The 53,345-nt window shown below is 58.9% G+C and carries 62 protein-coding genes (2 of these 62 running past the window's edge); 33 read left to right on the forward strand and 29 right to left on the reverse strand.

Going from position 1 to position 53,345, the window contains the following annotated elements:
• Nucleotides 1-192, forward strand: the 3' portion of a protein-coding gene (locus AC2FJE_RS14165; protein WP_496761076.1) for an NAD(P)H-quinone oxidoreductase. 795 nt of this gene lie to the left of the window's left edge; 192 of the gene's 987 nt are visible here — the last part of the coding sequence; its start codon lies off the left edge, out of view; it ends in the stop codon at nt 190-192.
• Nucleotides 193-227: 35 nt separating this feature from the next.
• On the opposite strand, the gene AC2FJE_RS14170 is transcribed toward AC2FJE_RS14165, so the two are convergent.
• The gene (locus AC2FJE_RS14170) at nt 228-1,085 is read right to left on the reverse strand and encodes a DUF2189 domain-containing protein (RefSeq protein WP_496761077.1); all 858 of its coding nucleotides are present in this window, start codon (nt 1,083-1,085) and stop codon (nt 228-230) included.
• Between the two features lie 191 nt (nt 1,086-1,276).
• Between AC2FJE_RS14170 and AC2FJE_RS14175 the strand changes: the two genes are divergently transcribed.
• On the forward strand, nt 1,277-2,260 hold the full coding sequence (locus AC2FJE_RS14175) for a quinone oxidoreductase family protein (RefSeq protein WP_496756555.1): 984 nt from the start codon (nt 1,277-1,279) through the stop codon (nt 2,258-2,260).
• Nucleotides 2,261-2,352: 92 nt separating this feature from the next.
• Here AC2FJE_RS14175 and AC2FJE_RS14180 read toward each other — a convergent pair whose 3' ends face one another.
• The 9 genes from AC2FJE_RS14180 to AC2FJE_RS14220 all read right to left on the reverse strand — a co-directional run bounded on the left by AC2FJE_RS14180 (nt 2,353) and on the right by AC2FJE_RS14220 (nt 8,165).
• Entirely contained in the window at nt 2,353-2,826 is a 474-nt protein-coding gene (locus AC2FJE_RS14180) for a YHS domain-containing (seleno)protein (protein ID WP_058273690.1), read from the reverse strand.
• Nucleotides 2,827-3,021: 195 nt separating this feature from the next.
• Complete coding sequence (locus AC2FJE_RS14185) at nt 3,022-3,288, reverse strand: hypothetical protein (RefSeq protein ID WP_282169849.1); 267 nt, start codon at nt 3,286-3,288, stop codon at nt 3,022-3,024.
• Nucleotides 3,285-3,890: a glycerol-3-phosphate 1-O-acyltransferase PlsY gene (gene plsY, locus AC2FJE_RS14190; RefSeq protein WP_282169848.1), complete on the reverse strand. Its 606-nt coding sequence runs from the start codon at nt 3,888-3,890 to the stop codon at nt 3,285-3,287. Before plsY ends, AC2FJE_RS14185 begins: the two co-directional genes overlap by 4 nt.
• The gene (pyrC, locus tag AC2FJE_RS14195; protein ID WP_496698684.1) at nt 3,890-5,170 is read right to left on the reverse strand and encodes a dihydroorotase; all 1,281 of its coding nucleotides are present in this window, start codon (nt 5,168-5,170) and stop codon (nt 3,890-3,892) included. The genes plsY and pyrC overlap by 1 nt, the downstream gene beginning before the upstream one ends.
• Nucleotides 5,167-5,634: a hypothetical protein gene (locus tag AC2FJE_RS14200; RefSeq protein WP_496756552.1), complete on the reverse strand. Its 468-nt coding sequence runs from the start codon at nt 5,632-5,634 to the stop codon at nt 5,167-5,169. The genes pyrC and AC2FJE_RS14200 overlap by 4 nt, the downstream gene beginning before the upstream one ends.
• Nucleotides 5,631-6,017, reverse strand: a complete 387-nt coding sequence (locus AC2FJE_RS14205) for a hypothetical protein (protein ID WP_282120066.1) — start codon at nt 6,015-6,017, stop codon at nt 5,631-5,633. Before AC2FJE_RS14205 ends, AC2FJE_RS14200 begins: the two co-directional genes overlap by 4 nt.
• A complete protein-coding gene (locus tag AC2FJE_RS14210; RefSeq protein ID WP_282120067.1) occupies nt 6,002-6,520 on the reverse strand; it encodes a hypothetical protein in 519 nt (172 codons plus the stop codon). The genes AC2FJE_RS14205 and AC2FJE_RS14210 overlap by 16 nt, the downstream gene beginning before the upstream one ends.
• A complete protein-coding gene (locus AC2FJE_RS14215) occupies nt 6,517-7,452 on the reverse strand; it encodes an aspartate carbamoyltransferase catalytic subunit (protein ID WP_496756549.1) in 936 nt (311 codons plus the stop codon). Before AC2FJE_RS14215 ends, AC2FJE_RS14210 begins: the two co-directional genes overlap by 4 nt.
• A gap of 59 nt (nt 7,453-7,511) precedes the next feature.
• Nucleotides 7,512-8,165: a scavenger receptor class F, member 2 gene (locus AC2FJE_RS14220; RefSeq protein ID WP_282120069.1), complete on the reverse strand. Its 654-nt coding sequence runs from the start codon at nt 8,163-8,165 to the stop codon at nt 7,512-7,514.
• A gap of 46 nt (nt 8,166-8,211) precedes the next feature.
• Between AC2FJE_RS14220 and AC2FJE_RS14225 the strand changes: the two genes are divergently transcribed.
• The 6 genes from AC2FJE_RS14225 to AC2FJE_RS14250 all read left to right on the forward strand — a co-directional run bounded on the left by AC2FJE_RS14225 (nt 8,212) and on the right by AC2FJE_RS14250 (nt 15,706).
• Nucleotides 8,212-8,979 (forward strand): uracil-DNA glycosylase, encoded by a 768-nt coding sequence (locus AC2FJE_RS14225; protein ID WP_496756545.1) that lies wholly within the window; start codon nt 8,212-8,214, stop codon nt 8,977-8,979.
• Nucleotides 8,976-9,575, forward strand: a complete 600-nt coding sequence (locus AC2FJE_RS14230; protein WP_109312951.1) for a metallophosphoesterase family protein — start codon at nt 8,976-8,978, stop codon at nt 9,573-9,575. The genes AC2FJE_RS14225 and AC2FJE_RS14230 overlap by 4 nt, the downstream gene beginning before the upstream one ends.
• The gene (locus AC2FJE_RS14235; protein ID WP_496756543.1) at nt 9,572-10,192 is read left to right on the forward strand and encodes a LysE family translocator; all 621 of its coding nucleotides are present in this window, start codon (nt 9,572-9,574) and stop codon (nt 10,190-10,192) included. The genes AC2FJE_RS14230 and AC2FJE_RS14235 overlap by 4 nt, the downstream gene beginning before the upstream one ends.
• A gap of 6 nt (nt 10,193-10,198) precedes the next feature.
• Nucleotides 10,199-10,741, forward strand: coding sequence for a molybdenum cofactor biosynthesis protein B (gene moaB, locus AC2FJE_RS14240; protein ID WP_496698696.1), 543 nt, complete (start codon nt 10,199-10,201; stop codon nt 10,739-10,741).
• Nucleotides 10,742-10,847: 106 nt separating this feature from the next.
• Entirely contained in the window at nt 10,848-12,302 is a 1,455-nt protein-coding gene (locus AC2FJE_RS14245) for an efflux RND transporter periplasmic adaptor subunit (protein ID WP_496756540.1), read from the forward strand.
• 5 nt (nt 12,303-12,307) lie between these two features.
• Nucleotides 12,308-15,706, forward strand: coding sequence for an efflux RND transporter permease subunit (locus tag AC2FJE_RS14250; RefSeq protein ID WP_496756538.1), 3,399 nt, complete (start codon nt 12,308-12,310; stop codon nt 15,704-15,706).
• Here AC2FJE_RS14250 and AC2FJE_RS14255 read toward each other — a convergent pair.
• Nucleotides 15,703-16,122 carry an NUDIX hydrolase gene (locus AC2FJE_RS14255; RefSeq protein ID WP_058273587.1) on the reverse strand — a complete coding sequence of 140 codons (420 nt, stop codon included), beginning with the start codon at nt 16,120-16,122 and terminating at the stop codon, nt 15,703-15,705. The two genes, AC2FJE_RS14250 and AC2FJE_RS14255, sit on opposite strands and share 4 nt — an antisense overlap.
• Before the next feature lie 13 nt (nt 16,123-16,135).
• On the reverse strand, nt 16,136-16,942 hold the full coding sequence (locus AC2FJE_RS14260) for a protein-disulfide reductase DsbD domain-containing protein (protein ID WP_496756536.1): 807 nt from the start codon (nt 16,940-16,942) through the stop codon (nt 16,136-16,138).
• 145 nt (nt 16,943-17,087) lie between these two features.
• Here AC2FJE_RS14260 and AC2FJE_RS14265 point away from each other — a divergent pair, with 145 nt between their 5' ends.
• Complete coding sequence (locus AC2FJE_RS14265; RefSeq protein ID WP_472722810.1) at nt 17,088-17,642, forward strand: YqgE/AlgH family protein; 555 nt, start codon at nt 17,088-17,090, stop codon at nt 17,640-17,642.
• Here the strand turns inward: AC2FJE_RS14265 and AC2FJE_RS14270 are convergent, their stop codons facing one another.
• Nucleotides 17,643-18,593, reverse strand: coding sequence for an L-threonylcarbamoyladenylate synthase (locus AC2FJE_RS14270; RefSeq protein WP_496756528.1), 951 nt, complete (start codon nt 18,591-18,593; stop codon nt 17,643-17,645).
• A 137-nt stretch (nt 18,594-18,730) separates the two neighbouring features.
• Here AC2FJE_RS14270 and AC2FJE_RS14275 point away from each other — a divergent pair, with 137 nt between their 5' ends.
• The 7 genes from AC2FJE_RS14275 to AC2FJE_RS14305 all read left to right on the forward strand — a co-directional run bounded on the left by AC2FJE_RS14275 (nt 18,731) and on the right by AC2FJE_RS14305 (nt 25,241).
• Nucleotides 18,731-20,434, forward strand: coding sequence for an acyl-CoA dehydrogenase family protein (locus AC2FJE_RS14275; protein ID WP_496756527.1), 1,704 nt, complete (start codon nt 18,731-18,733; stop codon nt 20,432-20,434).
• Nucleotides 20,434-21,480 carry an MBL fold metallo-hydrolase gene (locus tag AC2FJE_RS14280; protein WP_496756524.1) on the forward strand — a complete coding sequence of 349 codons (1,047 nt, stop codon included), beginning with the start codon at nt 20,434-20,436 and terminating at the stop codon, nt 21,478-21,480. The genes AC2FJE_RS14275 and AC2FJE_RS14280 overlap by 1 nt, the downstream gene beginning before the upstream one ends.
• A 4-nt stretch (nt 21,481-21,484) precedes the next feature.
• On the forward strand, nt 21,485-21,937 hold the full coding sequence (locus tag AC2FJE_RS14285; protein ID WP_058273581.1) for a DUF6173 family protein: 453 nt from the start codon (nt 21,485-21,487) through the stop codon (nt 21,935-21,937).
• Between the two features lie 64 nt (nt 21,938-22,001).
• A complete protein-coding gene (locus AC2FJE_RS14290; protein WP_496722887.1) occupies nt 22,002-23,840 on the forward strand; it encodes a glycerophosphodiester phosphodiesterase in 1,839 nt (612 codons plus the stop codon).
• Nucleotides 23,827-24,387, forward strand: a complete 561-nt coding sequence (locus AC2FJE_RS14295) for a hypothetical protein (RefSeq protein WP_496722888.1) — start codon at nt 23,827-23,829, stop codon at nt 24,385-24,387. The genes AC2FJE_RS14290 and AC2FJE_RS14295 overlap by 14 nt, the downstream gene beginning before the upstream one ends.
• Nucleotides 24,388-24,455: 68 nt before the next feature.
• Nucleotides 24,456-24,590, forward strand: a complete 135-nt coding sequence (locus tag AC2FJE_RS14300; RefSeq protein WP_058273578.1) for an aa3-type cytochrome c oxidase subunit IV — start codon at nt 24,456-24,458, stop codon at nt 24,588-24,590.
• 18 nt (nt 24,591-24,608) lie between these two features.
• Nucleotides 24,609-25,241, forward strand: coding sequence for a hypothetical protein (locus AC2FJE_RS14305; protein WP_282169832.1), 633 nt, complete (start codon nt 24,609-24,611; stop codon nt 25,239-25,241).
• Here the strand turns inward: AC2FJE_RS14305 and AC2FJE_RS14310 are convergent.
• Complete coding sequence (locus tag AC2FJE_RS14310) at nt 25,230-25,562, reverse strand: AzlD domain-containing protein (protein ID WP_058273577.1); 333 nt, start codon at nt 25,560-25,562, stop codon at nt 25,230-25,232. The genes AC2FJE_RS14305 and AC2FJE_RS14310 overlap by 12 nt on opposite strands.
• The gene (locus tag AC2FJE_RS14315; protein ID WP_496756512.1) at nt 25,559-26,275 is read right to left on the reverse strand and encodes an AzlC family ABC transporter permease; all 717 of its coding nucleotides are present in this window, start codon (nt 26,273-26,275) and stop codon (nt 25,559-25,561) included. The genes AC2FJE_RS14310 and AC2FJE_RS14315 overlap by 4 nt, the downstream gene beginning before the upstream one ends.
• On the opposite strand from AC2FJE_RS14315, the gene AC2FJE_RS14320 reads away from it, so the two are divergent.
• The 5 genes from AC2FJE_RS14320 to AC2FJE_RS14340 all read left to right on the forward strand — a co-directional run bounded on the left by AC2FJE_RS14320 (nt 26,274) and on the right by AC2FJE_RS14340 (nt 30,734).
• A complete protein-coding gene (locus AC2FJE_RS14320) occupies nt 26,274-27,215 on the forward strand; it encodes a formate dehydrogenase accessory sulfurtransferase FdhD (protein ID WP_432653524.1) in 942 nt (313 codons plus the stop codon). The two genes, AC2FJE_RS14315 and AC2FJE_RS14320, sit on opposite strands and share 2 nt — an antisense overlap.
• Nucleotides 27,216-27,326: 111 nt before the next feature.
• Complete coding sequence (locus tag AC2FJE_RS14325; RefSeq protein ID WP_496761078.1) at nt 27,327-28,280, forward strand: AEC family transporter; 954 nt, start codon at nt 27,327-27,329, stop codon at nt 28,278-28,280.
• 59 nt (nt 28,281-28,339) lie between these two features.
• A complete protein-coding gene (gene mobA, locus AC2FJE_RS14330) occupies nt 28,340-28,984 on the forward strand; it encodes a molybdenum cofactor guanylyltransferase MobA (RefSeq protein ID WP_496756509.1) in 645 nt (214 codons plus the stop codon).
• A complete protein-coding gene (gene mobB, locus AC2FJE_RS14335) occupies nt 28,981-29,472 on the forward strand; it encodes a molybdopterin-guanine dinucleotide biosynthesis protein B (protein ID WP_496756505.1) in 492 nt (163 codons plus the stop codon). The genes mobA and mobB overlap by 4 nt, the downstream gene beginning before the upstream one ends.
• Nucleotides 29,469-30,734: a molybdenum cofactor synthesis domain-containing protein gene (locus tag AC2FJE_RS14340; protein ID WP_496761079.1), complete on the forward strand. Its 1,266-nt coding sequence runs from the start codon at nt 29,469-29,471 to the stop codon at nt 30,732-30,734. Before mobB ends, AC2FJE_RS14340 begins: the two co-directional genes overlap by 4 nt.
• On the opposite strand, the gene AC2FJE_RS14345 is transcribed toward AC2FJE_RS14340, so the two are convergent.
• The 3 genes from AC2FJE_RS14345 to AC2FJE_RS14355 all read right to left on the reverse strand — a co-directional run bounded on the left by AC2FJE_RS14345 (nt 30,735) and on the right by AC2FJE_RS14355 (nt 32,834).
• The gene (locus AC2FJE_RS14345; protein ID WP_496756499.1) at nt 30,735-31,727 is read right to left on the reverse strand and encodes a hypothetical protein; all 993 of its coding nucleotides are present in this window, start codon (nt 31,725-31,727) and stop codon (nt 30,735-30,737) included. It abuts the gene before it with no gap.
• Nucleotides 31,728-31,741: 14 nt separating this feature from the next.
• Nucleotides 31,742-32,212 (reverse strand): transcription elongation factor GreA, encoded by a 471-nt coding sequence (greA, locus tag AC2FJE_RS14350; RefSeq protein ID WP_058278909.1) that lies wholly within the window; start codon nt 32,210-32,212, stop codon nt 31,742-31,744.
• Between the two features lie 241 nt (nt 32,213-32,453).
• Nucleotides 32,454-32,834, reverse strand: a complete 381-nt coding sequence (locus tag AC2FJE_RS14355) for a VOC family protein (protein ID WP_058273569.1) — start codon at nt 32,832-32,834, stop codon at nt 32,454-32,456.
• Nucleotides 32,835-32,921: 87 nt separating this feature from the next.
• Between AC2FJE_RS14355 and soxR the strand changes: the two genes are divergently transcribed.
• The 4 genes from soxR to AC2FJE_RS14375 all read left to right on the forward strand — a co-directional run bounded on the left by soxR (nt 32,922) and on the right by AC2FJE_RS14375 (nt 37,787).
• Nucleotides 32,922-33,377: a redox-sensitive transcriptional activator SoxR gene (gene soxR / locus AC2FJE_RS14360; protein ID WP_058278822.1), complete on the forward strand. Its 456-nt coding sequence runs from the start codon at nt 32,922-32,924 to the stop codon at nt 33,375-33,377.
• A gap of 135 nt (nt 33,378-33,512) precedes the next feature.
• Complete coding sequence (locus tag AC2FJE_RS14365; protein ID WP_058273567.1) at nt 33,513-35,159, forward strand: electron transfer flavoprotein-ubiquinone oxidoreductase; 1,647 nt, start codon at nt 33,513-33,515, stop codon at nt 35,157-35,159.
• Nucleotides 35,160-35,263: 104 nt separating this feature from the next.
• On the forward strand, nt 35,264-36,976 hold the full coding sequence (locus tag AC2FJE_RS14370) for a tetratricopeptide repeat protein (RefSeq protein ID WP_496761080.1): 1,713 nt from the start codon (nt 35,264-35,266) through the stop codon (nt 36,974-36,976).
• Nucleotides 36,966-37,787, forward strand: a complete 822-nt coding sequence (locus AC2FJE_RS14375) for a 4-(cytidine 5'-diphospho)-2-C-methyl-D-erythritol kinase (RefSeq protein WP_496756493.1) — start codon at nt 36,966-36,968, stop codon at nt 37,785-37,787. The genes AC2FJE_RS14370 and AC2FJE_RS14375 overlap by 11 nt, the downstream gene beginning before the upstream one ends.
• Here AC2FJE_RS14375 and AC2FJE_RS14380 read toward each other — a convergent pair.
• On the reverse strand, nt 37,780-38,778 hold the full coding sequence (locus AC2FJE_RS14380) for a polyprenyl synthetase family protein (RefSeq protein ID WP_496756491.1): 999 nt from the start codon (nt 38,776-38,778) through the stop codon (nt 37,780-37,782). The genes AC2FJE_RS14375 and AC2FJE_RS14380 overlap by 8 nt on opposite strands.
• 56 nt (nt 38,779-38,834) lie before the next feature.
• Here AC2FJE_RS14380 and AC2FJE_RS14385 point away from each other — a divergent pair, with 56 nt between their 5' ends.
• From AC2FJE_RS14385 to AC2FJE_RS14395, 3 genes are all read left to right on the forward strand, one after another.
• Nucleotides 38,835-39,050 carry a putative signal transducing protein gene (locus AC2FJE_RS14385; RefSeq protein WP_037316655.1) on the forward strand — a complete coding sequence of 72 codons (216 nt, stop codon included), beginning with the start codon at nt 38,835-38,837 and terminating at the stop codon, nt 39,048-39,050.
• Nucleotides 39,047-39,820 carry a tRNA1(Val) (adenine(37)-N6)-methyltransferase gene (locus AC2FJE_RS14390; protein ID WP_496756489.1) on the forward strand — a complete coding sequence of 258 codons (774 nt, stop codon included), beginning with the start codon at nt 39,047-39,049 and terminating at the stop codon, nt 39,818-39,820. Before AC2FJE_RS14385 ends, AC2FJE_RS14390 begins: the two co-directional genes overlap by 4 nt.
• A 121-nt stretch (nt 39,821-39,941) precedes the next feature.
• On the forward strand, nt 39,942-40,106 hold the full coding sequence (locus tag AC2FJE_RS14395) for a YdcH family protein (RefSeq protein ID WP_082649277.1): 165 nt from the start codon (nt 39,942-39,944) through the stop codon (nt 40,104-40,106).
• Here the strand turns inward: AC2FJE_RS14395 and yddG are convergent.
• The 10 genes from yddG to AC2FJE_RS14445 form a co-directional block, all read right to left on the reverse strand.
• Entirely contained in the window at nt 40,103-40,969 is an 867-nt protein-coding gene (gene yddG / locus AC2FJE_RS14400; RefSeq protein ID WP_496756483.1) for an aromatic amino acid exporter YddG, read from the reverse strand. The two genes, AC2FJE_RS14395 and yddG, sit on opposite strands and share 4 nt — an antisense overlap.
• Entirely contained in the window at nt 40,966-41,913 is a 948-nt protein-coding gene (locus tag AC2FJE_RS14405) for a transcriptional regulator GcvA (protein WP_282169821.1), read from the reverse strand. Before AC2FJE_RS14405 ends, yddG begins: the two co-directional genes overlap by 4 nt.
• Nucleotides 41,914-42,216: 303 nt before the next feature.
• Nucleotides 42,217-42,939 carry an acetoacetyl-CoA reductase gene (gene phbB / locus AC2FJE_RS14410; RefSeq protein ID WP_109312925.1) on the reverse strand — a complete coding sequence of 241 codons (723 nt, stop codon included), beginning with the start codon at nt 42,937-42,939 and terminating at the stop codon, nt 42,217-42,219.
• Between the two features lie 187 nt (nt 42,940-43,126).
• A complete protein-coding gene (locus AC2FJE_RS14415; protein ID WP_109312924.1) occupies nt 43,127-44,302 on the reverse strand; it encodes an acetyl-CoA C-acetyltransferase in 1,176 nt (391 codons plus the stop codon).
• A gap of 183 nt (nt 44,303-44,485) precedes the next feature.
• Nucleotides 44,486-45,319, reverse strand: a complete 834-nt coding sequence (locus AC2FJE_RS14420) for an EAL domain-containing protein (RefSeq protein WP_496761081.1) — start codon at nt 45,317-45,319, stop codon at nt 44,486-44,488.
• Between the two features lie 103 nt (nt 45,320-45,422).
• Nucleotides 45,423-45,611 (reverse strand): hypothetical protein, encoded by a 189-nt coding sequence (locus tag AC2FJE_RS14425; RefSeq protein ID WP_282120095.1) that lies wholly within the window; start codon nt 45,609-45,611, stop codon nt 45,423-45,425.
• Between the two features lie 90 nt (nt 45,612-45,701).
• Nucleotides 45,702-46,673, reverse strand: a complete 972-nt coding sequence (locus AC2FJE_RS14430; protein ID WP_496761082.1) for a sterol desaturase family protein — start codon at nt 46,671-46,673, stop codon at nt 45,702-45,704.
• The gene (locus AC2FJE_RS14435) at nt 46,670-47,056 is read right to left on the reverse strand and encodes a hypothetical protein (protein WP_496756477.1); all 387 of its coding nucleotides are present in this window, start codon (nt 47,054-47,056) and stop codon (nt 46,670-46,672) included. Before AC2FJE_RS14435 ends, AC2FJE_RS14430 begins: the two co-directional genes overlap by 4 nt.
• Nucleotides 47,057-47,116: 60 nt before the next feature.
• Nucleotides 47,117-47,446: a hypothetical protein gene (locus AC2FJE_RS14440; protein ID WP_496756475.1), complete on the reverse strand. Its 330-nt coding sequence runs from the start codon at nt 47,444-47,446 to the stop codon at nt 47,117-47,119.
• Between the two features lie 92 nt (nt 47,447-47,538).
• A complete protein-coding gene (locus AC2FJE_RS14445; RefSeq protein WP_058273552.1) occupies nt 47,539-48,105 on the reverse strand; it encodes a TlpA disulfide reductase family protein in 567 nt (188 codons plus the stop codon).
• Nucleotides 48,106-48,126: 21 nt separating this feature from the next.
• Between AC2FJE_RS14445 and argH the strand changes: the two genes are divergently transcribed.
• The 5 genes from argH to AC2FJE_RS14470 all read left to right on the forward strand — a co-directional run.
• A complete protein-coding gene (argH, locus tag AC2FJE_RS14450; RefSeq protein ID WP_472722834.1) occupies nt 48,127-49,515 on the forward strand; it encodes an argininosuccinate lyase in 1,389 nt (462 codons plus the stop codon).
• A complete protein-coding gene (locus AC2FJE_RS14455; protein ID WP_496756472.1) occupies nt 49,515-49,697 on the forward strand; it encodes an argininosuccinate lyase in 183 nt (60 codons plus the stop codon). The genes argH and AC2FJE_RS14455 overlap by 1 nt, the downstream gene beginning before the upstream one ends.
• An 82-nt stretch (nt 49,698-49,779) precedes the next feature.
• Nucleotides 49,780-49,929 carry a hypothetical protein gene (locus tag AC2FJE_RS14460; RefSeq protein WP_186437433.1) on the forward strand — a complete coding sequence of 50 codons (150 nt, stop codon included), beginning with the start codon at nt 49,780-49,782 and terminating at the stop codon, nt 49,927-49,929.
• Nucleotides 49,930-49,982: 53 nt separating this feature from the next.
• Entirely contained in the window at nt 49,983-51,248 is a 1,266-nt protein-coding gene (lysA, locus tag AC2FJE_RS14465) for a diaminopimelate decarboxylase (RefSeq protein WP_109312916.1), read from the forward strand.
• Between the two features lie 36 nt (nt 51,249-51,284).
• A protein-coding gene (locus AC2FJE_RS14470) for a TIGR02302 family protein (RefSeq protein ID WP_496761083.1) crosses the window boundary here: on the forward strand, nt 51,285-53,345 show its 5' portion. 486 nt of this gene lie beyond the right edge of the window; 2,061 of the gene's 2,547 nt are visible here — the first part of the coding sequence; its start codon is at nt 51,285-51,287; the stop codon falls past the right edge of the window.

Raw genomic sequence — 53,345 nt, forward strand, 5'->3', positions numbered from 1 at the left:
CGCCCTCAAAGTGATCTGGCAAAGGCGAAGATTGCGCAGGATTTGCGCGAGGCTGTCTGGCCATTGCTGGAGGCTGGGAAGGTGGCCCCCGTCATGGACAGTGAGTTTGATCTGGCCGAGGCGGCAGCCGCCCATGCGCGGATGGAAAGCTCGGGCCACATCGGCAAGATTGTCCTCAAGGTCGCTGGTTAAAACTTTGGCGCGGGCAGATCCCGCGCTTTTTCCGATCAGACCACTGCGCGGCGGTAAAGATGCCAGGTTGCATGGCCCAGGACTGGCATGACAACGATCAGCCCCAGCAGCATCGGGATGGCTCCGATGATCAACAGGGCCGCTACGATGAACCCCCATGCCAAAATCACACCGGGGTTATGCCGCAACACTCGGACCGACGTCACGACCGCCACAGGCAGACCGACCGGACGGTCCAACAGCAATGGAAAGCTGACGACGCTCATGGCCAATGCGACCAGCGCGAATAGAAACCCGATCGCGTTGCCGAAAATGATCATGGACCAGCCTGCGCCGGTGGTGAATACCTGGGTCACGAAAGCCCCGAGTGAGGTGGGCAGATCAGGCCCAAGCGTATGCGCATAGATGCTCTGCGCGACCATCAGCCAAATCAGCAGCAGCATGACCAGATAGAACCCCAAGGCCAGAATTGCACCGAAGGACGGGGACCGGAAGACGCCCAAGGCGTCCAGCCAATGGACCTCGCCGCCTTGCTCGCGTTTGCGGCTGATTTCGTAAAGGCCCACGGCTGCTATCGGACCGACTAGTGCGAAACCCATGATCAGCGGTGCCAGAAGGGGAACCATGTTGCGATTAAGGCCGAACCCGAACATCAGCAGACCTGCGATCGGGTAAACCAGTATGATGAAAATCGCATCCGCCCGTGTTTCCAGAAAATCATTGTACCCGGCCTGCAAACAGGCCTTCAGGTCCTGCATCGTCAGTGTTTGCACCTGCGGCAGATGCCGGGTGTCCGCGCTGCCGATGTGGTGCACGCTTTCGGTAATATGATCGCCGGTCGCGCCGATGTTTCGGGCGGCCCAACTGATCGGATTTCCTATTGTTTTGGCCATCTTGATCCCCTCCCTTTGCCAGTGCGCAACGGGTTGAATCCGGCGGTGGTTGCCTTTGGCCGGACCAGCCGGCAACGCTCAGGCCCCAGTATAGCACAGTTTTTCCCGTTGTGGTTGCGCGGCAGGAAAAACCTACCAATTGCCCTGTTTCACAGGCGTGTTAGCTTGGCGTCAGGCAACAGGAGGTCAGCATGCAGCAAACGGCAAGAACCGTCGTCATTCATGAACACGGCGGTCCCGAAGTTCTAAAGATCGAAGACCGGCCCTTGGGCGACCCCGGACCCGGCGAGGTTCGCATCCGCCACCGGGCCTGTGGGCTGAACTTCATTGATGTTTATCAGCGCACCGGGTTGTACCCGATGGATTTACCGCACGCGCTGGGCATGGAAGCGGCAGGTGTGATTGAGGCCGTTGGCGAAGGTGTTACCCATCTGAAACCGGGCCAGCGCGCAGCTTATGCCTCAGCTCCCGCCGGGGCCTATTGTGAGGCGCGCGTGATGCCAGCGGCGCAGGTGTGTCCGTTGTCCGAAGGGATTTCTTTTGACGCGGCTGCGGCGATGATGCTCAAGGGGATGACGGTCGAGTATCTGTTTCACCGGACAACGCCTTTGAAACGGGGTGACACGGTTCTGTTTCACGCGGCCGCCGGTGGCGTTGGTCTGATTGCCTGCCAATGGGCCAAGTCCGAGGGCATAACCCTGATCGGAACAGCCGGAACAGACGAAAAATGCAGCCTCGCGCAGTTCAACGGGGCTGCGCATTGCATCAACTACCGGACCGAGAACTTTGCCGAACGTGTGGCCGAAATCACCGGCGGCAAAGGTGTGGATGTGGTCATGGATTCCATCGGCGCGGACACGTTCAATGGCTCGCTGGACTGCCTGAAGCCTTTGGGAATGATGATCTCATTCGGCAATGCCTCAGGTCCGGTCCCGTTGATGGATATCGGTATTTTGGGCAAGAAAGGTTCCTTGAAAATCACTCGACCGACCCTGTTTACCCATATCGCCGACCCTTCTGTCTGTCAGGCAATGGCACGGCGGCTGTTCGGCAAGGTTGAAGGCGGCGAGGTCAAAATCCACATCGACCAGCGGTTCCTGTTGGATCAGGTGGCCGAGGCGCATCGGGTGCTTGAAGCGCGTCAGACCACAGGCAGCACGGTTCTGGAGCCGTAAAACCGACTGAGCCCGGCTCGTTGGTGTTTGATCTTGAAACGAAAAGCGGCGGCAGAATACTCTGCCGCCGCCTATTTGGGGAATGTCAGAAATTATTGCTGCAGTTCCGCCGGTGTTTTATCCGCGATGGTTTCCCAATTGGCGCTGGCTTGTTCGACAAAACCAGGGATGTCACCTTCCCAGCGCTGCTGGATGTCTTGCGACAGGTTCAGGTACAGCTTGTTGTCGACGATCTTCCAATAGGTCGGGTCACCGTCAAACTTGAAGCCCATCGCAGCGCCGAATGCGCAGTAGCCACCATATGCAGGCAGGTAGGCCTCGGGGTTTTCTTCGAACGCGGCTTTGTTTTCTTCATTGGCAAAGCGATACATCGCGTCGTTGTGCAGTGTGGTGATGCGGTAGTCACCTTTGGTCGGCTCGCCAGCGGTGAAGTAGGCAACCGGATCATAGCCCTGCATGGCCAGACCGGTCGAGCTTGCGTTCAGTTCAACACCAGCGGCCAGAGCCGAGCTTGCAATGGCAACAGACAGCGCGACGCCGCCGATAAGAGATTTGAACTTGTTCATTGTTTTCACCTTTCGTGAAGGGGCTGCCACGTGACGCAGAAAATTGCGCCCAGACAACCCAAGAGTTTTTTTGTCCGTGAGACCCGCAATTGGTCGTCACGGAACCCAAGTGGGCAGGCGGCCCATCACGTTCAAAGCAATCAATTGTGAATGTGCAGGGGCGAAGAGGCACTGTTCACAAATGCAGGGTAGGCCTTAGGTATCGGGCGTCAGATCCAAAACGAATTCGGTGACTTTTTCCGCGGGCATTTCGCAGGGGCGAAGAAGAGATCCGCGTTTGGTCAGATAAAGGTTCAGGCTGATGTAGTCGCTGCCGTCCAGTGCGCGTGCGACAAGTTTCTGCGACTTGCCGTCTGAAAATTCCGTTCGACTGACGATATACCGCCTGCCGTGGGCACGCCCGGTCGACGACCCCTTGGGGATGGCAAAAAAAGCGGTCAGGAAGGCGTTCGGGGCGCTCAAGACTGCCCGATTTTTGGTTCAGTGCCGGATTTGATGCGGGCAATATTCGCGCTGTGGCGCCAATAGACCAACAGGGTCAGGACGCCAGCCAGTAGCAGCGTTTGCGAACCTGTCAGCAGAAGGGCCCAGATAGTGGACGTTGCCGCCGCTGCAAGTGCCGCAAGGGATGAGATGCGCCAGATTGCAGCAGCAACCAACCAAGTCAAACAACAGGCCACACCGACGCGCCAGTCCAACGCCAGCCAGATCCCCAGAAACGTGGCGACCCCTTTTCCGCCCTTAAATCCCAGCCAAACCGGAAAGCAATGGCCCAAAAGTGCTGCCAGCGCCGCAATCTGCGCAGCATCCTCGCCCGCCAGTGCACGCGCCGACAGTACGGCAACTCCGCCTTTTGCGGCGTCGAAGATCAGGGTCAGGGCAGCGGCGGTCTTGTTGCCTGTCCGCAAAACATTGGTTGCGCCGATATTGCCCGATCCGATGTTGCGCAAGTTGCCCAACCCCATCACCTTGGCCAGGACCATGCCAAACGGGATCGACCCCATCAGGTATCCAAGTGCCGCCCACAGGATCAGCTGGGTCATTGTGCTGTCGATGATCGGCATCAGGATCTCCGGTAAACTTCTTGTCCTGCAACGAAAGTTGCGGTGACCTTACCCTGCATCCGCTGGCCGTCAAACGGTGTGTTCTGAGATTTGGATTTGAGCGAGAACCGGTCCAGCACAAAGGGCACATCCGGGTCAAACAGCACCAGATCCGCAGGCGCGCCTTCGGACAGGCGGCCACTTTCCAGCCCTAATCTTTTCGCCGGGTTTAGGGCCATTGCGCGGAACAGTGTCGGCAGGTCCAACTGCCCGGCATGATACAGACGCAAGGCGGCGGGCAGCAGGGTTTCCAGCGCTACCGCGCCGGAGGCTGCCTCTTCAAACGGCAGGCGTTTGCTTTCCTCATCCTGAGGCGTGTGCATGGAACTGATCGTATCAATCAGGCCGGTCCGCACCGCTTCGATCACTGCTTGCCGGTCATCCTCGGATCGCAGCGGCGGCTTGACCTTGAAGAAGGTGCGATAGTCGGCGACGTCCAACTCATTTAAGGTCAGGTGGTGGATTGACGTACCTGCCGTGATGTCCAGCCCATTCCGCTTGGCCCGCTCCAGCGCAGGCAGGGCGCGGGCGGTGGTGATCTGGTCGGCGTGATAGGTGGCCCCGGTCATCTCTAGCAAAGCGATGTCACGGTCCAGTCCCATCCGCTCGGCCATTGGTGAGACGGCGGGCAAGCCACGCAGCACGGCGAATTTACCACTGGTGGCTGCGGCACCATTGCTGAGGATGGGTTCTTGCGGGTGGGCGATGACCAGCGCGCCACAGGCCCGGGCATAGGTCAGGGCGCGGGAAAACACCTTGGTGTTGGCGATCACGTGATCGCAGTCAGTAAAGGCGACGGCACCGGCATCCTGCAGGAATCCGATCTCAGTCATTTCGCGGCCTTCGCGACCTTTGGTCAACGCGGCCATTGGCAGGACGTTGACCGGAGTGTCGGCCTGCGCTCGGCGTGTGACGAACTCCAGACTTTCGGGCGTGTCGATCGCGGGGCTGGTATCGGGGCGGGTCACGATGGTGGTCACGCCTCCGGCCGCAGCGGCCAGACCGGCAGATTTATAGCTTTCCTTGTGTCGCTCACCCGGTTCACAGACCTTGACGCCGATATCGACGATGCCGGGGGCAAGGCACTGCCCGCCACAATCGACGACCTGCGCCTCCGGCGTCGGAGCGGCCCCTTCGCCGCGCGCAGCAATCCGGCCATCGGATACATGCAGCCAGCCTAGGCTGTCGGTGCCGGTTTCCGGGTCGATCAGGCGGGCGTTGGTGAAAAGTACAGCAGTCATTTCGAGGCCTCTTGGGCTTGGTGCAATGCCGCCAAAGCGGCTTCTTTGTCTTCTAGGCTATCAAAGAAAAAGAACGGCTTTAGTTCGATCCCAAATGGCGCGGGCCTGATATTAAGAGATGGAGTGATTTCAACGCTCTTTGAATGCCATTGCCTTGAAACCAAAAGCTTCCTGACGATCCATGCAGATTTTCTTGTAATCGCGTAGATGCAATGCGTGCGGTTGTAATAATCGATGAACAAAAAAGCGGTTGTGCTTATCGGGATGATGTAGAGCGGCAGATATTCCCACGACACCTTCAGTGAGAAAAGCACTGGAATCCAAACCACTAAAGAAATAGCAGCTAGCCAACTTCCAAAAAAGGACGCGTGCCTTGGGATCACGCGTTGATCGGGGCGAACGACCCACAAAACCTCTTCTTTGAGAGGTATCTTTGAACGCACCCAATCTTCTACGGCTGTCATCTAATCGCCCTCTCGATGGCGGCTTTGGTGGCGGCGGGATCAGCCTGATATTTGATCAGGTGTTTGTCGCCACCCTTTGTGACGATCTGGACAAAGCTGCCCATGAGGTTGACCGCCTGTATCTGGTTCAGCGCCACATTGCGCGGGCCAGGGCCGGTTAGGGTGGTGTCCGTCATCTGCCATGTGGTGGTCAGTTCTTCTGAGGCCAGGTACCATGCGCGAAAGGCAACCGCGGCAAGACCGGCGGGCGCCCCGGTCCAGACGTAGGGGTTGCCGACCAGCCACAGCACGATCATCGCGACGGCCATGGCCCCGGCGGCCAGCCATGTATTCGTGCGGATATACGCACCTTTGTCGGGGGTGAAGGTCACAGGATCAGCCACAGGATGCCTCCGATGACCACCAGCGCCACCACTGCCAGCATGGCCGACCCAATACGGCCGGGTTTATCGTCCTGTGGCGGGGTTTGCGGTGCCGAGAACGGTTCCGCGCTTTCGGTTTTAATTGCTCCACCGGTCCAGCTTGTCGCCTCTTCTGTATAAAGGCCGATCAGTTGCACTTTGGGGTCCGGTTGCAAAGTGGCGGCACGTCCCTGAAACGCGGCACTGCGCACGACCATGACCCAGCCTTCAACGCTGCCAAGTGCAGCCCGATCCAGTTGATCTTTGGGAACGCCGCACCCTTCGTTGAGATAGCCGAAAAGACCCAGTTCCTCGAGATCTGATACGGGAAAGACGTCGATCTGAACGGGATCCAGACCCTCGACACCCAGAATCTGGTCGGCGGCGCCCGGTTCGCGCAGGAACTTTGCTGCTTCGGGCCGCATGTCCAAGTGAAACAGGCGGAGGACGCCATGTTCGTGGGGGGCGACGTTCAGATCACTCATGCTGCCTCGCGCAGGTTGCGGGCCAACAGTTCCATTGCGGCCATGCGAACGGCGACGCCCATTTCGACCTGTTCCTGAATAACGGACCGGTTGATGTCGTCTGCCAAAGTGCCATCGATCTCGACGCCGCGATTCATCGGGCCAGGATGCATGACGATGGCGTCAGGCTTAGCCTGCGACAGCTTAGCGGCGTCCAGACCATAGCGGTGATAGTATTCCCGTTCCGAGGGGATGAACCCGCCATCCATCCGCTCTTTCTGAAGGCGCAGCATCATCACGACGTCGACGTCCTTCAGGCCCTCGTTCATGTCGTCGTAAATTTCGGCGCCAAACTCGGCAAACTGGCTTGGGAGCAGCGTCGGTGGTCCAATCAGATGAATACGGTTTTCCATTTTTCCCAGCAGGATCAGGTTTGACCTCGCCACGCGGGAATGTGCGACGTCGCCGCAGATCGCGATGTTCAGGCGGTGCAGGCGACCTTTGGCGCGGCGAATGGTCAGCGCGTCCAGCAGAGCCTGCGTCGGGTGTTCATGTTTGCCGTCACCGGCATTTAGCACCGCGCAGTTCACCTTCTGCGCCAGCAGGTCGACCGCGCCGGAATGCGGATGGCGCACCACCAACAAATCGGGGTGCATCGCATTCAGCGTCATCGCTGTGTCGATCAACGTCTCGCCCTTTTTGATCGAGCTGGCCTGCATCGCCATGTTCATCACATCCGCGCCCAGCCGCTTGCCTGCGATTTCGAAACTGGCCTGCGTGCGGGTTGAGTTCTCGAAGAACATGTTGATTTGGGTCAGGCCCGACAGCACGTCGGAATGCTTGGTCGACTGGCGGTTCATGTCGACGTATTTCTCGGCCAGATCGAGAATGGCAGTAATATCGGATTGCGACAGATGCTCGATGCCAAGAAGGTGACGATGGGCGAAACGCATTGGCGGGCTCCTGTCTGACAATCGCGCCGCTTATAGGAAGCCGCGCTGCGCAAGGCAACCTAAGGATCAGATCCTTCGGGCAGTTTCTCGCATCCGCCTTCGGGCAGGCACTGTTCGCCGGGCTTGCACCACTTGCCGTATCCGCAATCGATGGCCTTGACGGGAACACAGCCCTGATTTTTGGAACACTTGAACCCCTGACGGCACTGCGACCCGGTTTTTTCGCAAAGATACCAGCCGGGGCGTGAACATCCGCCACCCGGCAGGCAAGACGATCCGGATCCGCAAATGCGACCGTCGTCGCATGTCAGTGAAGGCAGTTCCAGAATGTCAGGTGTATTGCGCTCGCATTCGCCACGGGCATTGCAGATGCTGCCGCCGGGGCAGTCCAGACGCGACCTGCACTTATTTTGCCCCGCTGGTGCGCATCGGGTGCCGCCTGCCACGCAGCGTTCGAATGGGCCGCAGGTACGGCCGCCGCCGCAATAGGTGCCGCCCAATGGAATGCAGTGCCCGTCAAAGCTGCATCTTTGCCCGCCCGAGCAGCATGTGCTGCCACATTTGAATTGGCCCGCGCGGCACTGGCCATATCTGTCTTTGAACTGCGCAGAAGTAGGACTGCTGAGAATGATCAGCAGCAAACCAAGAAACAAGAATCGCAATACAGACAACATGAATATGGCAATCGTCGGCGCGATGGACTGACCAATCAAGGTCTATCTGCTTTCCCTCGTTCAAAAGGTGGTTAGATTGAGGGCTATGGAATCGGCTTTGGACTATCATACTGCCCGTGCTCTGCTGGAATGGCAGATCGAGCTGGGCGCAACGGATGCTATCGGTGATGCACCGGTGGATCGCTATGCGTTGCCGGATACTGCGCCCAAAGCCAAGAAACCCGCAAAGGCCCAGACCGCACCAGAAAAACCCAAGCAAGTTGATCCGGTTGCGGTTGCGAAATCTGCGGCACAGGCTGCAGGGTCGCTGGATCAGTTGCAGGCGGCCATGGACGCGTTTGACCATTGCGAGTTGAAACGCGGTGCGCGGCAGTTGGTCTTTGCCGACGGCACCCCGGGTGCGCGGGTGATGATTATCGGAGAGGCTCCGGGCCGGGATGAAGACCGCGAGGGCAAGCCTTTTGTCGGACGCGCCGGTCAGTTGTTGGACCGGATGCTGGCCGCGATTGATCTGAATCGGACCGAAAACGTCTATATCACCAACGTCCTGCCGTGGCGCCCACCGCAGAACCGGGATCCCAAGCCCGAAGAGATTGGCATGTTGAAGCCGTTTCTCGAACGGCACGTGGCCTTGGCCAAACCCGAGGTTCTGGTGGTGATGGGCAATATCAGCTGTCAGGCTGTTCTGGGTAAACGGGGGATCACACGGCTTCGCGGTCAGTGGGATCAGGCGATGGACTTGCCGGTTATCCCGATGTTCCACCCGGCTTATTTGCTACGTCAACCGCAGATGAAGCGGCAGGCATGGGCTGATTTGCTGGAACTCAAAGCAAGGCTGGAGGACAAGGCATGAAGATCCTCGCATTCTCGGACCTGCATATGGCGCGAAACCGTGCCGCAGACGTTGTTGCAGCCAGCGATGAGGCCGATCTGGTTATCGGAGCCGGGGATTATTGCAACATGCGGCAAGGGCTGGATGACGCGATGGCGATGCTGTGCGGCGTCAATGCGCCGCTGGTTCTGGTGCCGGGCAATGCCGAAAGTGCAGGTGAACTGACCGACGCTGCGCCGGAAGGCGTGCATGTTTTGCACGGGACAGGTATGACCGTGGATGGACTGCGTCTGTTTGGCCTTGGTTACGGCGTGCCAGTGACGCCATTCGGTGAGTGGTCCTGTGATCTGACGGACCCTGAAGCGGCTGAATTGCTGGATCGTTGCGAAGGGGCTGACATCCTGATTGCCCATTCTCCGCCCAAGGGTCACGGCGATCTTACGTCGACGGGTGATGCGGTAGGATCGGTGGCGGTCCGTGACGCAATCGAGCGATTGCAGCCGCAATTTGCCCTTTGTGGCCATATCCATGACAGCTGGGGTTACCGAGGCGCAATCGGCGTGACGCAGATCGCCAATCTTGGCCCCACAGTAAATTGGTTCGAGGTCACCACGTGATTGAAACAGTTACGTTGCTGGCGTTTATCCCGGCGGCAATTGCCCTGAATCTGACCCCCGGGGCGGACATGATGTTCTGCTTTGGGCAGGGGCTGCGGTCCGGGGCGCGGCCTGCAATCGCCGCCAGCGCAGGTATCTCCGTCGGATCGATGGTTCACGTTCTGGTGGCGGGTCTCGGTCTAGGAGCGGCTGTGGCGACGATGCCCTGGCTGTTCGATGTGATCCGCTGGATGGGCGTTGCTTATCTGCTGTATCTCGCCTGGGGGGCGTTTCGGAATGGGGCGGTCTCTGCGGATGCTCCCTCCGGTCCCACCCAATTGGCATTCCGGGACGGGCTGGTGGTGAACCTGACCAACCCTAAGGTAATTCTGTTTGTTCTGGCTTTTATCCCGCAGTTCGTGAACCCGGCGGCGGGATCGATCCTGCTGCAGTTCCTGATTTTCGGATCCATCATTGCGCTGGGCGGATTTGTGGTGAATGGGCTAGTGGGAATTTTTGCCGGTGGTGCGGGGCGGATGCTAATCGCGAACCCGCGCGCTTCGCGCATCATGGGCTGGGTGACAGGAGGGATTTTCGCAGCCCTCGCGATCCGGCTTGCCATCTTGGAAAGGGCCTGAGGAAACATGTCGCGCATTGATGAGACCAAAGACTTCATTCCGGTCCGTATCGCCGTGCTGACCGTCTCGGACACGCGGTCGCTGGACGAGGACAAATCCGGCCAGACACTTGTGGACCGCATCGAACGCGCCGGGCATCACGTTGCTGATCGCAGCATAATACAGGACGAACGCAACAAGATCGCTGATCAGTTGCGGACTTGGATCGCTAACCCGGAAATAGATGTGGTAATTTCAACCGGGGGTACCGGTTTGACGGGGCGCGACGTAACTGTCGAAGCGCATCGCGATGTCTATGAGAAGGAAATCGAGGCTTTCGGCACGGTGTTCACAATCGTTTCAATGGAGAAGATTGGTACGTCGGCCGTGCAATCACGTGCGACCGGTGGCGTGGCGGGTGGTACCTACCTGTTTGCATTGCCCGGCAGTCCCGGAGCCTGCAAGGACGCCTGGGACGGGATATTGGAGAAACAGTTCGATTATCGCCACCGTCCCTGCAATTTCGTCGAAATAATGCCCAGATTGGACGAACATTTGCGACGGAAGTAGACTGGTCGCACGTTAAACCGTTCATAACCGCTTTGTGGCTTGGCATTTTTTGCTGCCCAGCTACCTTTTGCTAATGGCAGCCTGATGCAACCGGGGTGAATTTTATATGCGATTTCTGAGGCAAAGCCTTGTTGGAGTCTTTTTGACGTCGTTGACAGTGGCCCTGTTGTTTGTGGCGGCGCAGATGATTTCGGGCGCCGTGCAAGACGTTCTGACGCGGGAGGAGTCGGCTCCGCAGGCGCGAGAGCGTGTCTTTGCCGTTTCTGTTCGGTCTGCGGAATTGGAAACCATCACTCCATATCTTGAAGCCTTTGGCGAGGTTCAAAGCCGTCGCAGGTTAGAACTGCGGGCCGCGCTAGGCGGGCGCGTTGTCGCGTTGGCCGAAGATTTTGAAGATGGCGGTGTGGTAACAACAGGTGAAGTTCTGGTTGAACTTGATCCCGCAGACGCCCAGTCCGCGCTGGACCGGGCAAAATCCGATTTGCTGGACGCGCAGTTTGAAGAGCGTGACGCGGAGCGGTCGCTGCTGCTAGCACAGGACGAGTTGAACTCGGCTGAGGCGCAGGCGGAGCTGCGCGGGCGCGCCTTGCAGCGCCAACAGGATTTGCAGACCCGCGGTGTCGGGGCCGCAGCATCTGTGGAAGAGGCCGAGCTGGCCAAGGCTGCTGCGCAGCAGGCGGTGCTGGCGCGGCGGATTGCACTGGCCCAGGCCGAATCCCGCGTCGATCAGGCGACCACCCTGTTGTCACGAGCCCGCATTGCGCTTGAGGCTGCTGAACGCGATCTGGATGATATGACAATCCGCGCCCGGTTCGGGGGCACATTGACGGATGTAACGCTGGTCGAAGGACGGCTGGTGTCCGCGAACGAAAAGCTGGCGGAACTTGTCGACCCCAATGCATTGGAGGTGGCATTCCGCGTCTCAACCGCGCAATACGTCCGATTGCTGGACGCAGCCGGTGATCTGATCGACGCACCGGTGACAATCTCGCTTGAGGTCACGGGCACTGACCTGACCGCACAAGGCCGCATTAGCCGCGACAGCGGATCGGCGGGCGAAGGGCAGACCGGGCGTTTGATCTATGCCCGACTGGATGAGGCGTCGGGGTTCAAGCCGGGCGATTTTGTTACCGTCACAGTGCAGGAACAACCGCTGGACAACGTAGTACTGCTGCCGTCTTCGGTTCTTGATGCTGTTGGCACAGTGTTGGTGCTGGATGAGAACGACAGGCTCGAAGCGCTTCCAGTCCAGCTGATCCGGCGTCAGGGCGATGAGGTCTTGCTGCGCGGCGAAGGTTTGGTTGGGCGTGAGGTCGTGATAGGCCGCACGCCGCTGCTGGGATCGGGCGTGCGTGTCCGGCCCCTGCGGATAGATGATAGCGCCGGGGCCGCACCGGATATGGTTGAGCTGTCTGTGGAACAGCGCGCTAAGTTGGTCGCTCAGGTTGAGGCCAGCACCCGCATGCCAAAGGACGTCAAAGAACGGGTTCTGGGTCAGTTGAGCGAGGCCAAGGTGCCCGCCTCGCTTGTCCAGCGGCTTGAAAACAGGGCGGGGGGCTAAGCGTCATGATGCGCGAGATCCCCGGCGCGGCAGGCGGCATCCTTAGTTACTTCACGCGTCACAAAACAGTGGCAAACCTGCTGCTGCTGGTGATGCTGGTCCTGGGCGCGGCGGCAATCCCGAACATGCGGGCACAGTTCTTTCCGGATGTGATCCTGGAACGCGTCGACGTGAGTGTGGACTGGGATGGGGCCGGTCCCGAAGATGTGGACAACGGTATCGTTCAGGTGCTTGAGCCCGCCTTGCTGGCGGTCGAGGGTGTCGCCAGCACCGAGTCCACGTCACGCGAGGGGCGCGCCAGCATTCGGCTCGAGTTCGAGCCAAACTGGGACATGTCCCGCGTCGTCGAAGAAGTACGGACCGCCGTCGACAGTGTCACCAGCCTACCCGACGATGCCGAAGAACCAACAATCCGGCGGGGTGCCTGGCGGGACCGGGTTACAGATGTAGTTGTCACCGGGCCTGTCGATCCTGATCAACTGGCCAAATTCACGGACGAATTAATCAACCGTCTTTTCGCGGTCGGGGTTACCCGTACCACGATTCGGGGGCTTGCTGCGCCGCGCATCGTGGTCGAGATACCAACCGCCCAACTGATTGCCAACGACATCACCCTGTCCGAGGTCGCATCAGCTGTGGCGGCCGAGGTCAACGCAAACCCAGCAGGCGATGTGACTGGCGCGAATGCCCGTATTCGCACGGGTACGGAAAAGCGCACACCCGAAGAAATCGAAGGTATCGCCCTGCGCAATTTTGCGGACGGATCCAAGTTGCTGGTGGGCGATGTGGCGCAGATCCGGGTCGAAGGGGTCAACCGCAATCGCAGCTACTTTGTGGGCGAAAATCCGGCAATGTCGGTGCGGGTAGATCGCTCAAACCTGGGTGACGCGATCGAAATCCAGCACGCGGTCGAAGACGTTGTGACGGAAATGCAGGCCAGCGTTCCCGAAGGGGTGACGATCGAGCTGATCAGAACCCGCGCTCAGGCGATCACCGACCGTCTGGATATTCTGGTCGACAACGGCCTTGTTGGCTTGGGCCTTGTGGTCTGCCTGCTGTTTTTGTTCCTGAATGCGCGGATCGCCTTTTGGGTCGCAGCAGGTATTCCGGTTGCCATGTCCGCTGCGATTGCCTTCATGTATATCGGCGGGCTGTCGATCAACATGGTGTCCCTGTTCGGCTTGATCATCACGCTGGGCATTGTTGTGGATGACGCCATCGTCGTGGGTGAGCATGCCGATTTCCGCGCGCGCCGATTAGGTGAGGCCCCAATGGTGGCCGCTGAACGAGCGGCGCGACGCATGGCGATGCCGGTCTTTGCGGCGACCCTGACGACGGTGATTGCCTTTTTTGGTCTGACCCTGGTTGGCGGCCGGTTCGGAGAGTTGATCCGTGACATCCCCTTTACCGTTATCGCGGTCCTGATAGCGTCGCTGATCGAATGCTTCCTGATCTTGCCGAACCACATGGCGCATGCCATTGCGCATTCCACGAAAGAGCACTGGTATGACCTGCCCAACCGCGTGGTCAATCGCGGGTTCCGCTGGGTGCGGGATCATCTGTTCCGACCGTTGATCGCCTGGGTTGTCTGGGCGCGATATGTGGTGGTGGCAATGATGGTGGTGATCCTGGCCAGCCAGGTTGCCCTGTTCATTCGAGGTGACGTGAACTGGCGGTTCTTCAATGCGCCTGAACGTGGCTCGGTCACGGGCAACTTCATAATGGTTGAAGGCGCCACCCGCGCCGAGACTGTGGCCATGATGCATGAGCTGCAGCGCGCGACCGAAGAGCTGGGCCAGATTTATGAAGACCGCCACGGTCGTAACCCGATCGACTATGTGCTGGCCGAGGTGGGCGGGTCCGCAGGATGGGGATTGGCCGCCGCTGATGGCAAAGACGCTGACTTGCTGGGTGGTATTTCCATCGAGCTGATCGATGCGGATCTGCGCCCCTATTCCAGCTTTGAGTTTGTGGGTGAGTTGCAGGATTTTGTTCCGCGCCACCCGAAGGTCGAACTGCTCAGCTTCCGGGGATGGCGCTCTGGGCCCGGTGGCGATGCCATTGACGTTCAGTTCTATGGTTCGGATGTGAATACGCTCAAGTCCGCTTCCGAGGATTTGCAGACCGAGCTTTCGAAATACCCTGAAGTTTCCGCGCTGGAAGACAATCTTGCCTATGACAAGGAAGAGTACATTTTGGACCTGACGGCCCAGGGACAATCGCTGGGGTTCAGGATCGAAACGCTGGGTCGCGTCTTGCGCGACCGGTTGAACGGGATCGAGGCGGCGACCTTCCCGGACGGCCCTCGTAGTGCCGAGATCAGGGTTGAACTGCCCGAAGGAGAGCTGACCGCCGACTTCCTGGAACGCACTCTGATGCGTACACCGGACGGCGTTTATGTGCCGCTGGCCGATATCGTGTCGGTCGAGCGAAAATCCGGCTTCTCGACCGTCCGGCGCGAAAATGGCCTGCGGGTGATATCGGTGAATGGCGACATCTCGGAAGATGACCCGACGCGCGCGGCTGAGATTGCACGTGCCATGGGCGAGGAAATCCTGCCGAAAATCGCCTCGGAACGACAAGTTGAATGGCGGATGGCCGGTCTGAGCGAACAGGAAGACGAGTTCCTGTCTGAGGCGCGCACTGGCCTGATCCTGTGCCTGACGGGTATCTATCTTGTGCTGGCCTGGGTGTTTGCCAGCTGGACGCGGCCACTGGTGGTGATGGCGATTATCCCATTTGGGTTGGTCGGCGCGATCTGGGGGCACTACCTGTGGGAGGTTCCGCTAAGCATGTTCACGGTCGTCGGTCTGCTGGGGATGACGGGGATCATCATCAACGACTCGATTGTTTTGGTGACGACCATCGACGATTACCAAAAAGAGCGCGGGCTTGTGCCTTCGATAGTTGAAGGCACCGCAGACCGGTTGCGGCCTGTGATGCTGACGACGCTGACCACGGTTCTGGGGCTGACCCCGTTACTGTACGAAGGGTCGCAGCAGGCGCAGTTTCTCAAACCCACAGTCATTACTTTGGTCTATGGACTGGGCTTTGGTATGTTGCTGGTTCTTCTGCTGGTCCCGGCGTTGCTTGCCATTCTGAACGATCTGTCACGCCCAATGACCGCGATGCGTCGGGCGGCACGTGCCCCGGACCGTGTGGTGCAGGGGGCGTTGGCGTGTTCGGGCCTCGCCTTGCTTTCATGGTTTACGGTCACGATGGTGTGGCCCGCAGTTTACGGCGCGCCCATCGGGTTCTTGTCCGGGCTTTATGCGGGCGAGGATGGCATGGCTATTCTTCGGATGGGCTTGGGCGCATTCGTTACAGGTGCCGCGCTGATACTGTTCCTCAGCGTGGCAGTCTCTGGCTTGCTTTACGCCCGGCTCAAAAGGCCCGCGACCTAAGTCCGGCGCAGGGCGGTTTCCAGCAGATCGATGACGCGGTTGCTCATCTCTAGTTCGCCGCGGCGGATCTGATCCACAGGGAACCAACGCGCATCGAGCGCGTCGTCACCTGCAATGGGGTCGCCGGTTTGATACTGACAGGCCACGCCTACCAGCAGGTAGTGTGTCTGGACGTCGCCGTTTTCGTTCCAGCGCAGCAAATCAAGATTGTCTAAGTAGTGCTGTGGGTCTGCAATGACCGAGGTTTCTTCGCGCAGCTCTCTTTGCGCGGCTTGCAAAACAGTCTCGCCCCATTCCACGTGACCCCCAGGAAACCCCCATAGCCCAGCATCAGGTTGCTTGCTGCGTTGAACCAGCAGCACTTGGTCCTGATGCAGGACTACTGCCAAAGCGCCGATTTTTGGAGTTTGTGTCATGAAATCACCGGGCTCAGCTTGCGCTGCATCCCCGAATGTCGACTGCGTGATTTGCCCCCAACACGGTGATCCGAATTTCCGACCGATCCAGCGCAAACGGTCCACCGGATGCATTAATCACCTCAGAGGTTGCGATCAGAGTGTTGCCGGTTCGCGTCGTCTCGGTCTGCGAAGCCCAGAGCGCCGGGTTCCCCGGCTCGATCACGGCCACCTCGCGACCGCCTGCCGAGGGCATGGTCACCCGGGCCTCGATCTTCATCCCGTCTGATGTGGGTGAGAGGTGACAGGTGGTATGGGCCACTCTGGCCTCGTGTTCGGAAAAGGGCCTTTGTGCCAGTGCAGCGGCGATGGTGGGGTTGCGCCCGGCGTCTGCGTTCAGCGTGTGGTCGAAATCCAGCTGTTCCGGGATGCAAACATCCTTGCAGACGCCCAGATCCATCGTTCCCTGCAGGCGTACGGGCTTGGCCGGGTTTTTCGGCGTGATCTCGACTGGCAAAACCAGTTGGTTTTCGTAGCCGATCGATTGCAATCCGTTCTGGTCAAAAACATTGGGTGCGGGCCATGTAATCGACACATCCCCGACGTTGTTCGAACGGTTCCAGTCGAATTGCGGCGGAATGCCAGCATCCCCCGGCGCACGCCAATAGGTTTTCCAACCGTCCTGCAGCGTCACACGCACGGCGCTGAGGTACGTTCCTTTAGCGGTGCGTCCGCCATCCAGAATATCCAACTCGGCAACGGGGCCGTTGACCTGCGCTGTTACAGGTAAGGCCAGACCAAAGGTTATGGCGATTGCCGCTAATACATTTTTTACGCTCATGGTTCATAAATGCGCGGTTGCGGCACAGAATCCAAGTCACGTTCCGGTAACCGGGATGAAATCTGCGGAAATGTGCGCTGATCCCTTGCCATTCTGGGTGACCAAGGGTCATTGTTGAAGCATACCTGATAAGAGATGTCGGCCCATGGATCTTACCGGAAAACTGTTGATTGCGATGCCTGGCATGGGCGATCCGCGTTTTGATCATTCGGTGGTGTACTTGTGCAGCCATGGCGAAGATGGTGCTATGGGGTTGATTATCAACAAACCTTCGGATTTGCGGCTGAAAACTCTGTTGAGTCAGCTCAACATCCCCTGCCGGATTCCGGTTGTGGGTGAACGTTTGGTCCATTTCGGCGGTCCGGTCGAGATGTCGCGTGGTTTTGTCCTGCACAGCTCGGATTACGAGGCGAACTTGCATTCCATGCACATCACGGATGAGTTCAGCATGACGGCAACGCTGGATATCCTCGAGGATCTTGCCTCGGGGCGCGGGCCTTTGAACTCTACTTTGGTGCTGGGCTATTCGGGCTGGGGACCTGGCCAGCTTGAGGACGAGATCGCCATGAACGGCTGGCTCACAACTGAGGCGTCGTCACAGCTGGTCTTTGATGTGCCGGATGATGAGAAATGGAGCGGTGCGCTTGCGACTTTGGGCGTTGACCCCTTGATCCTGTCTGCCGAGTCCGGGCGCGCCTGATCAGCCGTTACGCGGGGCCGCAGCGCGGCGCAGGCGGTCGTTAATGGCCGCACCCAAACCATGTTCGGGAATTTGGGTCACCGCAATTGGTCTGCCGGTGTCATTCAGGCTGTGCAGTGCGGCGAACAGGTTGGCAGCGGCCTCGGCAAGATCACCTTTCGCTGACAGGTTCAGATCGCAGTCCACTGGGCCAAACCCCAGCAGAACTTCATCGCCTTGCGCGGTGCTGGCGTTCAGACGAACGGGCGCATCCGGAGCATAATGCGATTGCAGCTGGCCGGGCGCGTTCAGCGCATCACCCGGCTGGTGGTGGTGCAGCTGAGTATCCAGAACCGCCTCGATCTGTTCCAGCGAAACGCCGCCGGGGCGCAAAAGGGCAGGCTCGCGCGCAACGCCCACGATGGTGCTTTCCAACCCGACCCCGCAAGGTCCATCGTCCAGAACCGCGGCGATGCGCCCATTCAGGCCGGACAGGACGTGTGCGGCTGTGGTCGGGCTGATTTGCCCGGACGGATTGGCAGATGGCGCGGCGACCGGGCCGTCGAATTCGGACAGTAGCGCACGGGCCGCAGGGTGGGCTGGCACTCGCACGGCGAGCGTGTCCAGCCCAGCTGTCACCAGCGATGAAATCCCGTGATCCGGTCGCAGTGGCAGAACCAGAGTCAGCGGTCCGGGCCAGAACGCGGCCGCTAAGGCCTCGGCCTGATCGGACCATGTCACGAACCGCTGGGCGGCTTCGATCGAGGCCACATGCGCAATCAACGGGTTGAAGCTGGGTCGTCCCTTGGCGGTATAGATGCTTGCCACCGCTTCTCCGTTACGGGCATCCCCGCCCAGGCCGTAGACAGTCTCGGTCGGGAAAGCCACCAGAAGACCCTGGCGCAGCAAGTCTGCCGCCTGCGCGATTCCGGCTGGGTCGGCGTTTAATGTCAGAGTGCCGTTGGGGATCATTGGTGGTGACGCCGCGTTTTGATTGCGTATAGCATTTGGACCGATACCTAATCGGTGGAACCCAGATGCATAAAGGTGGGCGGTGGAAATTCCAAGCCCGTCGGCGTAAACGCAATCAGACAGCCTAGAGGGAAGACATGCCATATCGCGCCCCAATCTCTGATTATGAATTCTTGTTCCGCCACGCGGTCAATTTTGACAAGATCGCTGCTACCGAGAAATTCTCGGAAGCCAGCGACGATGTGGTCAGTGCCATTCTGACCGAAGCCGGAAAACTTTGCGAAGAGGTGATGGCCCCTCTGCAACGCCCCGGTGATCTTGAGCCCGCGCACTTGGAAAACGGCGTGCTGCGTACCTCGACCGGGTATGCTGATGGCTGGAAAGCCATAGCAGAAGGCGGCTGGGTCGGGATGAGCGGTGATCCGGAATATGGCGGCATGGGTCTGCCGATGACGCTGACCACCGCCGTGAACGAGATGATGTCGGCCGCCTGCCTGTCGCTGCAACTTGCGCCGCTGATGACACAGGGCCAGATCGAAGCGCTGGAACATCACGCCAGCGATGAGCTCAAGGCGCTGTATTTGCCTAAGATGATGGCAGGTGAATGGTCTGGTACCATGAACCTGACCGAACCACAGGCCGGGTCGGATGTGGGTGCGTTGACTTCGAAAGCCGAAGCCAATGGGGATGGCACCTTTTCTGTGACAGGGCAGAAAATCTTTATCTCATGGGGTGACAACGATTTTGCTGAGAATGTCTGCCATTTGGTACTGGCGCGCCTGCCCGATGGCGTTCCCGGAACCAAGGGCATTTCGCTGTTCCTGGTGCCCAAGCTGCTGCCGGATGAGAACGGCAATCCCGGTGTGGCCAATGATCTGAAGGTCGTATCGGTCGAGCACAAGATGGGCCTGCACGGCTCACCAACCTGCGTGATGCAGTTTGATGGTGCCAAAGGCTGGCTTGTAGGCAAGGAACATGGCGGCATGGCCGCGATGTTCACCATGATGAACAACGCGCGCCTAGGTGTTGGCGGTCAGGGTGTGGGTGCAGCCGAAGGTGCCTATCAGCACGCGCTGGCCTATGCGTTGGAGCGGAAACAGGGCAAAACCCCCTCGGGCACCATTATCGACCACGCGGATGTGCGTCGGATGTTAATGAGCATGCGTGCTGACACTTTCGCTGCGCGTGCGATTATGCTGGCCAACGCCGCGGCCATCGATATGGCCAATGCAACGGGCGACGCCGATTGGATGTCTCGTGCCGCTCTTTTGACGCCGATTGGCAAGGTTTTTGGCACCGAGACGGGAATGCGCGTATCTGAGACCGGTGTTCAGGTACATGGCGGTATGGGCTTCATCGAGGAATCCGGTGCTGCTCAGTATTATCGCGACGTCCGCGTGACCGCGATCTACGAAGGCACCAACGGTATTCAGGCGATGGATTTGGTGGCGCGCAAGATGATGGATGGCGGCGAAGCAGCCTCGCGCCTACTGGACGAGATCGAAGATCATGCTGAACAGGCGCGGGCGACCATGCCCGAACTGGCTGGCCCGGTTTGGGAAGCGACCGAAAGCTTGCGCGAGACGACCGAGTGGATGGTGGCGCAGTCTGATATGAACAATCGGTTTGCCGGGGCGTTGCCGTATCTGCACGCCTTTGCCCGGGTGCTGGGTGCACATTACCACTTGAAGTCGGCTTTGGCTGAACCGGGTGGCCCGCGCTTTAAGCTGGCCCGGTATTACATTAACGCGCTGTTGCCTGAATATGCTGGGCTGCTTGTTCAAGCACAGAACGGGGCAGATGATGTTTTCGGGCTCAGTGCCGAGGAGTTTGTATCCTGATGGACGGAGAAACCCCTTTGGCGATCAGATATCCTTGGTCAGAGCCTCCGGCCGAGGGCGAGGCGACCGAGATTGCCGAAGGTGTTCTGTGGATGCGTTTGCCGCTGCCCATGGCGCTGGATCACGTTAACGTTTATGCGCTGGACGATGGGGACGGCTGGACAGTGATCGACACAGGAATGTCGTCGAACAAAACACGGCGCATCTGGGAAAAGCTGATGGCAGGCCCGTTGGCGGGCAAGCCGATCACGCGGGTGGTTGTGACCCACCATCACCCGGATCACGTGGGCAATGCGGGTTGGTTTCAATCCGAGCATGGTGTGGAACTGGTGGCGTCGCGCACCGCCTGGCTGTTTTCGCGGATGCTGCAACTGGATGTTCAGGAAAGTTGGCCCCAGGAGACGCTGGACTATTACCGCAGTGCAGGAATGGCACCCAACGTGCTGGCCAAGCGGATGGCCGAGCGCCCCTTCAATTATTGCGACACAGTTTATCCGATGCCGCTGGGTTTCACCCGGATCAAGCAAGGCAGTGTGATCCGCATGGGTGGGCGCGACTGGGATGTTCATATGGGCAATGGCCATGCCCCCGAACACGCGACATTCTGGAGCCGCGACGACAATCTGGTGATCACCGGCGATCAGATCCTCAGTTCGATCAGTCCCAACCTGGGTGTCTATGTCACCGAACCTTTGGCGGATCCGGTTGCTGAATGGCTTGAGGCCTGCGAACGGCTCCAGAGGCTGGCGCGACCCGATCATCTGGCGCTGGGCGGGCACAAGCTGCCATTCACCGGGCTGCCCATCCGGATGAGGCAACTGATCGACAACCACCACCGTGCATTGGATCGTTTGGAAAAGTATTTGGACCAGCCCAAGACCGCTGCCGAATGTTTCATGCCCTTGTTCAAACGGCAGATCAGCGGTGGCGAGTATGGGCTTGCGCTGGTCGAAGCGGTTGCACATCTGAACCATCTTTACCACATTGGAGCTGTCACCCGGACGCGCCGCGCGGACGGGGCGTGGGAGTTTCAGCGCAAAGGGTAAAGCTATGCAGGATCAGATCGAAACCTCGGCCGAGGCCGCCGAAGCCGCAGCTTTGCCGCGCTGCTACGAAGTGCATTCCGACCCTGAAGCAAAGTCAGGCGCAAAAGACCTGCCCGGTCCGTTGCAAAAACCGGTTGAAACAAAAAGCCCCGCGCAATGGGCGTATGAACGTCTGATCCTCTATATCCAGAATTTCGAGAAGACCCTGACAGGCGACCAAGAGGTTGCGATGGGATTCACCGGCGGCGACGCAGGCGTCATGCGGATCGAGGGGATGGGGTATTTTGATCCCGATATCATCACCTTTTATGGGTCCGATGCGACCGGCGCGCGCACTCAGCTTGTACAACATGTCAGCCAGTTGAACGTGATGCTGCGGGCCCTGCCCAAATCGGTCGAGGACAAACCCGCTAACCGGATCGGGTTCCGTTTGGCGGCGGATCTGGAAGAAAGCTGATCACCTGACTTGCAATTCACGTCTGCGCAGCCTTGAATGAGTTTACCATTCAAGGGGGCCTCGCGTGACCACTTTCTCTGCCGTTACAAGTGCCTACAAAGGTGCGTGGGCCCGTCGCCGTGTCTTTGTGCCGATCTATCTTGTTGTGCGCCTGCTTTTGGTTGCGCTGATTGCGCCCGGCGTGGCGATCACGGTGAATCTTGCCGTATCGCTATCCAACCAGACGGCGCTGACTGATCAGGCGATCGCTGCATTCATTCTCTCACCTGCCGGGTTTATTGCGGCCGTTGTGGTGCTCAGCCTGTTTCTACTGGCCGAAGTGTTTGTCTTCTCGGTCATGGCCGGGTCGCTGCGGATGGCAGAGCCGGACCCATGGCGCGCCGGCAGTTCTTCGATCAGGCTGATCCTGTCGCGGCTTCCATCCCTGTTCGGATTTGCGGTGCGCTTTGTTGTGCGCGTTTTGCTGTTGGTTCTGCCCTTTGCGATCGTTTCTGCCGTGATCGCGTGGTGGACGCTGACTGAATATGACATCAACTATTATCTGACATTCCACCCGCCCTCATTCTGGGTGGCTGTGGTGCTGATCGGGGCGGTTGCGCTGGCTATGGCCTGGGTGTTGATCCGACGCCTGTCAGCCTGGGCTTTGTCGCTGCATTTGGTTTTGTTCGAGGGCGTTCACCCCGGACATGCGTTTGGCATCAGTGCCAGTCGGATGGAAGGTAAGCGCGGACGCCTCAAGGTAGAACTGGCCATGTGGCTGGCTGTGCGCTTTGTCATCGCTGCCGTGATCGCCTGGTTGGCCGGGCTTTTGTTCGCACTGGTGCCGCTGCAAGGCGCAGCCAACCTGAGATTGGCCCTGATTTACAGCCTCGCCGTCGCCGGTATCTGGTCACTGGCCGGACTGGTATTGGCAGCCACGGCTCTGGGCGCATTGGCAGTTCTGCTCGATGGGTTCTTTGATATCCAGACATCGGAACCAACCCCTCCAAAGCCGCGCAACCTGCGCAGAACAATGGTCACGGCTGTTGGGGCCGCCATCGTTGCTGTTCTTGTTGGGATATGGTTCGGGCAGCACCTTCTGGAAAGGGTGCAGGCATCGGACCGTGCAGAGGTTATCGGTCATCGCGGCGCTGCCGCGCTGAAGCCCGAAAACACGATGGCCTCGGTTCTCAAGGCGATCGAGGACGGGGCCGACTGGGTTGAGATCGACGTGCAGGAAACAGCGGATGATGTAGTCATCGTCGCCCATGACAGTGATTTCATGAAACTGGCCGGTGTTAACCTAAAGGTGTGGGATGCCACGATGGAGGATATCGATCAGATCGACATCGGCAGCTGGTTTGGCCCTGAATACGCAGATGAGCGGACGCCGACGCTGCGTGACGTGCTGGAGGCCGCGAAGGGCAAGGCCAAGGTCATTATCGAACTGAAATACTACGGCCACGACGTAGACCTTGAGAATCGGGTTGTCGCCCTCGTCGAAGAACTGGGCATGCAGGACGACATTGCAACGATGTCCCTGAAATACCCGGCAGTGCAAAAGATGAAGACGATTCGCCCCGACTGGCGCGCCGGTGTTCTGGCCGCGACTGCTGTGGGTAATCTCTCAGGTCTCGAAGGTGATTTTGTTGCGGTGAACGCCGCGATGGCGACGCCGGGTTTGGTCAATTCGGTCCATGCGGCGGGTAAGGACATCTATGTCTGGACAGTGAATGATCCGCTGCAAATGTCGGCGATGGCGTCGATGGGGGTGGATGGGCTGATCACGGACCGACCAGCGATGGCAAATGAAGTTCTGCGTGTGCGCGCCGAATTGGGGCCGGCAGAGCGGTTGTTGTTATGGTTGGCGACGACCTTTGGCATGTCCTTTGATACTGAGGCGATGCGCGATGAAAGCCCTTAATCTGGCGGCAATCCTTTTGGTGAGTGCCGCGCCAGCCTTCGCGCAAGACGTCATGCGCAGCTTTGAGCTACCAGCACATCGCGCCCTGATGGCGGAGCGCAGCAGCGCAGAGTTGACCCCGTTTGAAACGGATGGCTGTTCGGGTGGTCTTTCGGCCAGTTGGCGCTTTGTGGCGGATACGTTCCCCAGCTTTCGGGGACTGTATGAGGCGCACCCACCGTGGGAATACTGCTGTGTGACCCATGATCGCGCCTATCACCATGCTGGCGGGGCTTTGCGGGCCGAAGACAGCTATGACGCACGCCTGTCTGCAGACGAGACCCTGCGTGCTTGCGTCAAAAAGCATGGGACAGACCATGCCGAGGAATATGCCGAGCGCTATGACATGACGGCCGAACAGATTCGCACCGCTCATTCTGTCACGGCCGAGGCGATGTATGCGGCGGTCCGATTCGGCGGCGGCCCCTGTTCGGGCCTGCCCTGGCGTTGGGGTTTTGGGTATCCGGGGTGCTCGGTGTTCCCACCTTTGGCCCCTGCGCGCGAATGACGTGGTGACAGGCCCCGGATTTTCCATTATCCAACATTTCAAACACGCGAATTAGGATTCTGAGACTCATGGCTGAACACAAGCACGGCGAAATGGATATCACTGTTCAAACCAAAACCTTTGATGGTTTCGTCAAAGCCACCACATGGTGTGTGGTTGCCATCGCCCTCCTTTGCCTGTTCCTGGCGGTCTTCGCCGCATAATCCAAAACGGGGTTGACCTTGATCCGGATTTTGATTGCCTGCCTGCTGGCAGCAACTGTTGCTGGCTGCACGGGATCGCAGCGTCCGCAAGCCGACCGGGCCGAGGTCGTTGCCCGATCCTATCGTGATCCGGGGCCTTCGACCCTGACGCTGTATACGATGATCAGCACGCGCACCGGGTCTGGTGCCCATACTTCGTTGATGATCAGCGGCAGCGAGCGGGTGATCTTTGATCCTGCGGGGTCTTTCCGCGCAGATGTGGTTCCGATCAAGGACGACGTGCTGTACGGTATCACCCCGAATGTCGAGCGCGCCTATCGCAGCTCACACGCGCGCGAGACACATTATGCGCGTATCCAGACGATTCAGGTAAGCCCGCAACAGGCCGAGATTGCCTTGCAGCTGGCCAAACAATCCGGTCCGGTCGCTGGCGCCTATTGTGCGAATTCCACCGCGTCGCTGCTGAAGCAGGTTCCGGGGTTCGAACAGATCGACGTGACCTTTTTTCCGGTCAAGCTGTCAGATCAGTTCGGTCAGATTCCGGGTGTTGTGACAACGGAGTATCGTGAGAACGACGATGCCGACCTGCAAAAAGGTCTGGCCGCCAACAATGCGGCACTGAACCAACTGGAAACGGTCTCAACCCAATAAGTACAGCAACCCGTACAGAGTTGCGGCACCGCTGAAGATCGCTGCCAGCACATTCTTTGTGATCACTCCGACGCTCAGCGCAACCGCGGCGGCCGCCATCCGTGGAATGTCGGGCTGCCCTTCGGTTGCGGTTGGCCAAACAACCAGCGGTGCAATCAGGGCGGGCAGGATGGCGACAGCGGTATAGCGCAAGTGGCGCAACAGCCAGGGAGGCATCGGGCGATCCCCGACGAGGCCGATAAAGACAAACCGCAAACTATAACTGCCAATGGCAAGTCCAATGATGATGGACCAGATCGTGACCGGATCAACAGGGGTCATGATGCGGCCTTTCTGCGTTCGGCGAACAATTCGGCCTGAGCACCGGCCATCATGCCGGCACATCCGGCAATCAGCAGGCCCAGATTGTATGGGATGCCAGCGGTCATCAAAGAAACGACAATGGCGACCAGCGCAGCCACCACATGGGGCAGGGTGCGCATCATTGGCCCGATCATTGCCAGAAATGTAATCGGCAAGGCAAAGTCCAGCGCCCAGCTTTCGGGAATGCGCGTGCCAAGAACCGCGCCCAGATAAGTCGCAAATATCCATAGCGGCGTGATGGGGGTGACCGAGCCCACGAAATAAGCCATGCGCTGGGGCACTGTCATCCTGGGTTCTTTTTCAAACTGCACAATCGAACAGGCATAAGACTGATCGACAGTCAGGTAGGCGGCACAGGCCCGCTGCCACATCGGCGCAGCCCCCAGATAGGGCGTCAGTGACGCTGAATACATCGCCATCCGCAGGTTCACCGCCAGGGCAGAGACAAGAATAATGGCCGTCGGCGTCTGTTCCTGCAGCAATTGCAGCGCGGCAAACTGCGCAGCACCCGCAAAGACAGTGGACGTGAAGGCCATGGTTTGCACGATATTCAACCCGGCCTCGGTCGCGAAGACGCCGAACAGGGTGCCAAACGGGATCGCCACAAAAATGAACGGGGTCCCGTCGCGAAAACCCTTCCAGAAGTATGACTTGGATGTGGTGTCTGCCATGGCTAAATCCTATGGTGATCCCCGCAGCAGTAGCGGTCTTGGGAAAGGGTTGCAATTGGCCACGGAACAGAACCAGTCAGACTACATCATCGCCCCAGATCCCGGTGCGCCCCGCCTGACCCGCGCCGTTGAAGGCGTGGACCAGAATGGTGAGGTCAGTCGGATCTCGGTGGTCGAGGAGCGCCCGCTGACGATTTTCCTCAATTCACAGGAAATCGTGACCGCAATGACCATTGGCGATTACCCGGAATACCTGGCGCTGGGTTTCCTGCGCAATCAGGGGATGCTGTTGGCAGATGATGAGATCACGCGCGTTGAATACGATGATGATCTGGAAACCGTGATCGTGCGCACTGCGCGCGAGACCTCGTATGAGGACAAACTGAAGAAAAAGACCCGCACCAGTGGCTGTGCGGTCGGCACGGTGTTCGGTGACATGATGGAAGGATTGGAGAACGTGCGCCTGCCGCAGGTCTCGGTCCGCACGTCGTGGCTCTATGATCTGGCGGCCAAGATCAACCGTACCCCGTCGCTGTATCTTGAGGCTGGGGCGATCCACGGTACAGTGCTGTGTCACGAGAACCGCCCGTTGGTTTATATGGAAGACGTGGGCCGCCACAACGCTGTCGACAAGATCGCCGGCTGGATGCTGTCCGAAGGTGAGGGGGCTGAAGACAAAATCCTCTACACCACCGGACGTCTGACCTCGGAAATGGTGATCAAGACCGCGATGATGGGCATCCCGGTTCTGGCGTCGCGATCGGGCTTCACCGCATGGGGCGTAGAGATTGCCCGCGAAGTCGGACTGACACTGATCGGTCGGATGCGCGGGCAGCGCTTTGTATGTCTTTCAGGTCAGGACCGACTGATGCGTGATGTGGATCCGGCGACTGTGGCGGTCGAGGATAAGAAACACAAAAGGAAAAGCTCCCAGTCCTGAAATCCGTTGGGTAACCAGTCGTTCTGAGAAAACTCTGCAAGTTCCAGAAGATATACACTAAGGTGGAGCAACTCAGAGTGGAATTTTGGATGGTTGCCACGTAGGGAAGCTATGGAATTAATCAGTTTAATTGCACCGGTCTTCGCGGTGATCTTGACGGGGTACGTGTTTTCTTGGACGAATCTTCTGGGTGAAGACACGTCAGAAGCTCTGGTGCAGTTTGCGGTTTACGTCCTGATCCCTGCCATCATGTTTTACCTGATTGGTCAGGAGGAGTTTGAGAACCTTCTAAACTACGGTTTCTACGTGTCGTATGGCGGTACGATACTGGCTCTTTTTGCCGTCCTGTTCATCGGTTTGAAGGCGCTGACGAGTTTTCAGGTCGGATCAGCAACCGTTTTGGCCTTTGCTGGCGTTGCCTCGAACACAGCGTTGGTTGCGCTGCCCATCCTCCATGCGATTTTTGGATCAAAGGGGGCGCTGCCGGCCGTATTGGCAAATCTGGTGGTCGCCATTCTGCTGTTGATCATGACCACCATTCTAGAGACCTCGGCCGGGCACAAGGCAAGCGCCAAGACACCCATTTACAAGATCCTTCTGAATGTTTTGAAAAACCCGATAATCGCTGCAACGTTGTTGGGCGTTCTTTACTCTTTCACAGGTATTGGGTTTTCTGACGCCGTTTCGGATTATTTAGAGCTTATGAGTCAGGCGCTTGCAGCTGTTGCGCTGTTTGCGATCGGGTTCACCACAAGTGTTCGCACGATTGTTCAGACTGGAGCGATGATCCTGTTCTTGACAGTAATAAAACTTCTCGTTGTTCCGGGGGTGGTGCTGCTTGCGGGGCATTTGATCGGCCTGGATCCGCTTTGGATCATTGCGGCGACGGTCTCTGCAGCAGCGCCCACGGCAAAGAGCATCTTTTTGCTGGCCAAACATTATGATCAGGAGCCGCAACTCGCCGCTCACATCGTGTCGGCGACCTCGTTCCTGGCGGTCGGGACTTTGATCCTGTGGCTGTTTGTCCTGCATCATCTGCATCCTACCGCGTTCCAATTGAATTGAGTTCGCTCTACAAAGTTGCGATCTATTGATCACTTGGACGCAAGCAACAAGGTGCAGCAATGAACACCCCTTTGGGCGTAATCCTCGCAGGCGGCCTCGCCACCCGTATGGGCGGCGGCGACAAGGGTCTGTTGCAGATCGGGGGGCAAAGCCTGCTGTCTCATGTCATTGACCGGTTCGGCCCGCAGGTAGACGGTCTGGCGCTGAACGCCAATGGCGACCCCGAACGGTTCGCCGATCTGAACCTGCCGGTTCTGCCCGATACCATCGAAGGTTTCGCCGGGCCTTTGGCGGGTGTGCTGGCGGGGCTCGACTGGGCTGCTAAGCAAGGCGCCGACAGCATAGTCACAGCCGCCGCCGACACGCCGTTTTTTCCACGCGATCTTGTGGCGCGGCTGACCGACGCTGCCCAAGGGCAAACACATCCTCTGGTGCTGGCCACCACGCCGCGCACCGGGGATGAAGCGCTGAAGTCCGGCGGGAAAAAGCGGGTCAACAGGCACCCAACCTTTGGCCTCTGGCCTGTGGCGTTGCGCGATGATCTGCGGGACGCCTTGAATGACGGGCTGCGCAAGGTTGTGCTGTGGACCGACAAACATGACGGGCGTGAGGCCCTGTTCCCGGCGGACCCATTCGATCCTTTCTTCAACGTCAACACGCCCGACGATTTGGCGCGGGCGCAAAAACTGCTGGAGCAGGCATGAGGGTCTTCGGCGTCACCGGCTGGAAAAACGCGGGCAAAACCGGCCTAATGGAGCGGTTAGTGGCCGAGATTACCGGGCGCGGCTTCACGGTTTCGACAGTCAAACACGCGCATCACGCCGTCGATGTCGACCAGCCCGGAACCGATAGCTTCCGCCACCGAGAAGCCGGTGCGTCCGAGGTGCTGTTGGCATCCGGCAAGCGCATTGCGGTGATGCAGGAACTGCGCGGCGCACCTGAGCCGCCACTGGCTGATCTTCTGGCCCGGCTTCTTCCGGTCGATCTTATCATGATCGAAGGGTTCAAACGGGAAAACCACCCCAAGATCGAAGCGTTTCGGGCAGAGGCTGGCAATGCGCTGATGGCCGGGGAGAACAATACGATCCGCGCCGTCGCCAGCGATACGCCCCTGCAGGTACAGGTTCCGGTGCTTGATCTGAACAACACCGCCGCAATCGCGGACTTCATCTTGAAAGAGGTCGGATTATGACGCCGCCAAACATCACTCCTCCGCCCCTGCGAAATGATTGTTTTGCCTTGCCTGCCGGGGTCAACTGGACACCTGTGAACGACGCGCTGGCTTTGTTGCGATCTCGGTTGACGGTGGTGACTTCGGTCGAAACCGCTCTGATCGGGCAGGCTGTGGGGCGGATACTGGCAGAAGACGTTTTCGCGAAACGTTCAAACCCGCCGCAACCGAACACGGCCGTGGATGGTTATGGGTTTTCCGGGGCTGCCCCCGAGGGTCCCCAAGTGATGCCGCTGCAGGATGGGCGCGCTGCGGCCGGTATTCCTTTTGATGGCGCGGTGACACATGGCAAGGCGCTGCGCGTGTTGACCGGCGCAGCGCTGCCTGCTGGTGTGGATACGGTCATACTGGAAGAAGACGTGACCGTTCAGGATGGTCACATCGCCTTTCACGGCCCGCTGAAACAGGGCGCAAATACCCGTAAAGCTGGAGAAGACGTGGCCGAAGGCGATTTGGCGCTGCCTGCCGGGCGCAGGTTGACCCCCGCGGACATGGCCCTTCTTTCGGCCACAGGAATTGCCGAGGTCTCTGTGCGCAAAACGCTTCGGGTTGCGGTGCTTTCAACCGGGGATGAACTGGTCGAGCCTGGAAACTCTGCCGGGCCCGGCCAAATATTTGACGCCAACCGTCCGATGCTGTTGTCGATGATCGCGCGGCTGGGCTATGAGCCGGTGGATATGGGGCGCGTGTCCGACGACCGGGAAGATCTGCGTGACAGGCTGGACAAGGCGTCGGAACAGGCCGACGTCATTCTGACCAGTGGAGGCGCGTCCGCCGGGGATGAGGATCACGTCTCGGCCCTGTTGCGAGAGGCCAGTGCGATGCAGGAGTGGCGCATTGCGCTAAAGCCCGGACGCCCTTTGGCGCTGGGTATGTGGAACGAAACGCCCGTATTTGGCCTGCCGGGTAATCCCGTCGCTGCCAAAGTTTGTACGTTGATCTTTGCCCGTCCTGCGCTGGGTTTGATGGCGGGCGAGGGCTGGTCTGAGCCGCAGGGGTTCGACCTGCCAGCCAATTTCGAGAAGCGCAAAAAACCGGGGCGACGCGAATATCTGCGCGCTCGTGTCCGCAATGGGCGGGTCGAGGTTTTTGCATCGGAAGGATCGGGTCGTATCAGCGGCCTTAGCTGGGCCGAGGGATTGGTCGAGATTCAGGATGGCGCATGTCACATTAGACCGGGCGATCTGGTGCGGTTTATTCCCTATGGCAGCTTTGGGCTGTGATCAATCGAAGGTACCTGCGACACGCCCCAGCAGCATGAACGCACGGGCGGTTCTCGTGTCGCCCAAAGCGGTCAGGTCCGCGTCGCTGGCAATCGGTTCAAATTCAACAATCATGTGATCAAAGCGGCGTAGGAAATGGTGCACGGCGTCCCGGAATATCGGGTCCTGCTTCATCCGCGCTGCCGTCAGTGCCAACGAAGACCGGTCCCTGATCCCGCCCAACGCGGCAACCGCGCGGCCACGCGCGCCCTGTGCGAACTGCCGCCAGATTTCGGGACGCGCCATATCCGGGCGCAGATCGTCCATATAGATGCCTTCCTGGCTTAGCAGTGTAAGCACATCCTGCGAAGCCTGCACCAGTTGGGCGGTCTTGCGATCCCGTAGCGCCAACCTAAGGGCGTCGAACCCTTCAGCATCATCCTGCGTTTCCGGGAAATTCAGCGCTCGAATGAAGGTATCGATCGTCAATGGCGGCGCGATATCTTCGGCCGGGGTGCCCAGTTCCAAAGATGTCTGATCGCCTGTGGCAACGGATGCTTCGCCGCGAACCGGCTCGGTCCGTTTCGACGAAAACGTCGCCAGCGCGGTTTCTGCTTTTTTGGCGGTCTCGGCGATTTCGTCCAGCTTTTTGCTGACACCGGGTTCTTGCAAGCTGGCGGCGCGCTGTTGCTGAATCACGTAAGCCTGACGGATCGCATCTATCGCTGTCTGCAGCCGAGCGCTTTCCTCGCGCATGACGCGGCTGGCACGCATCGCCATAGCGGCGACCCAAATCATCGCCACCGGCATGAAAACAGCCAGCAGAGTCACGACGAATCCGCCGCCATCGACCTTGTCGGGAAGCACCAGAAACACAATCGACACGATCAGCCAAACCACGCTAAGCGCGACGGCAACAATCTCGATCTCGGTCACCGAAGGATGCGAAGGCTTGTCATATATACCCAAAGGGGTTGGCCGTTCGGGATCTTGTTCGGGATTGGGCTCTGACATGGTCAAGGCTCCGGTCAGGCATACTCGATACTTAGAACTTCATAGGACCGCACACCGCCGGGGGTGCGTACTTCGACACTGTCGCCTTCTTCCTTGCCGATCAATGCCCGCGCGATGGGGGATTTGATATTCAGCAGGCCGTTTTCGATGTTGGCTTCGTATTCGCCAACAATCTGCCAGGTCTTTTCCTCGTCAGTGTCTTCATCCACCAGGGTGACCTTTGCGCCAAATTTGATCGCGCCGTTCAGTTTGGCGGGGTCGATCACATCGGCAAGCGACAGAATGCCTTCCAGCTCTTTGATGCGACCTTCGATGAAGCCCTGCTTTTCGCGGGCCGAATGATACTCGGCATTCTCTTTCAGGTCGCCCAGCTCGCGCGCTGTTGCGATGGCTTCGATGATCGCCGGGCGCTCGACGGACTTGAGGTTTTTGAGCTCCGCCCCAAGCGCGGCATTACCCGCAGGCGTCATTGGAATTTTTTCCATGTTCTTGTCGTCCACGCATAAATTGGTTCGCCCCGCCGCATGAGACACGCGTCGGGGCGATTTGATGGGTCGTCAATTAACTGACCCAAATGAGGCGTGAATTGCAAGGGGGCTTGGTCGCACAACGCGCGGATTACGGCCTATGGTGTTCGGGAAAAGTCTGAATCGCCAATACCCTGCCACGCTCGTGGCTCTCGGGGCATTGGCGATGAAGAATCTATCGGGTGTTGCCCAGAACGCCTTAATCGTAGCTAATCACTTCGAATTCGATGTCATTGTCGTCATTGAAATAGAACCGCCGACCCGGTTCATAATCAGCATGGGACTTGGGCGTAAAACCGGCGTCGATCACCTTCTGCTCGGTCGTGTCGATGTCTTCGACCAGAACGCCCACGTGGTTCAGCCCTCCGACGATGTCATAGCTGCTTTCCCCGGACGGTTGTGGATCGCTGGGCGCGTAAAGCGCCAGATAGGTGTGCTTGGAGCCCACGTGAACCGTGTAACCGCCTGCAATTGCCGGGCCTTCCCAGCGTGTTTTCCAACCGAACACCTTGTGCATCCACGCAGCCGAGGCCTGCGGGTCGCGAACGGTGAAGTTGGTGTGTTCAAGTGTCGCCATCATGGGATCTCCTTCGTGTTTTGAGGCTTGTCCCGACTCACCATAATTCCTAAACCTAACTTTAGATCAAGGGATTTTCAGGAGGATGTGATGGCGGCTTCGGAAGGGTTGGCAATTGGCGCATTGGCCCGACGCACAGGCTTGGCCGTTTCGGCGATCCGGTACTATGAGGCGCAAGGTCTGATATCGCCCTGGCGCAATGCGGGCGGGCAGCGGCGATATCAGCGCGCAGATATCAGGCGCCTGAGTTTTGTGATGATTGCGCAGCAGTTCGGCCTGACCTTGCCCGAGATCCGCGAGGTCCTGTCTGGCCTGCCTGGAAACCGCACGCCAACACCGCAGGATTGGCAGGACATCAGCAAGGGGCTAAGGGCCCATCTGGACCAGCGAATCGATACCCTGACGCGCTTGCGCGACAATTTGGATGGCTGCATTGGTTGCGGATGTCTAAGCCTGCCGAAATGCGCCCTCTACAACCCGGATGACCGCGCAAAATCCAATGGTAGCGGTCCCAGGTACCTGATGGGGGACTCACCAGAGGCATAACTGCCGCATTGCAGCAAAGTTACGCCGTGTTTTGATTGACCAAGGTGTTTGCGACCATGTAATCAGCCGTGAAACAAAATTGCGCAGAGCATGCTGTGAAAGCGCCAATTCGGAAAGTTAGCTAGGGAGCCCGCGATGGCCGAGATTGAACGCGAAGCGATGGAATACGACGTGGTGATCGTGGGCGCAGGCCCCGCGGGCCTGTCGGCGGCCATCCGTCTGAAACAGCTGGATGCCGACCTGAACGTCGTGGTTCTGGAAAAGGGCTCGGAAGTGGGCGCGCATATCCTGTCGGGCGCGGTTCTGGACCCTTGCGGGCTGGACGCACTGATCCCGGACTGGAAAGAAAAAGGCGCGCCGCTGAACGTGCCGGTGCATGAAGATAACTTCTACATGCTGGGCGAGGCGGGCAAGATTCGCATTCCCAACTTCCCAATGCCGCCGCTGATGAACAACCACGGCAACTACATTGTTTCGATGGGTAATGTTTGCCGCTGGATGGCTGAACAGGCGGAAGAGCTGGGCGTGGAAATCTTCCCCGGCATGGCGTGTTCGGAACTGGTGTATGGCGACAATGGCGAAGTCAAAGGCGTCGTCGCCGGTGTCTTCGGCCTAGAGCCTGATGGATCATACGGGCCGCAGACCGAGCCAGGTATGGAACTGCATGGCAAGTACGTCTTCCTGTCGGAAGGTGTGCGCGGTTCGCTGTCCAAGGAAGTCATCGCCAAGTATGACCTCTCTGCTGGCAAAGAGGTGCAGAAATACGGCGTGGGCATGAAAGAGATCTGGGAGATCGACCCGGCCAAGCACAAGGAAGGCTCGGTCACGCACACCATGGGTTGGCCGCTGGGCAGCAACGCGGGCGGCGGGTCATTCATCTACCACCTTGAAAACAATCAGGTCTATGTCGGTTTCGTGGTTCACCTGAACTACAAGAACCCGCATCTGTATCCGTACATGGAATTTCAGCGCTTCAAGCACCACCCGATGGTGGCCGAGCTGCTGAAAGGCGGCAAGCGCGTCGCTTACGGCGCCCGTGCAATCACCGAGGGTGGTTATCAGTCGATGCCGAAACTAGTCGCGCCGGGCGTGGCGCTGTTGGGTTGTTCCGCAGGCATGGTCAACGTGCCGCGCATCAAAGGCAACCACAACGCGATGCTGTCCGGCAAAGCGGCGGCTGAAGCGGCGTTTGACGCCATCAAGGCCGAGCGTTCGGGTGATGAACTGACCGCCTATGAAACCGACGTGCGCGAAGGTGCAATCGGCGCAGACCTGAAGAAGGTGCGCAACGTCAAGCCGCTGTGGTCGAAATACGGCCTGACCGCCAGCCTGATGCTGGGCGGCATGGATATGTGGACTAACACGCTGGGCTTTTCGCTGCTGGGCACTCTGGGTCACGGCAAGAACGATGCTGAATCGACCGAAGAGGCCAGCAAGCACAAGCCCATCGATTATCCAAAGCCCGATGGCAAGCTGTCCTTTGATCGTTTGACCAACGTGTCCTTTGCGATGACCAACCATGAGGAAAGTCAGCCTTGCCACCTGAAGCTGGCCGATCCGGAAATCCCGGTCAAAGTAAACTTGCCCAAGTTCGACGAACCGGCGCAGCGCTATTGCCCGGCTGGTGTGTACGAGATGGTCGAGGATGAAGATGGCGCACGATTCGTCATCAACTTCCAGAACTGCGTCCACTGCAAAACCTGCGACATCAAGGACCCCAGTCAGAACATCACCTGGACCACGCCGCAGGGCGGGGATGGACCGAACTATCCCAACATGTAAGCGAAAACATGGGCAATGGCGGGGTCGTGAAGGCTCTGCCATTGCCTCTTTCCGGTCAAAGCCCTAGCTTGTTGTCCAGTCAACGATAGCAAGGCAGGATTTTGGTGGCTTCCCTCGTTCGTCGCGCGGCATTTGCCGCGCTTTTAACCTCGTCATTTGCATTCCCGGCGCTGTCGGACTCTGGCTCTGGGTCGTATTTGGCCGGGCGTCAGGCGATTTATCAAAGCGATTATATTTCTGCCGAGAAATATTATGCGCAGGCCCTGCGCGCCGACCCTGAAAATGGCAAACTTCTGGAAAACGTCGTTGTAGCGCGTCTTGCATTGGGTGAGATCGAGCGCGCGCTGCCGGTTGCGCAGTCAATTGAGGCGCTTGAACTGCCAAGTCAGGCGGCAAAGATGGTCATCATGGCCAACCTGATTGACGACGGAAAGCTGGATGAGCTGCTTGCTCGTGATCCTGAAACCCAAGGTGTTGGGCCATTAGTAGATGGCTTGGTTCTGAGTTGGGTCTATGTGGCGCAAGGTGCCATGACCAAAGCGATGGAAAAGTTCGACGAAGTCGGCACCCAAGAGGGGCTTCTGGAATTCGCGCTTTACCACAAGGCGTTGGCGCTGGCGTCCATTGGTGACTTCGAAGGGGCCGAAGAGATTTTTGCGGCAAACAACGGAGCGGTGTCGCGGTTCTCGCGCCGGGCGGCCTTGGCCCGGACCGAAGTATTGTCGCAGCTGGACCGCAACGAAGACGCCCTGCAATATCTGAAAGACGTTTTCGCGGCGGGCAGCGACCCATCCATCGAAGGTTACGTGGCGCGTTTGAAGGCGGGTGAAACGTTGCCATTTACACACATACAGTCGGCGCAGGACGGTATGGCTGAAGTGTTCTTTTCTGTCGGTGCCGCGCTCAGCAGCGAGGCGTCACAGGACTATGTACTTCTCTATGCCCGGATTGCCGCGTTTCTGAGCCCGGACCACGTGGACGCAATCCTACTAAGCGCCGAGTTGCTGGATGCACTGGAACAATATGACCTGGCCGTCGAAGCCTATCGTATGGTGCCGTCCACCAGCAGCGATTACCACGCGGCCGAGTTGGGCCGGGCCGAGGTTCTGAGCCGATCGGGAAAAACGGATGCAGCCGCCGAAGTTCTGCAGAACCTCGCGGCGCAAAGCCCCAGCCTGCCCAGTGTGCATGTAGCCCTGGCTGATCTGCAACGGCGGCAAGAAAACTATGTCGATGCCGTTGGGACCTATGACACTGCTATCGAACTGACCGAGCAGGGTGTCAGCGGCAACTGGTTTTTGTATTACGCCCGCGGTATCTCGCACGAGCGTCTCAAGCACTGGAAAGCGGCTGAGGCCGATTTCCGTCGCGCGCTGGAACTGAACCCTGATCAACCACAAGTTCTGAACTATTTGGGCTACTCGCTGGTCGAACGGCAGGAAAAGCTGGACGAAGCACTGAACATGATCGAACGCGCTGTCGCGGCGCGCCCTGACAGCGGCTATATTGTCGACAGTCTTGGCTGGGTTCTGTTCCGACTGGGCCGCTATGACGAAGCCGTCGCGCATATGGAGCGCGCGGTCGAACTGATGCCGGTTGATCCTGTGGTAAATGACCACCTTGGCGATGTCTATTGGGCCGTGGGCCGCGCGCGCGAAGCTGAATTTCAGTGGAAGCGTGCTCTGTCCTTTGTTGATCCCGACGACACGGATGGTGAGGCCGACCCCGAGCGCATTCGTCGTAAGATTGAGGTGGGTCTGGACGCGGTCTTGGCCGAAGAAGGCGCCGATCCATTGAAAGTCGCCAATGGCAATTGAGGGTTTCGCGCCCGCCAAGATCAACCTGACCCTGCATGTGACCGGCCGACGCGATGATGGATATCATCTGCTGGACTCTCTCGTAGTGTTTGCAGATGTCGGGGATAAGCTGGAATTCACGCTGGGGTCAGAGCTGTCGATGTCAGTGGCCGGTGAACACGCCAAGGGCGTTCCGGCGGACGACCGAAATCTAGTCTGGAAAGCTGCCGCCGCCGCTGGATGGACCGGGCATATCAACCTGAACAAAGCGCTGCCCCACGGTGGTGGCATTGGCGGCGGATCATCCGACGCCGCGGCGACATTGCGCATGATTGCAGATCAGGGTGTGGCTATCCCCAGCGAAACTGCCCTGACCCTTGGTGCGGATGTGCCGGTTTGCATGATGGCAAGGGCCACCCGGATGCGCGGCATCGGCGAGCGGTTGCAGCCGGTCTCAATGCCGCAATTGCCAGCGCTTTTGGTCAATCCAGGTCTCGAAGTCCCAACTGGCGCCGTATTCTCTGCCTTGCAGTGCCGCGACAACCCGCCAATGCCTGATGAAATCCCGGTCTTTGAAACGCCCAAGGCATGCGCGGATTGGGTGCAGGAACAACGCAATGACTTGGAGCCACCGACAAATGGCATCGCACCCGAGGTTGCCCGGGTGCTGGATGATCTGTCGGATACGAAAGATGTTCTGCTGGCTCGGATGTCAGGTTCGGGTTCGACCTGTTTTGCGCTCTACCCGACGATGAAAGCCGCCCATTTTGCAGCCTACGAGATTGGCGCGGCGCACCCCGATTGGTGGTGCCGCGCCACGCAGCTTAATTGAGGCGCGAAACCACGTAGTCAGCCAGATCGCGCAGCAACGACCGGATCTCGTGATCCGGCAGCGCATCCAGCGCGGTCTTGGCTTTGGTGGCCCACCCAAACGCATCCGACCGTGTGGCGTCCAGCGTGCCGTATTTGTTCATCAGGCTCAGCGCATGGTCCAGATCGCCGTCTTCCTGACGGCCTCGACCAATTGTACGCTCCCAAAAGGCGTGCTCCTCCGGGGTGGCCTGTGCGATGGCTTTGATGACGGGCAAGGTCAGTTTGCGCTCGCGGAAGTCGTCGCCGACATTCTTGCCGGTTGCCTTGCTGTCACCATGATAATCCAACAGGTCATCGGCAATTTGGAACGCAATTCCCAGCGCATCGCCGTATTCGTATAGCGCCTTAACCTGATCCTCAGCCGCGCCAGCAATCACGCCGCCCACTTCGGTCGCGGCGGAAAACAGCGCGGCGGTCTTGCCGCGCACGACCTGCAAATAGATTGCCTCGGTAGTGCCCAGATCGGTGGCAGCTGTCATCTGCAACACTTCGCCCTCGGCAATGGTGGCCGAGGCATTGGCCAGAATGTCCAGCACCCGCAGCGACCCGGTCTCAACCATCAGCTGGAAACTGCGGGAAAACAGGTAGTCGCCGACAAGAACGCTGGATTTATTGTCCCACAACAAGTTCGCCGTGGGGCGGCCACGCCGCTGTGCGCTTTCATCAACGACATCGTCGTGCAACAGGGTTGCGGTGTGGATGAATTCAACCGTCGCGGCCAGTCGCACGTGATGATCACCCGGATAGTCAAACATCCGGGCCGCCGCCAGCGTCAGCATTGGGCGCAGACGCTTGCCGCCTGCTTCAACCAGATGCGCAGTCACTTCCGGGATGCGCGGTGCGTGTTCCGACGCCATGCGCGTACGGATCAACTGGTTTACGGCATCCAATTCGCCGTCCAGAATCTCGGCCAGGCGCTCATGCGGTTTCGAGATCGTGTCGATGTTCATCACTCTCCTGATACAAGGCTCGACTTCCGCCTTGCCTTGCCCTTACATCCATCCCCATGAAAGAACTTTTGCGCAGCACCGATCCGACGATTCTGGCCTTTGCTTCCGCCCTTCTTGAGGGCGAGGATATAGACTGCTTTCAGATGGACGTAAATATGAGCATCCTCGAAGGAGGCATAGGAATCTTTCCGCGCCGCCTGATGGTGCGAGCCGATGACCTGACCCGCGCAGAACGGGTAATGCGTGACAACGAAATCCCTCTGGGCAGATGAACCCGTTTTCCGATAGTGAATTGACCCAAAATGATTTTCTGGGCGGGCGTGTGCGTTTGTTGCAGCCGCGCGCAGGATATCGCGCGGGGGTTGACCCGGTTTTGCTGGCAGCGGTCGTCCCGGCGACACGTGGTCACACCGTGTTGGAACTGGGCTGTGGCGCGGGTGCCGCGATCCTGTGCCTGCTGGCCCGCGTGCCGGGTCTGCAGGCCGTTGGGGTCGAGTTACAGGCAAGCTATGCAGAATTGGCACGCCGAAACGCCGCGGAAAATGACGCGCCGCTGGAGGTAGTCGAGGCCGATATCAGTGCATTGCCAGCTACGCTCAAACAGCGGCAATTCGATCATGTACTCGCAAACCCGCCTTATTACCGTGCTGGCGCGCATAGCCCGGCAGATGACACGGGGCGTAGTATTGCGTTGGGCGAGCAAACGCCTTTGGAGACATGGATTGACTGCGCGGCCAAGCGCCTCGCGCCTCGCGGGCACTTGCATATGATCCAGAAAGCCAACCGTCTTCCCGACATATTGATGGCATGCGAGGGGCGGTTGGGATCGGTTGAAATCCTGCCACTGGCCGCCAGAGCCGGTCGCAAGGCAGAATTGGTAATTTTACGGGCCAGAAAGGGTGGGCGCGCCGATTTTCAGCTGCGTGCGCCAGTCGTATTACACGACGGGGATCGGCACGAACGTGATGGGGAAAGCTATACGCCACAGGTCTCAGACGTGTTGCGCAAAGGGGCCTCGCTGCCGGGGTTTTCTGATCAATAGGCATTAACCAGCCGAATTTGTCGGATTTATTACAGATTCTGTGCGTCTGCGGCGTGACAGGCTGGAAACGATGTGGTCAACTTCTTACGTGAACCTGAGACACCAACGAAGGAGTATCGCCATGAGCGTGAGCGCACATCTGACCGAACTGAAGAAAAAGCACGAAACTCTCGGTCTTGAAGTTGAACAAGCCCAACGCGCGCCAGGTATCGATGATCTCCATATCGCTCAACTCAAAAAACAAAAACTAAGGCTAAAAGAAGAGATCGAACGCCTGTCAGCCTAGGTTTTCATACTCGCCCGCGCGGCATTGGCCGCGCCGCCAGTAATCAATAGGGCCGCGATCGCCAGACCCCAGGACGGGGCGGCGATCCCGGCCACAACCAAAGCTAGCGTAGACAACAAGGGTGCCGCGTACGACGCCGTCCCCAATAGCTGTATGTCGCCTTGCTTGACCCCAATATCCCAGACATAGAACGCCAACCCCACCGGTCCCAGGCCCAGTGCGATCACGGACGTCCAACTAAAGGCACTGTCAGGCCAGACGGTGTCTTCGACAGCAAGGTGCAGCAAACCGGATGCTATGGCGGTCGCAATACAGAAAACGGCGACAGAGCTGGTTGGCGTATCGCCCAGCCGACGCGACAGGACCGAATATCCAGACCACGTCAACGCGCATAACAAGGCCAAGGCGTAGCCGGGCAGGTGGTCGGTCTGAAACCCATTGCTGCCGCCTCCGGCGATGATCACGGCAGCCCCTGCAAACCCCAGACATGCGCCGAACAAATGTCCGATGCGCAGGTGTTCGCCCGGCAAAAGCCCGGAAAACAACACGATGAGCAACGGCCAGAGATATGCGATCAGACCAGCCTCGGCCGCCGGGGCCATGCGAAGGGCCGAGAAATATAGCGCGTGATAGCCGAACAACCCGATTGTGCCGAACAGATAGGTAGTCCACGGCACGTCCCGCAATTGCCGCAACCCACCGCTGCGCCAAGTCCAGATCAGGCCAAGTGTTCCACCAATCGAAAAGCAGATTGCATTCAGCAACAGTGGCGGCGTGGGGGATGACCCGACGGTGAACAAGGCCAGCAGCGACCAAAGCAAGACGGCGGCAAACCCGATGGCTGTAGCGCGCGATTTGGTCATAGGCTTTGAACCTCTTGGACCGGGATGATGTTGAATTCGTCCGAGATATGCGCGGTCTTTTCGATCTCGGCCATGAACCAGTCGCGGAAGGCGGCGATTTGGGGCCTGTTTTCTGCACCTGGCAAGCACAGAAACCGAAACCGGCCTTGCGTTTCGATAGCCGTTTTGAACGGAGCAACAAGACGTCCCTCGGTAAGGTCCTTCAGGATCATAGCCCGGCGACCCAATACCACGCCAACGCCCGCAACCGCAGCATCAATTGCGTGGTCTGCGTTCGAAAAATGCGCCCCATGCGTTGGGGCATAATCCACTCCGACCGCGCGAAACCAGGTCGGCCAATCGCTGGGTGGTTGTAGGAACGCAATCGAATCGTCAAAGATCAATGGTGCGTCCCTCAGGCTGTCGGGGGTGGGGAATTGCTCGGCCAGATCTGGTGTCATCACCGGGGTCAGCCATTCCTTGCGAACCGGCAGGGAATACAATCCTTCATCCCCACCGTAGCCAAATCGAATGGCGACATCCACGTCATCACGTTCAAGATCCATGATCCGCAACGTTGCCGAGAATTTCAGGTCAATCTCGGGATGCGCCCGTGCAAATTCATACAGGCGCGGTGCCAGCCACTTGGCTGTCAGCGCCGGGCCTGCTGTCACGGTCAGCGAGGTATCGTTGCCCTGCCGGCGCGCAGCTTGCCACGCCATCTGCAGTGCGGCGAATCCTTCGGCCGCGCCGGGGGCAAGGGCGCGTCCGGCCTCGGTCAGCTCAACCGCCCGGTTCAAGCGGTGAAACAAGGGCCGGCCCAGATGTTCCTCCAGTGATTTGATCTGGAAAGACAGGGCTGCCGGGGTCACGCGTAACTCCTCTGCGGCTTTGGCAAAGGACATGTGGCGTGCTGCGGCGTCGAAGGCACGCAGGGCGGTTAGCGGAGGAAGGTAATCGCTCATCAATACGCAAGAATATCTTAACTGAAACCCAAAGAAAGCTCGTTTGTCGCCTTTCTTGATAAGGCGCATATTGGGTTCAAGTCAAACATAGCTGAACTGAAAGGATGACTGCCATGATCGAAATGACGACCAACCCCGCAGCTGCCCGCGCCTTTCAGCGGGCCCATGCTGAACGTGGCAAGATGATCAAACACGCCCTTATGTGGCTATTCGGTTCCCGCTGAGCGCAGCGCGCGCGTTCTTACGGGATAAAAAAGGGCCGGTCCGAAATGGACCGGCCCGTTGTCTTTTCTACGCTTCAAATCAGACGAAGAATTGCGCACCGTTGGCCGAGATGGTCGAGCCATTGATGAACTGAGAATCGTCGGATGCCAGGAACGCCACGCAGCGCGCGATTTCTTCGGGCTCACCCAGGCGACCTGCTGGGATCTGGCCGATAATGGATTCGCGGACTTTTTCAGGAACAGCCATCACCATCTCGGTTGCGATATAGCCGGGGCAAATCGCGTTGGCGGTAATGCCTGCACGCGCGCCTTCCTGCGCCAGCGATTTCACGATGCCCAGATCGCCTGCTTTGGTCGCGGCATAGTTCACCTGAGCGAACTGGCCCTTCTGACCATTGATCGAGCTGATGACGATGACGCGGCCGAACTTACGCTCGCGCATGCCGTTCCAGACAGGGTGCACTGTGTTGAACACGCCGGTCAGGTTGGTGTCGATTACCTGGTGCCACTGTTCGGGGGTCATCTTGTGGAAGGGTGCGTCGCGAGTGATGCCCGCGTTTGCAACCACGATGTCGATCGCGCCAACCTCGGCTTCGACTTTTTCAATTCCGGCTTTGGATTCGTCATAATCAGCGACGTTCCACTTGTAGGTGGCGATGCCGGTCTCTTCGGTGAACTTCGCGGCGGCTTCGTCGTTCCCCGCATAGGTGGCTGCAACATTGTACCCTTCGGCCTTGAGCGCCTTGGAAATTGCTGCGCCGATGCCGCGGGAGCCGCCGGTAACGAGTGCTGTACGTGCCATTTAGGAATCCTCCAATTAAAGTCGTCTTGGTAATGCTGTTACTTTGAGAGGTGATCGTGCGCAATATTGTTTCGTCATGATTTTCTAAATTCCGCGTGGCAATATCGTCGCATCTTTGGGTTAAGGCCCCAATGTAACAAAAAAGGGCGCCCAAGGGACGCCCTTTTCTATTCGCTTGTCAAAGCACTTAGTCGCGCTCCACGCACAGGGCGACGCCCATGCCGCCGCCGATGCAGAGAGTGGCGAGACCTTTCTTCGCGTCGCGGCGTTTCATTTCGAAGAGCAGCGTGTTCAGAACGCGGCAGCCCGAAGCGCCGATCGGGTGACCGATGGCAATGGCGCCGCCGTTCACGTTCACGATCGACGGATCCCAGCCCATGTCCTTATTCACGGCGCAGGCCTGTGCGGCGAAGGCTTCGTTGGCCTCGACCAGATCCAGATCGTCAACGGACCAGCCCGCTTTTTCCAGTGCTTTGCGCGAAGCGTAGATTGGGCCTACGCCCATGATCGACGGGTCCAGACCGGCGGTTGCATAGGATGCGATACGGCCCAGTGGCTCGATTCCGCGCTTTTCAGCATTTTCGGCGGACATCAGCAGGGTCGCCGCCGCGCCGTCATTCAGGCCGGATGCGTTTGCGGCCGTGACCGAACCGTCCTTCGCGAAGGCCGGACGCAGCTTTGCCATCGCTTCCATGGTGGCGCCATGGCGGATGTATTCGTCAGCGTCCATCACGATGTCGCCCTTGCGGGTCTTGATGGTGAAGGGTGTGATTTCGTCGGCGAACTTGCCAGCCTTTTGCGCGGCTTCAGCCTTGTTCTGCGACGCGACGGCGAATTCGTCCTGCATGTCGCGGCTGATCTGCCATTTCTCGGCGACGTTTTCAGCGGTCTGGCCCATGTGATAGCCATTGAACGCATCCCACAGGCCATCGCGGATCATTGTGTCGATGTATTTCATGTCGCCCATCTTTTGACCGGCACGCAGAGCGGCGGCGTGGGGCGAAAGAGTCATGTTTTCCTGACCACCGGCAGCAACGATTTCGGCGTCGCCCAGTTGGATGTGCTGAGCACCCAGAGCCACGGCGCGCAGGCCCGAGCCGCAAACCTGATTGATACCCCAAGCTGCGCTTTCCTGCGGCAGACCAGCGTTGATATGTGCCTGACGGGCGGGGTTCTGACCCTGAGCTGCCGTCAGCACCTGTCCCAGAATGGTTTCGCTGACTTCGCCCTTTTCCACGCCTGCGCGTTCGACTACGGCCTCCAGTACGGCGGCTCCAAGATCATGCGCGGGTGTGTTTGCAAACGAGCCGCCAAAGCTGCCCACTCCGGTGCGCGCGGCGGATGCGATTACTACGTTGGTCATTTAGACAATCCTTTACCGTCAAGGTCCTGCGGGATATTCGACGGCGCGGATCGCACAGAGACAACTCTGTGGCAGTGAGAGCGCCTCATGTTCCCCGCTCCAACTCCACATGGCATAGCGCAACGCTGCAGTTGCAGCAACGGTCAGCTTGCCTCAGGTCGGGTGTGGACCGGCCAAATCACGCTAACTGGCTGTACGCTTGGGTTTTTCCGCCTTCCATGGGGCGGAAACGGTCGGGGGGCCAAACAGGAACCCCTGCAGGCAGTCGACGCCGTTGGCAATTAGGAATTCGGCATCCTTCTGTGTTTCGACTGATTCGGCGGTCACCAGAATCTCGAATTCTCGCGCCACGGCGATCAGGGCCCGTACCAACGCCTGATTGTCCCGATTTTCGCCGATTCCGTGGATGAACTGGCCGTCGATCTTGGCAGCATCAAAGAAAAACTCGCGAAAATTTCGAAAGCTGAAATTGCTGGCCCCAAAGTCGTCAAGCGCAAAGGCGATGCCGCGCGGCTGCAGCCGGTCCATGAAATCGATCACCAGCTCAGGCACCGTCATAGCCGAGCTTTCTGAGATCTCCAAAATCAGCCTTTCGCCGATATTGGGGTCTTTCTTCAGAAACCGTTCTAGTACACGTGACCATCGCGCGTAACCGATCGAGCGGGCAGACATGTTGATGGACAGGCGAATGTCGGGGTTTTTGGTCAGCGTCCGCAATCCCATTTCAAGCGCGACACAGTCCAGTTCGCGCCCGATTGGAGTGTTTTCCAGTTGTGGCATGAACTCGCGCGCGGGGATGACCCGACCGGTTTCATCCAGCACTCTGATGAACCCTTCATAGAAAGCGACGTCATGCTGCCTGTTCGCTTGCATCACAGGTTGAAAGGCCAGTTTGCACTGTTTGTGCTTCACCGCCTCGGTCGCCATTTCAATCGTCGAGGCATCGCGGGATTTGACAGCCGCGTTCAAGGGGCTGTCCCCACCTTCGGGCAAATCTGCCAGTACCTTCTTCCGCATGTGCAACCCGTTTCCCTTAACGCCGCCGGTCCGGTGACGATTTCAGAGGAAAGGTGTGAATCTGCGGTTAAGACAAACGCAATTGATTGAAGTCAGGCTTGGGTCAACGTGTCGTTTCCCAGATGCGTCCCAGCGCTGCAAAGCCACCGACCACCGCACCCATGAACCCCAAAAGCATCATACCAAAGCCCAACGCGACAATCCCCGTCGCGCCTCCAGCCAGCGCCGTCAACATAGCGAGCACCACTCCGGTAAGACCCATAACGGTGGAAAGGGTTGTCAGTCTGGTCATGTTGCCTCCGGTTACTCGCACTGCACACATCGATTGGATATGGGACGTGAGGGCCGGATTTCAAGAATCAGGTCGGATAGGTCGGCGGTATCAGGCCTGTTTTGCTTGCGTATTGGGCTGTTTGGTGTCGAATTGTTCGAATCCGGGCGTTCCACGATCTTCCGGGTGGCGGTCCAGATACTTGGCTTTAATCTGTTCGGAATTGTCCCGGCTGCCATCATGGCTGTAGCCGGGGGGGGCAAAGCAATAAGCCAGTCGCTGACGCATTGTCAGGCCCGGTTGTGTCGCGTCGCGCCAAATTCCAACCCATTCGTGAAAGGCCACACGCAGCGGGTTGAAGGTGCCGATATTGTGAACCAGCCCATAGTCGACGCGGTCGTCTTCCTGTTCCGGCACGAAGGTCCCGAACAGCTTGTCCCAGATGATGAAAACGCCGGCATAGTTGCAGTCCAGGTAGCGTGCATTGCGACCATGATGGGCGCGGTGGTGGCTGGGCGTGTTCATCACCGCCTCAAACCAGCGGGGCATTTTGCCAATCGCCTCGGTGTGAATCCAGAACTGATAGATCAGGTTCAGACCACCCACGAACAGCACCATCGCCGGATGGAAACCCAGTAGGATCAGAGGCGCGCGAACTACCATCATGAAGGTAAACGTATAGGTCCATGTCTGACGCAGGGCGGTGGTAAGGTTGTAGTGTTGCGAGCTGTGGTGGTTCACGTGGCTGGCCCAGACCCAGCGAATGCGGTGACCAAAGCGGTGCACCCAGTAATAGCGGAAATCATCCAGCACAAAGCACAGAAGGATAACAGGGATAGAGGTGCCCAGGTTCAGCGGCGTGATCTGCCACAGCCACATGAAGAATGCATAGGCGATAAACCCCAACAGAAAGCCGGATGCGATGTTGCCAGCTCCCATGATCAGCGATGTAACGGCGTCCCGCGTCTCATAGCGGCCGCCGCGTCCTTTGACGGCGATCCACAGAAACTCGGCCAGAATAGCAGCTATGAAAAAGGGGACGGCCCACTGCACGGCGTCCGGGAAAGTTACGTGGTCGGTCATGCGGGCTCCATCAGGTGCTGCCAGTGGCGGCGTTCGCGTTCGTCAAGGTGGATTATGGCTTTGGGCGTTCCGAAGTCGTGGAATTGAACCTGGAACCCTTGCGGGTGATCCAGCAGATCAAAGTCCAGCAGGTGCCGGGCAACGGTGTCTGCACCAAAAGACCACAGCAGACCATTTCCTGTTTCGGTTCGGATCAGGGCCGCGTGCCCGTCATGTGCAACGGTGACATCGATGATCGAATCATCCGGCGCATGACGCAGCCATTCTGACCACGCCAATTCGGGCGATAGCACGCGCAATCGGGATCTGCCTGTCAGGTGCAGCAACAGGGTTATCCCGGCGATGCCTCCGACCACCAGAACCAATAGAATTTCAAGCGGCATTCCGTCCTCCTGCGCGGCAGAGTGCAAAGCGGCAGGCAGGCTGTCAAAGGTGGCGTCGCGTCAGCTATGTTCCAGACTGTCCAGAACCTCATACTGGACAACTCGCTGGACAAACGGCACCAATCCGTCCGACCCCGAGGCGCGATCCTTTAGGTGGATACAGATATCGGGCCTGCGCGCCGCGATGATTCCCACCATCTCGCCGCGCATCCTGTCATCAAGACCGGCACCCATGATCGCGCAGGCGATGCGCGGCTCTTCGGCTAGCTGCCGTTTGACTTCTTCCTGATCATGCGCGCCAAGCCATTGGATCGGAAGGTGATCCAATTGACGCGCAACATCACCGATCACGTTGGGCAATTTTCCAATCAACAGAACTACCGGTTTCAACGTCGTCTCCCCTTCCTTCAGGTTGCAAACGAAAACCGGCCCATCTGGGCCGGTTTCAGCATAACACAAAACGTTCAGGAAGGCCTGATGCTTCAGCTGTTGCCCTCGACAAGGGTTGAAACGATGGCCTTGGCGCTGTCCGAATTCCACTCGGCATCTCCGATCAGGCGGGCAATCTCGTTGCCGTCGGGGTCGAGAATGACAGTGATTGGCAGGGCGATCACGCCCATTTTGCGTGCAACTGCCGATTGGGGGTCCTGATGACGTGGCAGGTTGTCGATGCCGTTTTCCTCGAAAAACTTCTTGATCCCGGCAGGCGAGTTGCGCCCGGTGGCCAGTGTCACGACCTCGAACTTGTCGCCGCCGAATTCTTCTTGCAGCTCGGCGATCTGGGGCATTTCCTTGCGGCACGGCGCACACCAGGTGGCCCAGAAGTTCAGCAGAACATACTTGCCCTTGTAATCCGCAAGCGTCGCGGTGCCGCCATCATCCTCAAGCTGAAATTCAACTGCTTCGACTGGTTTTGGCTCTTTGTGCAGGATCAGCCGTTTCAGGGAGTCCTCCCGGAGCGGTGCCAGAGTTTCGGCATCCGTGGCCAAAGCCGCGTTTGCACCCAACGCAAGGGCCATATAAAGGGGGATCAGACGAAATAGGCGCATATCAACTCCGGGTTTTCTTACATGACCGATCAATCTTCGAACCAGATGTGGGGCGGCCGCTTTGCCGCCGGTCCAGACGCGATCATGGAGGCGATCAACGCCTCGATCGGGTTCGATCAGCGGATGGCAGCCCAGGACATTGCAGGCTCGCGTGCCCATGCCGCCATGCTGGCTGCCACAGGTGTTATTACTGATAGTGATGCGCAGGCTATTCGGGAAGGGCTGCTCACCGTTTTGTCAGAAATCCAGAACGGAGAATTTCAGTTCTCGACCGCGCTGGAAGACATCCACATGAATGTCGAGGCGCGCCTGAAAGAGGTGATTGGCGAACCCGCAGGTCGTTTGCATACAGGCCGGTCGCGCAATGATCAGGTGGCGACCGATTTCAAACTTTGGGTCCGTGATCAGTTTGATGCGGCTGAATCCGGCCTGCTGGCCCTGATCCGCGCGCTTTTGGCGCAGGCTGAGGCTGGCGCTGATTGGGTCATGCCCGGCTTTACCCATCTGCAGGTGGCGCAGCCCGTCACATGGGGCCACCACATGATGGCCTATGTCGAGATGTTCGGCCGCGATCTGTCGCGTGTCCGCGACGCACGCGCCCGGATGAACGAATCCCCCTTGGGTGCTGCTGCGCTGGCTGGAACGTCCTTCCCCATCGATCGTCAGATGACGGCTGAGGCGCTGGGCTTTGACCGCCCCGCCGCCAACTCACTGGATGCGGTCAGCGACCGTGATTTCGCGCTGGAATTCCTGTCGACTGCCTCGATCTGCGCCGTCCACCTGTCGCGTTTTGCCGAAGAGCTGGTGATCTGGTCCTCGGCCCAGTTCCGGTTTGTGACGCTGTCGGATCGGTTCTCGACCGGGTCCTCGATCATGCCGCAGAAAAAGAACCCTGATGCGGCCGAGCTGATCCGGGCCAAGGTGGGCCGCATCTATGGCGCCAACACGGCACTGATGATGGTGATGAAAGGCCTGCCATTGGCCTATTCCAAGGACATGCAGGAAGACAAGGAACAAGTGTTTGACGCCGCCGATAACTGGATGCTGGCGCTGGCGGCGATGGAGGGCATGGTCAAGGACATGACCGCCAACCGCGACAGCCTGGCCGCCGCAGCTGGGTCCGGGTTTTCAACCGCCACCGATCTGGCCGACTGGCTGGTTCGGGTGCTGGGCCTCCCATTCCGCGATGCGCACCATGTGACCGGATCGCTGGTGGCGATGGCCGAAAGTAAGGGCTGTGATCTGCCGGACCTGTCGCTTGAGGACATGCAATCGGTTCATGCGGACATCACGGATGATGTCTTTTCTGTTCTTACGGTCGAAAACTCGGTAAACTCGCGCCAATCCTATGGTGGCACTGCACCGGATCAGGTGCGTGCCCAGGTCAAGCGGTGGAAGGCGCTGGTGTGATGCAGATACTACGTGCGGTCCTACTAATCGCGGCCGGGGTTGCCCTGGCAGGCTGCGGAGCGGATGGCGAACCCATCCAACCCACGATGAGCGCAAATATCGGTGTCGGCAGCAGCGGCACGTATGGCGGTGTCGGGGTCGGCCTGCGACGCGGTGGGCTGGGCGTTTTCCTAGGGTTGTAATCGTCGATGGCAATCTCGCACAACCATGCCTATTTGAACGGCATAGTGGCCGAGTGCCAAATTCAAAAAAGAAGTCAAGACAATGAAAATCATCGGCCTGATCCTCTCGCTTGTCGTGCTGGCAGCTTGCGACCCAACATATAAACCCCGCCCCGAGCCCGCAGAGACATCAACCGGGAACGGCATCAAAATCTCGGGCTATGGCCGGGTCGGTGTTTCCACATCGAACTGATCTTGCGCGGAATCCATTGATCCGCGTGGTCATTTTGGTCTAAGCGCGCAGTCATGGATCACTTTCTCTACCGCGACGGCGCGCTATACGCCGAGGATGTCCCGATTTCCGAAATCGCAGCTGCGGTCGGAACACCGTTCTATGTTTACTCCACCGCGACGCTATTGCGGCATTTCCAGCTGTTCGACGATGCGCTGGACGGTATGGATCATCTGGTCTGCTATGCGATGAAGGCGGCCAGCAATCAGGCGATCCTGAAGACGCTGGCACAGGCCGGTGCGGGGATGGACGTGGTTTCGGGCGGGGAATACCTGCGTGCCAAGGCGGCGGGCGTGCCGGGCGACAAGATCGTGTTCTCGGGCGTTGGCAAGACCGCGGATGAGATCCGCGCAGCGCTGAGCGGCGGTATCCGCCAGTTCAATGTGGAATCCGAGCCCGAGATGGAAGTGATCAATGCCATCGCGTTGGAACTGGGTTTGGTTGCACCGATCACCGTTCGGGTGAACCCGGATGTTGACGCAAAAACCCACGCCAAGATCGCGACTGGCAAGTCCGAGAACAAGTTTGGCATCCCGATCGCCCGCGCATCTGAGGTCTACGCCCACGCAGCCAGCCTTCCGGGGCTGGAGGTGATCGGTATCGACGTCCACATCGGCTCGCAACTCACCGAGTTGGAGCCGTTCGAGCTGGCCTACACCAAAGTCGCCGAACTTACCGAAAAGCTGCGGTCTGAAGGTCACAACATCCGACGCCTTGATCTGGGCGGGGGCTTGGGCATTCCATACACCCGCGCCAATGACGCACCACCGTTGCCGGTGGAGTATGGCGCGTTGATCAAGAAAACGCTGGGCCATCTGGGCTGCGAGATCGAGATCGAACCCGGCCGGCTGATTGCCGGAAATGCGGGTTTGATGGTCAGCAAGGTAATTTACGTGAAATCCGGCGAGGGCCGTGATTTTCTGATCCTCGACGGGGCGATGAACGACCTGATCCGCCCGGCGATGTACGAGGCGCATCACGATATTGTGGCCGTGCAAGAACCCGCCCCGGGTGTTGAACAGCAACCCTATGACATTGTCGGCCCGGTTTGCGAAAGCGGTGATACCTTTGCCAAGGAACGCAACATGCCACCCCTTTCACCGGGTGATCTGGTCGCGTTCCGCAGCGCCGGGGCCTATGGCGCGGTGATGTCCAGCGAATACAATACCCGCCCCCTGATCCCCGAGGTTCTGGTGCACGGGGATCAATTTGCAGTTATTCGTGAACGCCCAAGCTTTGACGAAATCATAAACCGCGATACCATACCTGAGTGGCTTTGACGCGATAGGCGCGTGGGCCCGATCAGGAGGCCCGCTTTGCGCGCAAAACACAACCTGCCGATCCCAAGACTATCCCTGTGGCTGACGCACGCAGGGATGCTGGCCGAGCAGTTCTTGCGGGCATTTTGGCCGTTTTTCTCGGTTTTGATGGCGATTCTGGCGGCTTTGATGCTGGGCTTGCAGGACGAGGTCCGCGTTGAAATCGTCTGGGGCGTGGGCGCGGTAGCACTGGTGGGATTGGCCGCGACGCTGTTTGTTGGCGCAAGGCGATTCCATTTCCCCACACGGGCCGAAGCGCTGATGCGGCTGGATGCGGCGCTGCCCGGTCGGCCGATTCAAGCTTTGATAGACGATCAAGCCATCGGCGCGATGGACGCGGATTCCGTTGCACTGTGGCACGCGCACCAGAATCGGATGGCGCGACGTGTTGCACAGGCAGAGCCTGTCAAACCTGATTTGCGGCTGGCAGATCGCGACCCCTATGCGCTGCGTTATTCGGCACTGCTTGCGCTGGTGATCGCAGCGATGTTCGGGTCGTTCTGGCGCATCGGCTCAGTGGCTGAGATGACGCCGGGCGCTGCCGTGGCAGGGCAAGGCCCCAGCTGGGAAGGCTGGGTTGAGCCGCCGCGTTACACCGGGCTACCGACGCTGTATCTGGCTGATCAATCCGATCCAACACTGTCTGTCCCGCAGGGCAGCCGGATCACTTTGCGCTTCTACGGGGAAATCGGCGCGCACAGTTTGACTGAAACCACCACGCCTTTGGGCACTGAGGCGGCCACCGAGCCGGAGCAGGATTTTGTCGTCGAACGCTCGGGCCAGTTCATAATCGACGGCCCATCGGGCCGCGACTGGGCGCTGAACGTCATTGCGGATACCCGCCCACAGGTGGCCGTGGCGGGTTCCGCCGAGTCCGAGGCCGGCGGTCAGATGAAACTGCCATTCGCTGCCAGCGATGATTATGGCGTGGTATCCGGCTCTGCTGTGATCGAATTGGATCTGGCCTCAGTCGACCGGCAGTATGGTCTGACGGCTGCGCCTGAGCCGCGCGAGGTCATAACGGTTGAACTGCCCATGCCGATCACCGGCGACCGGGCGGATTTCACCGAAGATCTTATCGAGGATTTTTCACAGCATCCATGGGCGCATTTGCCGGTAAAAATCACTTTGATGGCCCGAGACGCGGCGGATCAAGAGGGGCAATCCGAGTCTTATGCGACTGCGCTGCCCGCCCGTCGGTTCTTTGATCCGCTGGCGGCTGCCGTAATCGAACAGCGCCGCGATCTACTGTGGACGCGCGAAAACGCGACCCGGGTTTCGCAGATGCTGCGGGCGGTATCGCACCTGCCCGAAGAGCTTTTCCGGTCCGACACCGCCTATCTGCGCTTGCGCGTGATCCTGCGTCGGTTGGAGATGTTCAACGAGTACGGCCTGAAACCGGAACAGCAGGCAGAAATCGCCGAGGCGCTTTGGGAGCTAGGCGTTCTGATCGAAGACGGCACTCTTGCCGACGCGCTGGAGCGTATGCGCCGCGCGCAGGAGCGCCTGACAGAGGCGATGAAAAACGGTGCCACGGATGAAGAGATCGCCGAGTTGATGCAGGAACTGCGCGAGGCAACGCAGGACTACATGCGCCAATTGCAACGTCTGGCGCAGGAAAACGGCGAGTTCGACGAGAACCAGCAAGGTCAGGACGGCGAGTCCATGCAAATGACGCAGGACGACCTGCAACGCATGATGGACCGAATTCAGGAGCTGATGGAACAGGGCCGCATGGCCGAGGCGCAGCAAGCGCTGGAAGAGTTCCAGCAGATGATGGAGAATATGCGCGTTACCCAGGGCCAGGGTCAGGGACAACAGTCCGAAGGCCAGCAGGCGATGGAAGGATTGGCCGAAACTCTGCGCGAACAGCAGGGTCTGAGCGATCAAGCCTTCCGTGATCTGCAGGAACAGTTCAACCCCGGCGCGCAAGCCGGCGAAAGCCAGGGCAACGAAGGCCGCTCGGGTGGGCAGGGCCGGGGCCAGAGCCACGAAGGACAAGGCGGTCAGGGTCAGGGGACTGACGAACAGGGCAGCGGCAGCCAGCAAGGCCAGGGG

The sequence above is a fragment of the Ruegeria sp. CDSC002 genome (assembly GCF_059610905.1).

Excerpts from the sequence above, each read along its gene's own strand:
- AC2FJE_RS14170 (WP_496761077.1), bottom strand. The coding sequence starts at position 1,085 with ATGGCCAAAACAATAGGAAATCCGATCAGTTGGGCCGCCCGAAACATC.
- AC2FJE_RS14175 (WP_496756555.1), top strand. The coding sequence starts at position 1,277 with ATGCAGCAAACGGCAAGAACCGTCGTCATTCATGAACACGGCGGTCCC.
- AC2FJE_RS14180 (WP_058273690.1), bottom strand. The coding sequence starts at position 2,826 with ATGAACAAGTTCAAATCTCTTATCGGCGGCGTCGCGCTGTCTGTTGCC.
- plsY (WP_282169848.1), bottom strand. The coding sequence starts at position 3,890 with ATGCCGATCATCGACAGCACAATGACCCAGCTGATCCTGTGGGCGGCA.
- pyrC (WP_496698684.1), bottom strand. The coding sequence starts at position 5,170 with ATGACTGCTGTACTTTTCACCAACGCCCGCCTGATCGACCCGGAAACC.
- AC2FJE_RS14200 (WP_496756552.1), bottom strand. The coding sequence starts at position 5,634 with ATGACAGCCGTAGAAGATTGGGTGCGTTCAAAGATACCTCTCAAAGAA.
- AC2FJE_RS14210 (WP_282120067.1), bottom strand. The coding sequence starts at position 6,520 with ATGAGTGATCTGAACGTCGCCCCCCACGAACATGGCGTCCTCCGCCTG.
- AC2FJE_RS14215 (WP_496756549.1), bottom strand. The coding sequence starts at position 7,452 with ATGCGTTTCGCCCATCGTCACCTTCTTGGCATCGAGCATCTGTCGCAA.
- AC2FJE_RS14225 (WP_496756545.1), top strand. The coding sequence starts at position 8,212 with ATGGAATCGGCTTTGGACTATCATACTGCCCGTGCTCTGCTGGAATGG.
- AC2FJE_RS14230 (WP_109312951.1), top strand. The coding sequence starts at position 8,976 with ATGAAGATCCTCGCATTCTCGGACCTGCATATGGCGCGAAACCGTGCC.
- moaB (WP_496698696.1), top strand. The coding sequence starts at position 10,199 with ATGTCGCGCATTGATGAGACCAAAGACTTCATTCCGGTCCGTATCGCC.
- AC2FJE_RS14245 (WP_496756540.1), top strand. The coding sequence starts at position 10,848 with ATGCGATTTCTGAGGCAAAGCCTTGTTGGAGTCTTTTTGACGTCGTTG.
- AC2FJE_RS14250 (WP_496756538.1), top strand. The coding sequence starts at position 12,308 with ATGATGCGCGAGATCCCCGGCGCGGCAGGCGGCATCCTTAGTTACTTC.
- AC2FJE_RS14255 (WP_058273587.1), bottom strand. The coding sequence starts at position 16,122 with ATGACACAAACTCCAAAAATCGGCGCTTTGGCAGTAGTCCTGCATCAG.
- AC2FJE_RS14260 (WP_496756536.1), bottom strand. The coding sequence starts at position 16,942 with ATGAGCGTAAAAAATGTATTAGCGGCAATCGCCATAACCTTTGGTCTG.
- AC2FJE_RS14265 (WP_472722810.1), top strand. The coding sequence starts at position 17,088 with ATGGATCTTACCGGAAAACTGTTGATTGCGATGCCTGGCATGGGCGAT.
- AC2FJE_RS14270 (WP_496756528.1), bottom strand. The coding sequence starts at position 18,593 with ATGATCCCCAACGGCACTCTGACATTAAACGCCGACCCAGCCGGAATC.
- AC2FJE_RS14275 (WP_496756527.1), top strand. The coding sequence starts at position 18,731 with ATGCCATATCGCGCCCCAATCTCTGATTATGAATTCTTGTTCCGCCAC.
- AC2FJE_RS14280 (WP_496756524.1), top strand. The coding sequence starts at position 20,434 with ATGGACGGAGAAACCCCTTTGGCGATCAGATATCCTTGGTCAGAGCCT.
- AC2FJE_RS14285 (WP_058273581.1), top strand. The coding sequence starts at position 21,485 with ATGCAGGATCAGATCGAAACCTCGGCCGAGGCCGCCGAAGCCGCAGCT.
- AC2FJE_RS14295 (WP_496722888.1), top strand. The coding sequence starts at position 23,827 with ATGAAAGCCCTTAATCTGGCGGCAATCCTTTTGGTGAGTGCCGCGCCA.
- AC2FJE_RS14300 (WP_058273578.1), top strand. The coding sequence starts at position 24,456 with ATGGCTGAACACAAGCACGGCGAAATGGATATCACTGTTCAAACCAAA.
- AC2FJE_RS14310 (WP_058273577.1), bottom strand. The coding sequence starts at position 25,562 with ATGACCCCTGTTGATCCGGTCACGATCTGGTCCATCATCATTGGACTT.
- AC2FJE_RS14320 (WP_432653524.1), top strand. The coding sequence starts at position 26,274 with ATGGCTAAATCCTATGGTGATCCCCGCAGCAGTAGCGGTCTTGGGAAA.
- AC2FJE_RS14315 (WP_496756512.1), bottom strand. The coding sequence starts at position 26,275 with ATGGCAGACACCACATCCAAGTCATACTTCTGGAAGGGTTTTCGCGAC.
- AC2FJE_RS14325 (WP_496761078.1), top strand. The coding sequence starts at position 27,327 with ATGGAATTAATCAGTTTAATTGCACCGGTCTTCGCGGTGATCTTGACG.
- mobA (WP_496756509.1), top strand. The coding sequence starts at position 28,340 with ATGAACACCCCTTTGGGCGTAATCCTCGCAGGCGGCCTCGCCACCCGT.
- mobB (WP_496756505.1), top strand. The coding sequence starts at position 28,981 with ATGAGGGTCTTCGGCGTCACCGGCTGGAAAAACGCGGGCAAAACCGGC.
- AC2FJE_RS14340 (WP_496761079.1), top strand. The coding sequence starts at position 29,469 with ATGACGCCGCCAAACATCACTCCTCCGCCCCTGCGAAATGATTGTTTT.
- AC2FJE_RS14345 (WP_496756499.1), bottom strand. The coding sequence starts at position 31,727 with ATGTCAGAGCCCAATCCCGAACAAGATCCCGAACGGCCAACCCCTTTG.
- greA (WP_058278909.1), bottom strand. The coding sequence starts at position 32,212 with ATGGAAAAAATTCCAATGACGCCTGCGGGTAATGCCGCGCTTGGGGCG.
- AC2FJE_RS14355 (WP_058273569.1), bottom strand. The coding sequence starts at position 32,834 with ATGATGGCGACACTTGAACACACCAACTTCACCGTTCGCGACCCGCAG.
- soxR (WP_058278822.1), top strand. The coding sequence starts at position 32,922 with ATGGCGGCTTCGGAAGGGTTGGCAATTGGCGCATTGGCCCGACGCACA.
- AC2FJE_RS14365 (WP_058273567.1), top strand. The coding sequence starts at position 33,513 with ATGGCCGAGATTGAACGCGAAGCGATGGAATACGACGTGGTGATCGTG.
- AC2FJE_RS14375 (WP_496756493.1), top strand. The coding sequence starts at position 36,966 with ATGGCAATTGAGGGTTTCGCGCCCGCCAAGATCAACCTGACCCTGCAT.
- AC2FJE_RS14380 (WP_496756491.1), bottom strand. The coding sequence starts at position 38,778 with ATGAACATCGACACGATCTCGAAACCGCATGAGCGCCTGGCCGAGATT.
- AC2FJE_RS14385 (WP_037316655.1), top strand. The coding sequence starts at position 38,835 with ATGAAAGAACTTTTGCGCAGCACCGATCCGACGATTCTGGCCTTTGCT.
- AC2FJE_RS14390 (WP_496756489.1), top strand. The coding sequence starts at position 39,047 with ATGAACCCGTTTTCCGATAGTGAATTGACCCAAAATGATTTTCTGGGC.
- AC2FJE_RS14395 (WP_082649277.1), top strand. The coding sequence starts at position 39,942 with ATGAGCGTGAGCGCACATCTGACCGAACTGAAGAAAAAGCACGAAACT.
- yddG (WP_496756483.1), bottom strand. The coding sequence starts at position 40,969 with ATGACCAAATCGCGCGCTACAGCCATCGGGTTTGCCGCCGTCTTGCTT.
- AC2FJE_RS14405 (WP_282169821.1), bottom strand. The coding sequence starts at position 41,913 with ATGAGCGATTACCTTCCTCCGCTAACCGCCCTGCGTGCCTTCGACGCC.
- phbB (WP_109312925.1), bottom strand. The coding sequence starts at position 42,939 with ATGGCACGTACAGCACTCGTTACCGGCGGCTCCCGCGGCATCGGCGCA.
- AC2FJE_RS14415 (WP_109312924.1), bottom strand. The coding sequence starts at position 44,302 with ATGACCAACGTAGTAATCGCATCCGCCGCGCGCACCGGAGTGGGCAGC.
- AC2FJE_RS14420 (WP_496761081.1), bottom strand. The coding sequence starts at position 45,319 with ATGCGGAAGAAGGTACTGGCAGATTTGCCCGAAGGTGGGGACAGCCCC.
- AC2FJE_RS14425 (WP_282120095.1), bottom strand. The coding sequence starts at position 45,611 with ATGACCAGACTGACAACCCTTTCCACCGTTATGGGTCTTACCGGAGTG.
- AC2FJE_RS14430 (WP_496761082.1), bottom strand. The coding sequence starts at position 46,673 with ATGACCGACCACGTAACTTTCCCGGACGCCGTGCAGTGGGCCGTCCCC.
- AC2FJE_RS14435 (WP_496756477.1), bottom strand. The coding sequence starts at position 47,056 with ATGCCGCTTGAAATTCTATTGGTTCTGGTGGTCGGAGGCATCGCCGGG.
- AC2FJE_RS14445 (WP_058273552.1), bottom strand. The coding sequence starts at position 48,105 with ATGCGCCTATTTCGTCTGATCCCCCTTTATATGGCCCTTGCGTTGGGT.
- argH (WP_472722834.1), top strand. The coding sequence starts at position 48,127 with ATGACCGATCAATCTTCGAACCAGATGTGGGGCGGCCGCTTTGCCGCC.
- AC2FJE_RS14455 (WP_496756472.1), top strand. The coding sequence starts at position 49,515 with ATGCAGATACTACGTGCGGTCCTACTAATCGCGGCCGGGGTTGCCCTG.
- AC2FJE_RS14460 (WP_186437433.1), top strand. The coding sequence starts at position 49,780 with ATGAAAATCATCGGCCTGATCCTCTCGCTTGTCGTGCTGGCAGCTTGC.
- lysA (WP_109312916.1), top strand. The coding sequence starts at position 49,983 with ATGGATCACTTTCTCTACCGCGACGGCGCGCTATACGCCGAGGATGTC.